56 protein-coding genes, 2 tRNA genes and 1 pseudogene (1 of these 59 cut by a window edge) are annotated in these 55405 nt (G+C 64.4%); 22 read left to right on the top strand and 37 right to left on the bottom strand.

Features of this window, described 5'->3' with window-relative positions; translation table 11 throughout:
• On the top strand, positions 1 to 57 hold the final stretch of the coding sequence (locus ASS64_RS09460; RefSeq protein WP_067693337.1) for a nuclear transport factor 2 family protein. 354 nt of this gene lie to the left of the window's left edge; 57 of the gene's 411 nt are visible here — the last part of the coding sequence; its start codon lies off the left edge, out of view; the stop codon is at positions 55 to 57.
• A 95-nt stretch (positions 58 to 152) separates the two neighbouring features.
• Here ASS64_RS09460 and ASS64_RS09455 read toward each other — a convergent pair.
• Both ASS64_RS09455 and ASS64_RS09450 read right to left on the bottom strand, forming a co-directional pair.
• A pseudogene (locus tag ASS64_RS09455) lies at positions 153 to 925 on the bottom strand (IS6 family transposase).
• Between the two features lie 208 nt (positions 926 to 1133).
• Positions 1134 to 1224 (bottom strand) — tRNA-Ser (locus ASS64_RS09450).
• Positions 1225 to 1532: 308 nt separating this feature from the next.
• Between ASS64_RS09450 and ASS64_RS09445 the strand changes: the two genes are divergently transcribed.
• Together ASS64_RS09445 and ASS64_RS09440 are read left to right on the top strand one after the other, a co-directional pair.
• Positions 1533 to 2579: a peptidylprolyl isomerase gene (locus tag ASS64_RS09445; RefSeq protein WP_067693334.1), complete on the top strand. Its 1047-nt coding sequence runs from the start codon at positions 1533 to 1535 to the stop codon at positions 2577 to 2579.
• Positions 2576 to 2890, top strand: a complete 315-nt coding sequence (locus tag ASS64_RS09440) for a DUF1905 domain-containing protein (protein WP_067693331.1) — start codon at positions 2576 to 2578, stop codon at positions 2888 to 2890. The genes ASS64_RS09445 and ASS64_RS09440 overlap by 4 nt, the downstream gene beginning before the upstream one ends.
• Here ASS64_RS09440 and ASS64_RS09435 read toward each other — a convergent pair.
• Both ASS64_RS09435 and ASS64_RS09430 read right to left on the bottom strand, forming a co-directional pair.
• Positions 2887 to 3252, bottom strand: coding sequence for a VOC family protein (locus ASS64_RS09435; RefSeq protein ID WP_067693328.1), 366 nt, complete (start codon positions 3250 to 3252; stop codon positions 2887 to 2889). The genes ASS64_RS09440 and ASS64_RS09435 overlap by 4 nt on opposite strands.
• The gene (locus ASS64_RS09430; RefSeq protein ID WP_067693592.1) at positions 3249 to 5339 is read right to left on the bottom strand and encodes a bifunctional (p)ppGpp synthetase/guanosine-3',5'-bis(diphosphate) 3'-pyrophosphohydrolase; all 2091 of its coding nucleotides are present in this window, start codon (positions 5337 to 5339) and stop codon (positions 3249 to 3251) included. The genes ASS64_RS09435 and ASS64_RS09430 overlap by 4 nt, the downstream gene beginning before the upstream one ends.
• 127 nt (positions 5340 to 5466) lie before the next feature.
• Here ASS64_RS09430 and fumC point away from each other — a divergent pair, with 127 nt between their 5' ends.
• Entirely contained in the window at positions 5467 to 6852 is a 1386-nt protein-coding gene (gene fumC, locus ASS64_RS09425) for a class II fumarate hydratase (protein ID WP_067693325.1), read from the top strand.
• A 1-nt stretch (position 6853) separates the two neighbouring features.
• Here fumC and ASS64_RS09420 read toward each other — a convergent pair whose 3' ends face one another.
• On the bottom strand, positions 6854 to 8761 hold the full coding sequence (locus tag ASS64_RS09420) for a M1 family metallopeptidase (RefSeq protein WP_067693589.1): 1908 nt from the start codon (positions 8759 to 8761) through the stop codon (positions 6854 to 6856).
• A 182-nt stretch (positions 8762 to 8943) separates the two neighbouring features.
• Between ASS64_RS09420 and ASS64_RS09415 the strand changes: the two genes are divergently transcribed.
• Positions 8944 to 9843, top strand: a complete 900-nt coding sequence (locus ASS64_RS09415) for a family 16 glycosylhydrolase (protein ID WP_083508278.1) — start codon at positions 8944 to 8946, stop codon at positions 9841 to 9843.
• 6 nt (positions 9844 to 9849) lie between these two features.
• Here ASS64_RS09415 and ASS64_RS09410 read toward each other — a convergent pair whose 3' ends face one another.
• From ASS64_RS09410 to hemF, 3 genes are read right to left on the bottom strand one after another with little or no spacing between them, the layout of a single operon-like run.
• Positions 9850 to 10518, bottom strand: a complete 669-nt coding sequence (locus ASS64_RS09410) for a TrkA family potassium uptake protein (protein ID WP_067693322.1) — start codon at positions 10516 to 10518, stop codon at positions 9850 to 9852.
• Positions 10508 to 11836: a TrkH family potassium uptake protein gene (locus ASS64_RS09405; protein WP_067693318.1), complete on the bottom strand. Its 1329-nt coding sequence runs from the start codon at positions 11834 to 11836 to the stop codon at positions 10508 to 10510. Before ASS64_RS09405 ends, ASS64_RS09410 begins: the two co-directional genes overlap by 11 nt.
• Before the next feature lie 25 nt (positions 11837 to 11861).
• Positions 11862 to 12719: an oxygen-dependent coproporphyrinogen oxidase gene (gene hemF / locus ASS64_RS09400; RefSeq protein ID WP_067693315.1), complete on the bottom strand. Its 858-nt coding sequence runs from the start codon at positions 12717 to 12719 to the stop codon at positions 11862 to 11864.
• Between the two features lie 45 nt (positions 12720 to 12764).
• Between hemF and pdeM the strand changes: the two genes are divergently transcribed.
• From pdeM to ASS64_RS09385, 3 genes are all read left to right on the top strand, one after another.
• A complete protein-coding gene (gene pdeM / locus ASS64_RS09395; RefSeq protein WP_067693311.1) occupies positions 12765 to 13481 on the top strand; it encodes a ligase-associated DNA damage response endonuclease PdeM in 717 nt (238 codons plus the stop codon).
• A 176-nt stretch (positions 13482 to 13657) separates the two neighbouring features.
• Positions 13658 to 14176: a translation initiation factor IF-3 gene (gene infC / locus ASS64_RS09390; protein ID WP_083508276.1), complete on the top strand. Its 519-nt coding sequence runs from the start codon at positions 13658 to 13660 to the stop codon at positions 14174 to 14176.
• A gap of 120 nt (positions 14177 to 14296) precedes the next feature.
• Positions 14297 to 15706, top strand: a complete 1410-nt coding sequence (locus tag ASS64_RS09385; RefSeq protein ID WP_067693308.1) for a DASS family sodium-coupled anion symporter — start codon at positions 14297 to 14299, stop codon at positions 15704 to 15706.
• On the opposite strand, the gene ASS64_RS09380 is transcribed toward ASS64_RS09385, so the two are convergent.
• Positions 15698 to 16480, bottom strand: coding sequence for a DNA/RNA non-specific endonuclease (locus ASS64_RS09380; protein ID WP_067693578.1), 783 nt, complete (start codon positions 16478 to 16480; stop codon positions 15698 to 15700). The two genes, ASS64_RS09385 and ASS64_RS09380, sit on opposite strands and share 9 nt — an antisense overlap.
• Before the next feature lie 327 nt (positions 16481 to 16807).
• Here ASS64_RS09380 and ASS64_RS09375 point away from each other — a divergent pair, with 327 nt between their 5' ends.
• From ASS64_RS09375 to ASS64_RS09360, 4 genes are read left to right on the top strand one after another with little or no spacing between them, the layout of a single operon-like run.
• On the top strand, positions 16808 to 18121 hold the full coding sequence (locus ASS64_RS09375; RefSeq protein ID WP_067693306.1) for a cystathionine gamma-synthase family protein: 1314 nt from the start codon (positions 16808 to 16810) through the stop codon (positions 18119 to 18121).
• Positions 18122 to 18682, top strand: a complete 561-nt coding sequence (locus ASS64_RS09370) for a hypothetical protein (RefSeq protein ID WP_067693303.1) — start codon at positions 18122 to 18124, stop codon at positions 18680 to 18682.
• Positions 18660 to 19562 carry a RimK family alpha-L-glutamate ligase gene (locus tag ASS64_RS09365; protein ID WP_067693299.1) on the top strand — a complete coding sequence of 301 codons (903 nt, stop codon included), beginning with the start codon at positions 18660 to 18662 and terminating at the stop codon, positions 19560 to 19562. The genes ASS64_RS09370 and ASS64_RS09365 overlap by 23 nt, the downstream gene beginning before the upstream one ends.
• Positions 19563 to 19572: 10 nt before the next feature.
• Positions 19573 to 20364 (top strand): SDR family NAD(P)-dependent oxidoreductase, encoded by a 792-nt coding sequence (locus tag ASS64_RS09360; RefSeq protein ID WP_067693295.1) that lies wholly within the window; start codon positions 19573 to 19575, stop codon positions 20362 to 20364.
• Positions 20365 to 20373: 9 nt separating this feature from the next.
• On the opposite strand, the gene ASS64_RS09355 is transcribed toward ASS64_RS09360, so the two are convergent.
• Positions 20374 to 20907: a J domain-containing protein gene (locus ASS64_RS09355; RefSeq protein ID WP_067693292.1), complete on the bottom strand. Its 534-nt coding sequence runs from the start codon at positions 20905 to 20907 to the stop codon at positions 20374 to 20376.
• A gap of 155 nt (positions 20908 to 21062) precedes the next feature.
• Between ASS64_RS09355 and ASS64_RS16685 the strand changes: the two genes are divergently transcribed.
• On the top strand, positions 21063 to 21212 hold the full coding sequence (locus tag ASS64_RS16685) for a hypothetical protein (protein ID WP_157075141.1): 150 nt from the start codon (positions 21063 to 21065) through the stop codon (positions 21210 to 21212).
• Positions 21213 to 21286: 74 nt separating this feature from the next.
• Here ASS64_RS16685 and pal read toward each other — a convergent pair whose 3' ends face one another.
• From pal to galE, 7 genes are all read right to left on the bottom strand, one after another.
• Positions 21287 to 21796, bottom strand: a complete 510-nt coding sequence (gene pal / locus ASS64_RS09350; protein WP_067693289.1) for a peptidoglycan-associated lipoprotein Pal — start codon at positions 21794 to 21796, stop codon at positions 21287 to 21289.
• Between the two features lie 74 nt (positions 21797 to 21870).
• A complete protein-coding gene (gene tolB / locus ASS64_RS09345) occupies positions 21871 to 23253 on the bottom strand; it encodes a Tol-Pal system beta propeller repeat protein TolB (protein ID WP_234002367.1) in 1383 nt (460 codons plus the stop codon).
• On the bottom strand, positions 23250 to 24053 hold the full coding sequence (locus ASS64_RS09340) for an energy transducer TonB (protein WP_067693283.1): 804 nt from the start codon (positions 24051 to 24053) through the stop codon (positions 23250 to 23252). Before ASS64_RS09340 ends, tolB begins: the two co-directional genes overlap by 4 nt.
• Positions 24054 to 24063: 10 nt before the next feature.
• The gene (locus tag ASS64_RS09335; protein WP_067693280.1) at positions 24064 to 24540 is read right to left on the bottom strand and encodes an ExbD/TolR family protein; all 477 of its coding nucleotides are present in this window, start codon (positions 24538 to 24540) and stop codon (positions 24064 to 24066) included.
• 118 nt (positions 24541 to 24658) lie between these two features.
• A complete protein-coding gene (tolQ, locus tag ASS64_RS09330) occupies positions 24659 to 25357 on the bottom strand; it encodes a protein TolQ (RefSeq protein ID WP_067693277.1) in 699 nt (232 codons plus the stop codon).
• The gene (locus ASS64_RS09325; protein ID WP_067693273.1) at positions 25354 to 25818 is read right to left on the bottom strand and encodes a thioesterase family protein; all 465 of its coding nucleotides are present in this window, start codon (positions 25816 to 25818) and stop codon (positions 25354 to 25356) included. The genes tolQ and ASS64_RS09325 overlap by 4 nt, the downstream gene beginning before the upstream one ends.
• A gap of 88 nt (positions 25819 to 25906) precedes the next feature.
• Positions 25907 to 26917, bottom strand: coding sequence for a UDP-glucose 4-epimerase GalE (galE, locus tag ASS64_RS09320; protein WP_067693270.1), 1011 nt, complete (start codon positions 26915 to 26917; stop codon positions 25907 to 25909).
• A 139-nt stretch (positions 26918 to 27056) separates the two neighbouring features.
• Between galE and ASS64_RS09315 the strand changes: the two genes are divergently transcribed.
• Together ASS64_RS09315 and ASS64_RS09310 are read left to right on the top strand one after the other, a co-directional pair.
• Positions 27057 to 27662, top strand: a complete 606-nt coding sequence (locus ASS64_RS09315) for a DUF4136 domain-containing protein (protein WP_067693268.1) — start codon at positions 27057 to 27059, stop codon at positions 27660 to 27662.
• The gene (locus ASS64_RS09310; protein WP_067693265.1) at positions 27659 to 28798 is read left to right on the top strand and encodes a M14-type cytosolic carboxypeptidase; all 1140 of its coding nucleotides are present in this window, start codon (positions 27659 to 27661) and stop codon (positions 28796 to 28798) included. The genes ASS64_RS09315 and ASS64_RS09310 overlap by 4 nt, the downstream gene beginning before the upstream one ends.
• Before the next feature lie 88 nt (positions 28799 to 28886).
• Here ASS64_RS09310 and ASS64_RS09305 read toward each other — a convergent pair whose 3' ends face one another.
• The 8 genes from ASS64_RS09305 to ASS64_RS09275 all read right to left on the bottom strand — a co-directional run bounded on the left by ASS64_RS09305 (position 28887) and on the right by ASS64_RS09275 (position 34878).
• Positions 28887 to 29198, bottom strand: coding sequence for a UrcA family protein (locus ASS64_RS09305; RefSeq protein ID WP_198147687.1), 312 nt, complete (start codon positions 29196 to 29198; stop codon positions 28887 to 28889).
• A 197-nt stretch (positions 29199 to 29395) separates the two neighbouring features.
• Positions 29396 to 29569, bottom strand: a complete 174-nt coding sequence (locus ASS64_RS16815; RefSeq protein WP_198147686.1) for a hypothetical protein — start codon at positions 29567 to 29569, stop codon at positions 29396 to 29398.
• Between the two features lie 70 nt (positions 29570 to 29639).
• Entirely contained in the window at positions 29640 to 30845 is a 1206-nt protein-coding gene (locus tag ASS64_RS09300; protein WP_067693259.1) for an amidohydrolase family protein, read from the bottom strand.
• Positions 30842 to 32146: an amidohydrolase family protein gene (locus tag ASS64_RS09295; protein WP_083508274.1), complete on the bottom strand. Its 1305-nt coding sequence runs from the start codon at positions 32144 to 32146 to the stop codon at positions 30842 to 30844. The genes ASS64_RS09300 and ASS64_RS09295 overlap by 4 nt, the downstream gene beginning before the upstream one ends.
• Positions 32147 to 32203: 57 nt before the next feature.
• Complete coding sequence (locus tag ASS64_RS09290) at positions 32204 to 33223, bottom strand: LD-carboxypeptidase (RefSeq protein ID WP_067693256.1); 1020 nt, start codon at positions 33221 to 33223, stop codon at positions 32204 to 32206.
• On the bottom strand, positions 33220 to 33624 hold the full coding sequence (locus ASS64_RS09285) for a cytidine deaminase (RefSeq protein WP_067693253.1): 405 nt from the start codon (positions 33622 to 33624) through the stop codon (positions 33220 to 33222). Before ASS64_RS09285 ends, ASS64_RS09290 begins: the two co-directional genes overlap by 4 nt.
• A 10-nt stretch (positions 33625 to 33634) precedes the next feature.
• Entirely contained in the window at positions 33635 to 34363 is a 729-nt protein-coding gene (locus tag ASS64_RS09280; RefSeq protein WP_067693250.1) for a glycoside hydrolase family 25 protein, read from the bottom strand.
• Positions 34364 to 34374: 11 nt separating this feature from the next.
• Positions 34375 to 34878, bottom strand: coding sequence for a UPF0262 family protein (locus tag ASS64_RS09275; RefSeq protein WP_067693247.1), 504 nt, complete (start codon positions 34876 to 34878; stop codon positions 34375 to 34377).
• A gap of 139 nt (positions 34879 to 35017) precedes the next feature.
• Here ASS64_RS09275 and ASS64_RS09270 point away from each other — a divergent pair, with 139 nt between their 5' ends.
• Positions 35018 to 36538 carry a replicative DNA helicase gene (locus ASS64_RS09270; protein WP_067693244.1) on the top strand — a complete coding sequence of 507 codons (1521 nt, stop codon included), beginning with the start codon at positions 35018 to 35020 and terminating at the stop codon, positions 36536 to 36538.
• Position 36539: 1 nt separating this feature from the next.
• Here ASS64_RS09270 and ASS64_RS09265 read toward each other — a convergent pair whose 3' ends face one another.
• Positions 36540 to 37727 carry a phosphatidylserine/phosphatidylglycerophosphate/cardiolipin synthase family protein gene (locus tag ASS64_RS09265; protein WP_067693241.1) on the bottom strand — a complete coding sequence of 396 codons (1188 nt, stop codon included), beginning with the start codon at positions 37725 to 37727 and terminating at the stop codon, positions 36540 to 36542.
• 111 nt (positions 37728 to 37838) lie between these two features.
• Between ASS64_RS09265 and rpoZ the strand changes: the two genes are divergently transcribed.
• Positions 37839 to 38183, top strand: coding sequence for a DNA-directed RNA polymerase subunit omega (gene rpoZ / locus ASS64_RS09260; RefSeq protein WP_067693237.1), 345 nt, complete (start codon positions 37839 to 37841; stop codon positions 38181 to 38183).
• Positions 38184 to 38290: 107 nt separating this feature from the next.
• Positions 38291 to 39475, top strand: coding sequence for a DUF3667 domain-containing protein (locus tag ASS64_RS09255; RefSeq protein WP_067693234.1), 1185 nt, complete (start codon positions 38291 to 38293; stop codon positions 39473 to 39475).
• Between the two features lie 63 nt (positions 39476 to 39538).
• On the opposite strand, the gene ftsH is transcribed toward ASS64_RS09255, so the two are convergent.
• From ftsH to ASS64_RS09205, 10 genes are all read right to left on the bottom strand, one after another.
• Positions 39539 to 41497: an ATP-dependent zinc metalloprotease FtsH gene (gene ftsH / locus ASS64_RS09250; RefSeq protein WP_067693231.1), complete on the bottom strand. Its 1959-nt coding sequence runs from the start codon at positions 41495 to 41497 to the stop codon at positions 39539 to 39541.
• A gap of 80 nt (positions 41498 to 41577) precedes the next feature.
• Positions 41578 to 42549 carry a HupE/UreJ family protein gene (locus ASS64_RS09245; protein ID WP_067693228.1) on the bottom strand — a complete coding sequence of 324 codons (972 nt, stop codon included), beginning with the start codon at positions 42547 to 42549 and terminating at the stop codon, positions 41578 to 41580.
• Positions 42546 to 43331 carry a peptidyl-prolyl cis-trans isomerase gene (locus ASS64_RS09240; RefSeq protein ID WP_067693225.1) on the bottom strand — a complete coding sequence of 262 codons (786 nt, stop codon included), beginning with the start codon at positions 43329 to 43331 and terminating at the stop codon, positions 42546 to 42548. Before ASS64_RS09240 ends, ASS64_RS09245 begins: the two co-directional genes overlap by 4 nt.
• Entirely contained in the window at positions 43328 to 45265 is a 1938-nt protein-coding gene (locus ASS64_RS09235; RefSeq protein ID WP_067693222.1) for a DUF3604 domain-containing protein, read from the bottom strand. Before ASS64_RS09235 ends, ASS64_RS09240 begins: the two co-directional genes overlap by 4 nt.
• Positions 45266 to 45330: 65 nt before the next feature.
• Positions 45331 to 45987 carry an exopolysaccharide biosynthesis protein gene (locus ASS64_RS09230; RefSeq protein ID WP_067693219.1) on the bottom strand — a complete coding sequence of 219 codons (657 nt, stop codon included), beginning with the start codon at positions 45985 to 45987 and terminating at the stop codon, positions 45331 to 45333.
• 58 nt (positions 45988 to 46045) lie between these two features.
• Positions 46046 to 46495 (bottom strand): MaoC family dehydratase, encoded by a 450-nt coding sequence (locus ASS64_RS09225; RefSeq protein ID WP_067693216.1) that lies wholly within the window; start codon positions 46493 to 46495, stop codon positions 46046 to 46048.
• A complete protein-coding gene (locus tag ASS64_RS09220; RefSeq protein WP_067693213.1) occupies positions 46495 to 47913 on the bottom strand; it encodes an aldehyde dehydrogenase family protein in 1419 nt (472 codons plus the stop codon). The genes ASS64_RS09225 and ASS64_RS09220 overlap by 1 nt, the downstream gene beginning before the upstream one ends.
• Before the next feature lie 26 nt (positions 47914 to 47939).
• Complete coding sequence (locus ASS64_RS09215; RefSeq protein ID WP_067693210.1) at positions 47940 to 49016, bottom strand: CaiB/BaiF CoA-transferase family protein; 1077 nt, start codon at positions 49014 to 49016, stop codon at positions 47940 to 47942.
• Between the two features lie 13 nt (positions 49017 to 49029).
• A complete protein-coding gene (locus tag ASS64_RS09210; RefSeq protein ID WP_369815367.1) occupies positions 49030 to 50181 on the bottom strand; it encodes an acyl-CoA dehydrogenase family protein in 1152 nt (383 codons plus the stop codon).
• A 65-nt stretch (positions 50182 to 50246) separates the two neighbouring features.
• Positions 50247 to 50320 (bottom strand) — tRNA-Gln (locus ASS64_RS09205).
• A 187-nt stretch (positions 50321 to 50507) separates the two neighbouring features.
• Here ASS64_RS09205 and ASS64_RS09200 point away from each other — a divergent pair.
• Both ASS64_RS09200 and ASS64_RS09195 read left to right on the top strand, forming a co-directional pair.
• Positions 50508 to 51725: a Ppx/GppA phosphatase family protein gene (locus tag ASS64_RS09200; protein ID WP_067693204.1), complete on the top strand. Its 1218-nt coding sequence runs from the start codon at positions 50508 to 50510 to the stop codon at positions 51723 to 51725.
• 213 nt (positions 51726 to 51938) lie between these two features.
• Positions 51939 to 52601: an RlmE family RNA methyltransferase gene (locus tag ASS64_RS09195; protein WP_067693201.1), complete on the top strand. Its 663-nt coding sequence runs from the start codon at positions 51939 to 51941 to the stop codon at positions 52599 to 52601.
• A 61-nt stretch (positions 52602 to 52662) separates the two neighbouring features.
• Here ASS64_RS09195 and ASS64_RS09190 read toward each other — a convergent pair whose 3' ends face one another.
• The gene (locus tag ASS64_RS09190) at positions 52663 to 53364 is read right to left on the bottom strand and encodes a cytochrome c family protein (protein ID WP_067693198.1); all 702 of its coding nucleotides are present in this window, start codon (positions 53362 to 53364) and stop codon (positions 52663 to 52665) included.
• 136 nt (positions 53365 to 53500) lie between these two features.
• Between ASS64_RS09190 and ASS64_RS09185 the strand changes: the two genes are divergently transcribed.
• Both ASS64_RS09185 and ASS64_RS09180 read left to right on the top strand, forming a co-directional pair.
• Positions 53501 to 54394, top strand: a complete 894-nt coding sequence (locus tag ASS64_RS09185; RefSeq protein ID WP_067693575.1) for a prephenate dehydratase — start codon at positions 53501 to 53503, stop codon at positions 54392 to 54394.
• Positions 54395 to 54715: 321 nt separating this feature from the next.
• A partial coding sequence (locus ASS64_RS09180; RefSeq protein ID WP_157075140.1) for an outer membrane protein occupies positions 54716 to 55405 on the top strand: 690 nt, incomplete at its 3' end.

Below are 55405 nucleotides of genomic sequence, written 5' to 3'. Positions count from 1 at the left end.
GGCGCGAAGTTCCAGGAAGTCTATGTCTATATGAGCGGCGAAAACCCGCTGGTTTAAAAATCGAACTAACATTGTAAGATCAGGATGTTGTTCGAGCGATCCGCTGATCCGAAGCGACTACGCCGAGAGCGATATCGGGGGGAACGGTGCTGTCAGTCTAATCGCAACTCGTCTCCGATCGACGTAGCTGTCCCCTGTCCGCGTTTGGTCAGGCCGTGCGATTGCCACCCGGCCAATGCGGCCGAGCGGTGGGTCTTGTAGGTCTGTCTATCGACGAGGTGGCGTTCGAGGTTGAAGTGGTTGTGGACGTTGGCGTGAACCGAAGCGAACTTTTGTAAGCTCTTCATTCGCTTGAACCGCTGCATCGATCGCTCTCGTCGTCGGAACGAGAGGTGGCTGTTCTCCACCTGGTTGTTGACCCAGCGTCCGACCTCCTACTTCTCCTGAATGCCGAGCTCGGTCACATCGCCGCCTTGTAGGAGCGCAGACCATCTGTGGTGATCGCCTCGGGCGAACCATGCCGTTTCAATGCCTTCTTCATGAAGCGCAAAGCTGCGTTCTTGTCGCGGGTCTTAGTGATGTAGCTTTCGAGGATCTCGCCCTCCTGGTCGACCGCGCGCCAGAGGTAATGCATCTCGCCGTTGATCTTCGCGTACATCTCGTCGAGGTGCCAGCGCCACTGCCTGAAGCCGCGCATGCGGCTGACCCTTTGCCTCCTGATATCACCTGCAAAGAGCGGGCCGAACCTGTTCCACCAGTGGCGTACGGTTTCGTGGCAGATGTCGATCCCGCGCTCGGCCAGCAAATCTTCCACGTTCCGCAAGGACAGCGGAAACCGCACATACATCATCACCACCAAGCGGATCACCTCGGGCGAGGAGTTGAAGTAGCGGAACGGGCTGGCTGGCTTCTTCTTGCAAGGCATTTCACCGCTCTGCCCGCTCACTCCTTACCAGCAGGTGCATTTGCTCTGAAAGGGCACTCACCGATCATCCAGGGATAAAATCTCCATACTCGCGAGGGAGCATGGCCATAGCAGGGCCCTCCGCGCTACCATCTTACGCCACAAAACCCGCAGAACTGCGCCATTCTGTGGGGCCAATTCTCAGGAAAATGGAGAAAATAAGACTAGGTGGCGGAGCAGGAGGGATTCGAACCCTCGATACGGGGTTACCGTATACACACTTTCCAGGCGTGCGCCTTCGACCACTCGGCCACTGCTCCGCATTCTTGTTTGGCTTACCGCATCTTGCGCTACGTAAGGCCGAAGGCCGCCGGATTGGCCTTCGCGCTCAAGCAGCAAAAGCGACCGCGCAAACAAGAAGGCGCGCGTCTAGCGGCGACCGGTGGGTTTCGCAAGCCGAAGCGGAACGGAGATATTCCAAAATGCGTTTTTCGTGTTACAAGCGGCCAGTGGCGGTGCTGCGCGGATCAGGCATACCCTGCGAACACCGTCTCGAAGCCCCCTTTCGCCCCTACAATGCGCGAGAGGGGGCTTTTGTTTTTCCGCGCGCAGTGGCACCTCTCCATACATGACGAAGCCACTGATTTCGCTCGCCGCGCTGATCGCGCTTGCCTCACCTGCCAGCGCGCAGGAGGCGGCGCCTCATCCTTCGCCCAACCAGATCGTCGCCGAGGCGGTAACGGAGGAATGGGTGGCAATTGCGCCAGAAGACCTTCTGGTCATGACGCTCGCGCCGGCTGCCGATGGGGCCGAGCGCGAGGTGCTGATCCAGTTGATGCCCGCGCCTTTCGGCCAAAACTGGGTCAAGAACATCCGCACCTTTGCGCGTTCGGGCTGGTTCGACGACATCACCGTCAACCGCGTGCAGGACAATTACGTCGTCCAGTGGGGCGATGCGAATTACGACAACCCGGAGAGCTCGGGCCGGCCCAAGGCGCTTCCCGCAGCACTCGTCGCCACGACCGAGGAGGACTATGCGGTTTCCGGCGACGCCATCAGCCTCTCGACATTGTTGACCGATTCCGAACGCGATCTCGCGCTCGAAGCAGACAGCTACATCGCGTCCGATGACCGGACCGCGGCGGTGATCCTCGCCAACGGGCTCGTCGATGCTTACGCGCAGCTATCGCTGTTTTACCAGGGCTGGCCGCTCGCCTCGAACATCGGTTCGGACGAGGAAGGCGAGCCCGCGACCGTCTGGCCGATCCATTGCTATGGCATGGTCGGCGTAGGCCGGAACCTGTCACCCGATGCGGGTACGGGGGCCGAGCTTTACACTGTGATCGGCCACGCACCGCGCCATCTCGACCGCAATATCGCGCTCGTCGGGCGGATCGTAGAAGGAATGGAGCACCTCTCCAGCCTGCCGCGCGGCAAGGGTCAGCTCGGCTTCTACGAGGATGAGAGCAAGCGCGTGCCGATTCTGTCGGTGTGCGTCGCCAGCGACCTTCCCCAAGGCGAGCGCCCGGCCTTCGAGTTCCTTTCCACCGATAGCGCGAGTTTCGCCCGCTATGCCGATGCCCGAGCGAACCGGCGCGACCCCTTCTTCAACGTGCCCGCCGGCGGAGCCGACATCTGCAACATTCCGGTTCCCGTGCGGCGGATCCTTGATTGACCGAGACGCTTGCCTGGCGTGGCGAGATCACTCGCTGGCAGGGTGAGCAGGCGACCTACCATCTGCTAACCATCGACGGCGCCTGCGCCGAGGAAATCACCGTGCACGAGCGGCTGCGGCGGCTCGAGATGGGCGGGCGTCGCGGCTTCGGATCGGTCAAGGTCGTGGCAGAGATCGGTGGGACGCGATGGAAGACGTCGGTCTTTCCCTCGAAAACCGGCGAATGGTGGCTGCTGGTGGGAAAGAAGGTGCTGAAGGCGGAAGACTTGGCCGCGGGTGACGCAGCCGAGTTGACGCTCGAGCTGCTCTAGACTTTCTGCATCAGCTCTATGCGATTGCCGAAGGGATCGGCGATATCGCCGCGCACATAGCCTTCCAGATCCTTGCCCGGCTTGAAGCGGATGCCCGCCTTGCCGAGCCGCGCGACCAGCTTGGCCAGATCGTTTACCAGCAGCGCGGGATGCGCGCGGCGCGCGGGCAGGAAGGCATCCTCCACCCCGCAATGGATCGCAATCTCCTCGCCTGCGAACCAGCATCCGCCATTGACCGCGAGGTGTGCGGGCTTGGCCACTTCCTCCAGCCCCATGAGGTCGACCCAGAAGCGTCGCGCATGCGGCTCTCCGCCATGCGGCATGGCGAGCTGGACATGGTCGATGCCGGTAACTGCGCTCATACGCGTTCTGCTTGCGCCACGGAGTCGCTCGCCCGCAGCGCGCTGAGTATCCGCGTCAGATGGGGCACGTCCTGCACCTCGAGATCGATTTCGTAAGTGGTGAAGGGATGATCGAGCTGCGTCTGGTCGAGACTTTTCACATTGACGTGGTTCTGCGCGAAGATGCCCGCCATTTCGGCCAGCGTGCCAGGCCGATCATAGAGCGTCACACGCAAGCGGCCCACTGCCCCGCGCGAACGCTTGCCCCATGACAGGTCCATCCAGTCGGTATCGATCCCGCTGGCGAGCCGGCTGCAGTCGATCGTGTGCACCTCGACCCGCTCATTCGGCTTGCGCAGGCCCACGATGCGGTCGCCCGGGACCGGGTGGCAACACTCGGCAAGCTGGAATCCCACACCCGGCGTCAACCCGCGAATGGAAAGCGCCTTACCGCTGCGCGACCAGTCGAAATCCTCTTCCAGCTCGGCCGTGCAGCCGGGTACAAGCGCCTCCATCACCTCGCGGTCGGGAATCTTGGCGGCACCGATGGCGTAATAGAGGTCTTCGTCCTCTTCCATCTCGAGCCGCTTGAGGGCTTCGCGCAGGGCCTTCTTGCCGATCTTGGCGGGCACCCGCAGCGCGATCTCGTCGAACAGCTTGCGACCGATTTCGGCTATTTCGGCGCGTTCCTTGAGACGTACGGCGCGGCGGATCGAAGCGCGCGCCTTGCCGGTCACGACGAAACCCAACCAGCTCATCTGCGGGTCGGCATTGTTGCTCTTGATGATCTCGACCACGTCGCCATTGTTGAGCTGCGTGCGCAGGGGCATGTGCCGCCCGTTGATCTTCGCCCCCACGGTCTGCGCGCCGAGATCGGTGTGCACGGCGAATGCGAAATCGACCGGCGTCGCCCCCTTGGGCAGCTGGAACAGCGCGCCCTTGGGCGTGAAGGCGAAGATGCGATCCTGGTAAATCGCCAGACGCGTGTGTTCGAGCAGTTCGTCGGGATCGTGGCTGGCATCGACGATCTCGATCAGATCGCGCAGCCACCCGACCTGCCCGTCGGGCCGGTCCTGCTGCTTGTAGGCCCAATGCGCAGCGAGGCCGAATTCGTTCAGGCGATGCATTTCGCGGGTGCGGATCTGCACCTCGACGCGCATCGACTTGCCGTAGATCAGCGAGGTGTGGAGCGAGCGATAACCGTTGTTCTTCGGCGTCGAGATGTAGTCCTTGAACTTGCCCGGCAGGAATTGCCACGTCGTGTGCAGCACGCCGAGTGCGCGATAGCAGTCGGCGACATCCTCGCAGATGATGCGAAAGGCCATGATGTCGGTCACCTGTTCGAACGAGACGTGCCGCTCGGCCATCTTGCGCCAGATCGAATAGGGGTGCTTCTCTCGGCCCGAGACTTCGGTGGTGATGCCCGCCTCGGCGAGCGCATGCTTCATGTCGAGCGCGATCGCATCGACCTGGCCGCCGTCCTCGCTGCGGATCTGCTCGAGCCGCTGGGTTATGGTCTCGAATGCTTCGGGCTCGAGCTGCTCGAAAGCGAGCATCTGCATCTCGCGCATATATTCGTACATGCCGATCCGCTCGGCGAGCGGGGCGTAGATATCCATCGTCTCGCGCGCGATACGCCGGCGCTTTTCTTCGCTCTTGATGAAGTGCAGCGTGCGCATGTTGTGGAGCCGGTCGCCAAGCTTGACGAGCAGCACGCGGATGTCCTCGCTCATGGCGAGCAGGAACTTGCGCAGGTTCTCCGCCGCGCGTTCGTTCTCGGGCATCTGCTCGATCTTGGAAAGCTTGGTCACCCCGTCGACCAGCCGCGCGACGTCGGTCCCGAAATGCTCCTCGATATCCTCGATCGTTGCCAGCGTATCCTCGACCGTGTCGTGGAGCAGCGCGGTGGCGATGGTCTCCTGGTCGAGCTTCAGATCGGTCATCAGGCCCGCGACCTCGACCGGATGGCTGAAATACGGGTCCCCGCTCGCGCGCGTCTGCGTGCCGTGCTTCTGAACGGTATAGACATAGGCGCGGTTCAGCATCGCCTCGTCGGCATCGGGGTCGTATTCCTTGACCCGTTCTACGAGTTCGTACTGGCGCAGCATACCTAGGAGATAGGTGCGCATGAGAGCCATGAACAGGCTGAAATTGCGAGCAGGGCAAATGACCGGTGGCCATCGATGGCAGCCGATCATAGGTCTGTGATCCATCATTCCGGCACGGAGGCAGACGATGAGCGAGACGCGAACCGAAACCGATTCGATCGGGCCGATCGAGGTTCCAATCGATGCCTATTGGGGCGCACAGACTCAGCGCAGTCTGATCAATTTCCCATTCCCGGATCACCAGCGCATGCCGCTCGAGATCGTCCATGCGCAGACCACGGTCAAACAGGCCGCTGCAAAGACGAACCGCAAACACGGCCTCGACGCCACGCTGGCGGATGCGATCGAAGCCGCCGCGGCGGCGATCCGGGCCGGCGATCATAACGATCAGTTCCCGCTCGCCATCTTCCAGACCGGCAGCGGCACGCAGACCAACATGAACCTCAACGAAGTGATCGCCGGGATCGCCAACGAGAAGCTGGCCGGCACGCGCGGCGGCAAGGAGCCCGTGCATCCCAACGATCACGTCAACATGTCGCAAAGCTCGAACGACAGCTTCCCGACCGCGCTGCATATCGCCACCGCGCTGGCCACGCGCGACGCGCTGCTGCCCGCGGTCGACAGGCTGATCGCCTCGCTCCAGACCAAATCAGACGAGTTTGCCGATATCGTGAAGATCGGCCGCACGCATACGCAGGATGCCACCCCGCTGACGCTGGGACAGGAATTCTCCGGCTATGTCGCGCAGCTGGTCAGCTGCAAGGCGAGGATCGAAGGCGCGTTCGATGGCAATATCCGCAAGCTGGCGATCGGCGGCACCGCGGTCGGCACGGGCCTCAACGCACCCGATGGCTGGGCCGAAGACATGGCTGCGGCGATCAGCGACATCACCGGCATGCAGTTCGAGAGCGCCCCCAACAAGTTCGAACAACTGGCCGCGAAGGACGGGCTGGTGTTCTTCTCCGGCGCCCTGAACACGCTGGCCGTGGCGCTCAACAAGATCGCCAACGACATCCGCTTCCTCGGTTCTGGACCGCGTTCGGGCCTCGGCGAACTGTCGCTGCCCGCCAACGAGCCGGGCAGTTCGATCATGCCGGGCAAGGTCAACCCGACCCAGTGCGAGATGCTGACCATGGTCGCCGGACAGGTGATCGGCAATCACCAGGCGGTGACCGTGGGCGGGATGCAGGGCCATTTCGAACTCAACGTGTTCATGCCCCTGATCGGCGCGAATGTGATCCGCTCGATCGAGCTGCTCTCCATCGGAATGGATGGCTTTGCCGAACGCTGTGTCGAAGGGATCGAGGCGAACGAGGAGCAGATCGCCGCGTTGGTCGACCGTTCGCTGATGCTGGTCACCGCACTGGCGCCCGAAATCGGCTACGACAACGCCGCCAATATCGCCAAGCACGCGCACAAGACCGGCCAGACATTGAAGGAAGCGGGCCTCGAACTCGGGCTGGTGGACGAGCCGACCTTCGATCGCCTCGTCCAACCCGAAACAATGGTCTGACCTAGTCCGTCCGGCCAAGCACGCGGTCGACGCCGGCGCGCGTCACGGCGTGATAGCCGCTGCGGGTTTCGGCATAGATACGCGTGGCGATCGGGCGGCCCCATTCGCCCTCGTTCCACAGCACCGCAAACAGCGGACGGACGAATTTCGCACGGCCGACTTCGGCGAGGAAGCTCTCGACCTGCGGCACGGCGGGCTCGTAGCGGTTCTCCAACGCCATCTCGAGCCACAGGAACAGGATCTCGTTATTCCCGGTTCTCGACAGGCCTAGTGCAGTGTCGAGCGCGGCGAGCTGCCCGGCGGACAGTTCGGCGGGGAGGTTGTCGAGGAACCGCATCTGCTCCGCTGCGGTCCAGCCGGCATAGGCGGCAGGGATCGCACCGTTCGCCTTGTAGGCTTCGACCGCTCCATCGACCGCGGCGAAGGCTGCCGGATCGGGCCTGGCGACATTGCCCGGCAGGCCCGGCTCGAAGATCCATTCGCGCAGCATCAGCGCCTCTGCCTCGTCCGCGCCGCGCACCAGATTGGCCATCATGTCCTCGTAGAACATCTCGCTGGTCGCGGGCTGGAAGGCGTGATTGTCGAACCATTGGCGGAGCCAGGCATCGAACCGCTCGCGGCCGACGATATTTTCCACCGTGCGCAGGAAGAACGCGCCCTTGTCATAGGCGATCGCGCTGCCCAGTTCGTAGCCGCCGTCGGTGCTGAGCGCTGTGCCGGGTGCATCCGCGCCCACTTCGGCCAGCGTCTCGAGGATATTGGCGTACATCAGTGCAGCCTCCTGCTCGGCGCGCTGCTTGCCGTAGACCGCCTCGACGATCCGGTTCTCGAAATAAGTGGTGACGCCCTCGTTGAGCCAGCTGTCGCCCCACACGGCATTGGTGACCAGATTGCCCGACCAGCTATGCGCCAACTCATGCGCAACAAGCCCATTGTTCGACCGGTCGCCGGCGACGAAAGTCGGGGTAAGGAAGGTCATCACCGGGTTTTCCATGCCCCCGTAGGGAAAGGCGGGAGGCAGTACGATCATGTCGTAGCGGCCCCAGCGATACTCGCCGTATAGCTTCTCGGCCTCGACCACCATGGCCTCGGTATCGGCAACCTCGGCATGCGCGCGGTCGATCACCGAAGGCTCCGCCCATACGCCCGTGCGCGGGCCGATTGCGCGGAACTCGATATCGCCTGCGGCAATCGCGATGAGGTAGGGCGGCACGGGCTTGTCCATCACGAAGGTGAAGGCGCGGCGACCATTGCCAAGGTCCTCCGGCTCGCCCCGACGCACGCCGCTCATCACCACCTCGAGCGGCTTGGGCGCGGTGATCCGCGCTTCCCAGGTCTGGCGGATGCCGGGGCTGTCCTGTGTCGGGATCCAGGTGCGGTTGAGGATCGCCTGACCCTGGCTGAACAGGAAGGGATGCTCGCCGCCTGCTGTTTGTTCGGCACTCAGCCATTGCAGCGCGCTGGCATCTGCGGGCGCACGGTATGCGATCCGCAAGCTTGTCGCACCATCGAGCTGCACGGTGAGCGGCGCACCCTTTCCGCCAGCTTCGACCATCGCTCCGAGCTCATACGCTAGCTCACGGCCTGCCCCATCGGTGATGCGCGCGATCTCGAGCCCGTTGCTGTCGAGCACGATCTCGTCCGCGCCCGGGGAGGCAAGCACGTCGAGCACCGCCACGCCGCCGACCCGCCGGGCGTCGAAATCGAGATCGAGGTCGAGCGCCACATGCGTCACCCGCGCGACCTGCGGCTGAGCATGGGTCGAGCTGTCGACCGCCTCGGGCGAGGTCAGGATCGGCGAGACCATGCGGTCTGCCACCGGACCGGAGGTCGCCGCCGGGGCGGCCTCCATCGTCGTGCAGGCGGTACTGGCTAGCAGCAGGGCAAGCGGGGCGGCAAGGCGGCGCATGGGCATGTCTCCGATAACTTTGGCACCGGATTCGCGACCCGGTTGTCGTGGTATGTCTAGGCAGGCGCGCTATCGCCGATCCTGCGTGCGGGCGCCAGCCCCGCAGCTGAAATCGTATCCATGGGCTGGAAAAACGGCGGCAGGCATGCGATGAGAACGTTATCAGAACTGGGGAGAGTACCATGATACGTACCGTCGCAGTCACTTTCACCGCGGTCTTGGCATTCGCCATGCCCGTGGCGGCACACGCGCAATCGGCCAATGCCGGAGCCGCGCTCGCCGAAGCGCTTGCGCCGGAGCGCGACCTCCTGTTCGCCGATGAGTTCGACGATGGGGTGCTGGATCGCGACAAGTGGATCGTGATCGGCACCGATTTCTGGGTCAACAATGAGCAGCAGGCCTATATCGACGATCCGTCGACAATAGCCTTCCAGACCGGCGTCGAAGGGGCCGAGGGCGGCGTGCTGGTGCTGCGACCGGTGTTCAAGCCGGGTGCGGATCCCAAGTCGGAGCGCAATGCCCCCTTCGTATCGGGCCGGATCGAAAGCCGTGGGAAATTCGACTTCATGCACGGCCGCGCCGAGGCACGCCTCAAAATGCCCGACAATGTCGGCGTATGGCCTGCATTCTGGCTGCTCGGCAATGACGCTTGGCCCGGCACCGGCGAAATCGACATTATGGAGTATGTCGGCGAGAAGGACTGGATCGGCGTGGCACTGCACGGCCCGGGCTATTCGGGCGAGACGCCGATCGTGAACAAATTCTTCTTCCCCGAGGGGATCGATGTGACCGGCTGGCACACCTATGCCGTCGAGTGGACGGACGAGCAGATCGATTTCCTGATCGACGGCCACGTCCACTATCGAGTCACTCGTCCCATGGTCGAAAACTACGGCGACTGGCGCTTCGACAACGAGAAGTACCTGATCCTCAACTTTGCCATGGGCGGGGCCTATCCGTTCAAAACCAACCGGATCGAAGAACCCTATAACGGTATTCCCGCCGAGACGGTCGAGGCAGTCAAACGAGGCGAGGTCGAGATGCTGGTCGACTGGGTGCGGGTCTACGCGCCGGCAGAGTAACCGACCTCAGGCCGAATGGATCGCGGCGAAAGCCTCGATCCGCTCGATCCTGCCCGAAACGACCAGCACGTCTCGCGGCATGATGACAGTGTCGGGAACCGCGTGGATGAAATCCTCACCCTCGCGCTTCACCCCGATAACGGTCACGTCGTATTTCCGCCGGCATTCGCTCGTGACGAGCGGCACGCCAATTATCGGCTCGGGCGCGGCAAGCTTGGCGATGGCGAATTCGTCACCGAAGCTGATAAAATCGAGCAGCCTCTCGTTGAGGAGGCGGGCGACACGCTCGCCCATCTTCTCTTCGGGGAAGACCACATGATGCGCGCCGGTGCGCTCGAGGATCCGGCCATGCTTTTCATTGGTCGCCTTGGCCCAGATGTTAGGCACTCCGAGGTCGGACAACGCCAGCACCGCCAGCACGCTCGCCTCGATATCGGTTCCAATGCCAACCACTGCCGAAGTGAAACTCTTCGCGCCCAGCTTTTCGAGGCAATTGAAGTCGGTGCAGTCCGCCTCGACGACCTGCGTGAGATCGCGCGAGTATTCCTGCACCAGCAGCGGGTCGGTATCCGCGCCCAGCACCTCGTGACCCATCCGCTCGAGCGTGCGGGCGACCGAGCCGCCGAAGCGCCCTAGCCCAATGACGAGGACGGGATTGCGTGTATCAGCCGACAATGGGGTTCTCCTCGGGATAGCGATAGGGTCGCGGCTGGCCGCCCAGCGCGAGCGCAGTGGCAACGGTGATCGTGCCGACGCGGCCGATGAACATCAGCGCAATGATCACGAGCTGTCCCGCCGGCGGAAGCTCGGCAGTCACACCGGTCGACAGGCCGACGGTCGAAAAGGCCGAGACCGCCTCGAACAACAGATCCTCGAAGGCGAGCGGTGTGATGATCGAGAGGTAGGTGGTCGCGGCGAAAATCAGCGTTCCGGCAAGCACGATCACCGTCAGCGCCTGCCGCTCGACAGCATGACCGAAGCGCTTGCCGAAGGCTCCGGCATCGCGGCGGCGGAGCACTTCGGACAAGACCACTGCGAGCAGCACCGCGAAGGTGGTGATCTTGATACCGCCCGCAGTCCCCGCACTGCCGCCACCGATGAACATCAGGAAGTAATTGGTCATCAGCGACTCGTCGCGGAAAGAGCCGACATCGAGACTGTTGAATCCCGCGGTGCGCGGCATGACCGAATGAAAGGCGGCGTTGAGTACCTTGCCGCCGATGCCCATCGGCCCGAGCGTATCGGGATTGTCCCACTCCATCGCGAGGATCGCGAGAAATCCTCCAGCAAGCAGGATGATCGTCCCCGTCACAGTGATTTTCGTGTGCAGCGTCCAGCGCTTCCAGCTGAAGCCATGGTGGCGCAGGTCCTGCATAACGGGGAAACCGAGCGCGGTCAGGATGACTGCGAGCATGATCGGCACGAGCATGACTCCGTCGCCCTGAAAGCTCATCACGCTGTCGGAATAGCTTGAGAAGCCAGCGTTATTGAAGGCGCTGACGGCGTGGAAGGTGCCATGCCACAACGCGTGGCCAAAGCCATGATCGTAGATGACCATCAGCCTCGCGGTGAGGATTGCGGCAATCACCGCCTCGACCGTCAAGGTGATGACCAGCACGAGTTTGAGCACGGAACGCGCATCACCTACATCGAGACGGCTGCGTTCGACCTGTGTCGCCATGCGCTCGCGCAAGCCGAAGCCGCGGCCGGCCATGAGCCCGAACAGTGTTGCCGCGGTCATGATACCGAAGCCGCCGATCTGGAAGAGCAGCAGAATCACCCCCTGCCCCAAGGGTGACCAGTAGGTCGCCGTATCGACCACGATGAGACCCGTTACCGCCACGGCGGAGGTCGCGGTAAAAAGCGCGGTCAGAAAATCGGTTTGCGTTCCGTCGGCTGTCGCGATCGGCAGCCAGAGCAGGAGGGTGCCGACAGCGATCGCGCCCAGAAAAAGCACCGGTATCAACCGGATCGGGTCACGCAGCGCTGTCACCCGGACTATACCGGCAGGCAGGCAATCAGTTCCACACCGCTTCGGGCGGCAGGCTCATCAGGATCGCATCTATATTGCCGCCGGTCTTGAGACCGAACAGCGTGCCGCGGTCGTAGACGAGGTTGAATTCCGCATAGCGCCCGCGCCATTCGAGCTGGGTCTGCTTGTCCTCGGGCGTGAACTCGCTCTCCATCCGGCGGCGGACCAGCTTGGGGAAGATGTCGAGGAAGGCCTCTCCGACATCCCTGGTGAAGGCGAGATTGCGTTCGAAAGCCGCTTCGTCTTCGCATTCGAGGTGGTCGTAGAAGATCCCGCCCACCCCGCGATGCACGCCGCGATGGGGAATGTAGAAATAGTCGTCCGCCCACTTCTTGAAGCGCTCGTAATAGGTCGGGTTGTGTGCCGAGCAGGCGGCGCGGAAGCGCGCGTGGAAGTCCTCGGTGTCCTGCTCGTAGGGGATCGGCGGGTTGAGATCCGCACCGCCGCCGAACCAGGCCTTGCCGGTGGTCAGGAAGCGGGTGTTCATGTGCACGGCGGGCACATGGGGATTGGCCATGTGCGCGACCAGGCTGATGCCGGTGGCGGTAAAGCCGGGATTCTCCGCGCTCGCGCCGTTGACCTGCCCGGCGAATTCGGGGCTGAAATTGCCCTTCACGGTGGAAACATTGACGCCGACCTTCTCGAACACCGTGCCCTTCATCAGGCCCTGCACACCCCCGCCGGGATCCGCATTGCCCTCTTCCTCGCGCTGCCAGGGGGTAAAGACGAACGCGGCCTCGGACCCCACCTCGCGCTCGATCGCCTCGAACTCGGCGCAGATGCGATCGCGCAGGGTTTCGAAGCAGGTGCGGGCGGTATCGGTCTGCTGAGTCCATTCGGTCATGCGACGAGCCTTGCCATCCCCGTTTCGCTACGGCAATAGCGAGCCATGGTTCCCCTTTCGTTCGCTGGCGAGGAATGGCTCCTGACCGAGGGCCGCGCGATCTACTGGCCGCGCGAGCGCGCTTTGCTGGTCGCCGACCTGCATCTGGAAAAAGGCAGCTTCTTCGCGCGTCACGGGCAAATGATCCCGCCCTACGACAGCCGCGAGACGCTCGAGCGCGTGGCGCTCGCCATTCGCGAAACGGGCGCACGGCGGGTCATCACGCTGGGCGACAATTTCCACGATTCGGATGGCTCGACGCGATTGGAGCCGCACGCCTCGGGCATGCTCGACGCGCTGACCCGCGCGGTCGACTGGGTCTGGATCACCGGTAATCACGATCCCGAAATGGAGGCGCGCAAAGAAGCGCATTGGGGCGGCACGCTGGCCGAGGAACTGGAGATCGGGGACGTTATCCTGCGCCACCAGGCCAAAGCTGGCGAAACCCGCCCCGAACTCTCCGGCCACTACCACCCGCGCCTGCAACTGAGGGTCCGCCAGAGAATGATCCGACGCCCCTGCGCAGTGGTGAGCGCCAATGACGGGCCGGACGGGAAGCCCTCGGGCCGCATGATCCTGCCCGCCTTCGGCGCCTTCACAGGAGGGATGAATGCTGCCGACCCGGCAATCCTCTCGGCCCTGCAACCGGCCGAGCGGATCGACGCCGTGGTGCCGGCAAAGGGCAAACTGGCGCGTTTCAACCTGTGGAACCGCGCAGCGTAATTTCCAGTTGCAAGAACCGACGGAGGTCGGTTCGAAAAGCAAAAACCTGCAAAGCCACCGCAGTTCCACTATTTCCCCCTACCCCCTTCCGATTTCCCCGATTTCTCCCTACATAGCCACCTCGAAACAGGCAGAATCAAGGAGAATACCCCATAGCCCGTCCACCCCGGCGCAGCATGCAAATGCCCGTGAAAAGCGGCCCGCGCTACGATAACATGATCAATGTGCCGAAGGTCCGCGTGATCGATCACGAAGGCGAAAACCTCGGCGTTATGTTCACCCGCGAAGCTGTCGAGCAGGCCCAGGAAGTCGGCCTGAACCTCGTCGAAGTGTCCCCCAATGCGGACCCGCCGGTGTGCAAATTCCTCGATGTCGGCAAATATCGCTACGAGGCGCAGAAGAAGGCGAACCTCGCGCGCAAGACGCAGAAGACCCAGGAAATCAAGGAGGTCAAGATGCGCCCGAACATCGACACGCACGACTATGACGTGAAGATGCGCAATGTCGTGAAGTTCATCGAGAACGGCGACAAGGTGAAGTGCACGCTGCGCTTCCGCGGTCGTGAAATGGCCCACCAGCAGCTCGGCATGGACCTGCTCAACCGCGTCCGCGACGATGTTGAGGAAATCGCCAAGGTCGAAGCTTTCCCCCGTCTCGAAGGCCGCCAGATGATCATGGTGCTCGCACCCAAGTAGGCCCCGGCCGAGCGGCAGATAGTGAAAGGGCGGTCCATGACGGGCCGCCCTTTTCGTATCCGCGTTGCAGGCCGCGTCGGGCGCTGTTAGCACGCGTGCGATGAGGGGGATGGCAGAACAGTGACAGCCAAACGCATCGGGTTCGCGGTTGGAGCGGCGGCGCTGGCCGCAACAATTCTCGCCCCCCTCCCCGACGGAATGAACCGCGAGGCATTTATCGTCGCCGGCCTGGTCGTGCTGATGGCAGCCTGGTGGATGACCGAGGCCCTGCCGCTCACTGCGACCGCCCTGATGCCCTTCATCGTGCTGCCATTTGCGGGAGTGATGAACGCGCGCGATACGGCCAGCGCCTACTATTCGCCGATCCTGTTCCTCCTGCTGGGCGGGGCCTTCATCGCCCTTGCGATCGAACGCACCGGACTGCACCGGCGACTTGCTTTGGCAATTCTCAATGCGATCGGAGGGCGCGGCGGACAAACGGGTTTGCTACTGGCCTTCATGATCGCCGCGGCGATCCTGTCGATGTTGATCTCGAATACCTCGACCGCACTCATCATGATGCCGATGGCGCTTGCAGTACTAGCGGGCGGCGGTGTCGCGGCGGACGAGCGCGAGGGGCTCGCGGGCGCACTGCCGATGGGTATCGCCTTTGCCGCAAGCGTCGGCGGGCTCGGCACGCTGGTCGGATCGCCGACCAATGCGATTGCCGTGGGCCTGCTCGACACGATGATCGGAACGCAGATCAGCTTTGCCGAATGGACGCTCTATGGCCTGCCGATCGTCATCGTCGGCGTGCCGCTGGCCGCTTTTCTCGTCTCGCGTGTGCAGCAGGTCGCCGCCCATCCCTTCGATGTCGGAGCCGCGCGCGCGGCGGTGGCGAACGAGGCGCCGATGGGTTCGGCAGAGCGCAGGTTGATGGTCGTCGTCGGCCTTACCTTCCTCGCATGGATGACGCGCCTGATCGTCGCGCCCTATTTGCCGGAAGGATCGTGGACCGATGGCACGATCGCGATCATCGCCAGCCTTGTCCTGTTCCTGCTGCCGGATGGCACCGGCCGCCCGCTGCTGATCTGGAAAGAGGCCGACCGCGCGCCCTGGGGCGTGATCATGATGTTCGGCGGCGGGCTGGCGCTGGCGGCGGGTATGAGCGCGAGCGGACTGGCCGAATGGCTCGGCAATGCCCTCCTGCCGCTCGAGGCGTGGCCGCTGGTGCTGGTCGCCCTGGCGGTGGTTGCGATGGTCGTCCTGATCACCGAATTCGCCAGCAATGTCGCGACCGCCAGCGGGATCATCCCGGTAGTCGCGGCGCTGGTCGTCGCGCTGGGCGTCGATCCGATCCTACTGGCGATGCCCGCCGCGCTGGCCGCAAGCTGGGGGTTCATGTTGCCCGCCGGGACCGGACCCAACGCGATCGCCTGGTCGACCGGTCACATCCGGATCGCACGCATGGTGAAGGCCGGACTATTGCTCGACATCGTCGGAATATTCCTGATCGTCGCAATGGTATGGGGGATCGCGGCGCTAACGTAAGCCAATGAAGCGCGCGGTCGGATCGGCGGGCCACATCGCTTCGATCTTGCCCTCTCCGCCCTTCGCTTCGTGCATGTCGCCGCCCGCGACCCGATCCCAGAAGCGACCCCCGACGATCTGTTCCGCATCGTAGGTCTTGACCAGATAATCGCCGAGATCGCCTTCGAGCCTCTCGTTCTTCATCTCGAAGGTCCACAGCTTGAGCCGCCCGGATATTGTTTCCGCGAGCACGCTCTTCATGAAGGCGTGCGGTACCGGGACGTCGATGCCGAAATTCTCCTGATCGGCGCCGATCGTTTCAACAGTCTCGCCGAAGTAGAAAATGGGGCAAGTCAGCACATAGGTTTCGAGCACGTCTTCGCGTGCGTCGAGCCGGCGAATTTCCTGCTCGAGTTCGCGCCACTTGCGCCGATTGAAGTCGGGATGCTGGGGCGACATGTTCGACAGCAGAAAGGTTTCGCTGTTCTGGATGTTTTCGAGATCCTGATTGGCACTCGACACCAGATGGCCACGGTCGAACCCGCTGCCGCGATAGGCGTTGAGGCCGGCCCGGAACCGTTTGGGCACACGGGTGTCGGCGCGAAAATTGTCGAGCCGGTCCTCCAGCTCGATCTCGTTGATCAATCGTCGGTCGCGATTGATGATCTCGAGCGTCCATTTGGCCTGCCGGAAATACCACGAATAGCCGATGGTGAAGTGGCGCCCGGTCATGACTTGATCGCAGACGGGCGCCCCGTAGCGCAGTTCCCGCTGCATTTGAAACGGATCGTCCATTATCCCCTCCAAGTCGTGCGCCGATCCTGTTTAAAGCGGAAAGCCATACCGAGTATTGTAGGGAAACGCCGCTGCCCGCGCCGCACCGATCCGCCAAATCGCTCCCCATCTCGCGGACTCAGCCATTCTTACTCCAGGACCGTGTTCCGTGTGTTCCCTCGCGCGGGCTTCGTCGCAGTTGAAACCAACATCGCACCGACATATGGATCACGGCCGAAAGCACTGGCGGCGGAGAGGCGTTCCTGCGGAGGTTAGGAACGGGCGCCCCGGCCAGTCCACCCGGCTCCCGCCTTCCTGGGAGCGTGATTCAGGAAGGATGTCCTCCCCATGAGCGACAACGATATCGATCCCACCACCCCGCGCATGGCCCCCAAGCGCGAAGTCACCAAGATCAATGGCCGCGAGCTGAAACCCAGCACGCTGATGATGGGCCATGGCTACGATCCGACACTGTCGGAAGGCAGCCTCAAGGCGCCGATCTTCCTCACCTCGACCTTCGCCTTCCCCAGCGCAGCCGACGGCAAGCGCCACTTCGAAGGCATCACCGGCAAGCGTCCGGGCGGCGCCGACGGCCTGGTCTATTCGCGCTTCAACGCGCCCAACCAGGAAATCCTCGAAGATCGCCTGGCCGTGTGGGACGGCGCGGAAGAAGCGCTGTCCTTTTCCAGCGGCATGACCGCGATTGCCGTGCTGCTGCTCGCTGCCTGCAAGGCGGGCGACGTGATCGTCCATTCGGGCCCGCTCTATGCCGCGTCGGAAGGCTTCATCGCCAAGACCATGGCCAAGTTCGGCGTGACCTTCATCGACTTCCCGGCCGGCGCCAGCCGTGAACAGCTCGACGAAGTCATGACCCGCGCCAAGGCCAAAGCCGAGGAGCAGGGCGGCGAAGTGCCGATGATCTACCTCGAAAGTCCGGGCAACCCGACCAACGCACTGGTGGATATCGAGGCGGTCCGCGATGCCCGCGATGCGCATTTCGACGCCGACAAATGCTCGATCGCGATCGACAACACCTTCCTGGGGCCCCTGTGGCAGCGCCCGCTGGACCATGGCGCCGACCTCGTGGTCTACTCGCTGACTAAATATGTCGGCGGCCATTCGGACCTCGTCGCGGGGAGCGTCTCGGGCAAGAAACGCTTCATCGACGCCATCCGCATGCTGCGCAACACGATGGGCGGCATCTGCGACCCCAATACGGCCTGGATGCTGTGCCGCAGCCTCGAAACCGTCGAACTGCGCATGCAGCGCGCGGGTGAGAATGCGGAGAAGGTCTGCCAATTCCTGTCGAAGCATCCGAAGGTCGAAGGCCTCGGCTATCTCGGCATGATCAAGGACGAACGCCAGCAGGATATCTACGACCGCCACTGCAAGGGCGCGGGCAGCACCTTCTCGCTGCTTTTGAAGGGCGGCGAGGCGGAATGCTTCCGCTTCCTCGATGCGCTCAAGATCGCCAAGCTCGCGGTCAGCCTCGGCGGGACCGAGACGCTGGCAAGCCACCCGGCCTCGATGACCCACCTCTCGGTCGCCGAAGGCCGCCGTGCGGAGCTGGGTATCAGCGACAACCTCGTGCGCATCTCGATCGGCATCGAGGACGCGGACGACCTGATCGCCGACTTCGATCAGGCTCTGGAGGCGGTCTGAGTGTTCGATACGGTCGGGGTCCTCAAGCGCAGCTTCGAACCCGTCGACGGCGGGTATCTCTATTACCCAACACGATGGAGCCACGGCTATCTGGTAACCCCGGCCGAATACGAGGCGCTAATCGAAGATTGGCGGCGTGTAGCGGGATGGAAGGGTCTGGTTAAGCTAGCTGGGCTGACAGTGCTCGCTTTCTTGGCAGGCTCGATGCTCGCCAACTTTGTCGATGTCAGCAGGTCAACCTCCAGCGTGGTTGGTTATGGCGTTACCGCAGGGGTCATCGGCTATCTCGTCTGGCAAAGCACCGCCGCAAACAGACTTGTAAAAGGTAGGAAACCCTACGCTCCACCTCGATCCGGCAAGGAAGCTGAAGCAGCTATGGGGAAGACCCTCGGCCGAACTATCGCTGTCTGGATGGTCATCGTTTCGTTGAGTTTCCTGGCTTGGGCCGTGTTCATTGCGATCTCCCAACCGCTTTTGGGCATCCCGCTTGCGGCACTGATAGGCGTGGTCGCTTTCTTGAACTTTCGCATTGCCGTTCGTGCCTTCAGAACCAAACGATAAGCGGATCGGCTTCCTCGCCTGCGAAGACACGCTCCCCGGCGCCGGACCGCGCCGGGGAGACGCTTTCGAGCATGATATCGAGGTGGCCGCGTTGCGCCCCGCTTTCGAGAGGGCCGGGCTCGAGCTGGTCGAGATCGACTGGCGCGCGCCGCTGGCGGAGTTCGAGGGCCTGGCGCTGGTGCTGCTCGGCACCGCGTGGGACTATCAGGACCACCCGGAGGAGTTCCTCGAAAAGCTGGAGGCGCTCGCGAGGCGCGGCATCGACGTCTGCAACCCGCCCGAGGTGGTCCGCTGGAATGCCGACAAGCGCTATCTCGAAGAACTCGACCGGGGCGGGGCGACCACGGTTCCGACACTTTGGCGGGACGACATCGATCGGGCGGGGGTGCTGGCGGCAATGGCCCAGTTCGAGACCGATCGCGTGGTCATCAAACGGCAGGTTGGCGCAGGCGGGCTCGGCCAGCACAGCTTTACCCGCGAGGCGCTGCCCGACGAAGGCTGGTCGATGGGCTGCCCCTGCCTGATTCAGCCCTTCCTGCAGAGTGTCGTCGAGGAAGGCGAGTACACTTTCGTCTTCATCGATGGCAGCTTCAGCCACGGCGTGCTCAAGCGCGCGGGCGAAGGCGATTACCGCATCCAATCGCTCTATGGCGGCTATGAATGCGACTATGCTCCCGAACCGCGAGACCTGGCGAAGGCCCGCGCCGTCATTGCCTCCCTGCCCTTTGACGATCTGCTCTATTCCCGGATCGACATGGCACGGCTCCCGACGGGCGAACTGGCGGTAATGGAGGCAGAGGCGATCGAGCCCTATCTCTATCCCGAGCAGGGCCCGGGTTTGGGCGACAAGCTGGCAAGGGCTATCGTCGCGCGCCTGTAAGGAGGCGAACATGGCGGACAAGGTATTTCTGGTGATCGGCGCGGGCGCGGGGATAGGCGGCCATGCCGCTGCGCGTTTCGCTCGCGGAGGATATCACGCGGTCCTAGCGCGGCGCTCGGACGAGGAAGGGCTGGCCAGGCTGGTCGGCGCGATCGAGGATGAGGGAGGCAAGGCGAGCGGAATGCTGCTCGATGCGGCAGCGGACGGGACGATCGAGGAACTGGTCGAGCGGGTCGAGCGCGATATCGGGCCGATCGACACGGTGCTTTACAACCTCGGTGCGCAGATCGGGAACCGTACGCTGGCCGACACGCCGCATCGCGCGTTCGAGCTGGGTTGGCGGCTTGGGTGCTTCGGCCTGTTTCGCCTCGCCCACGCTGTCACGCCGCTCATGGTGGAGCGCGGGAGCGGGACGATCCTCGTCACATCGGCAACCGCCGCAGTGCGTGGCAATGCCGGGCAGCACAGCCATGCTGCGGCGATGGGCGCGCGGCGGATGCTGTGCCAGACGCTCAATGCCGAATTCGCCCCGCAGGGCCTGCATGTCGCGCATGTGGTGGTCGATGGTTCGGTCGATGCGCCCGACACGCTGGGCAAGCTGCTCGGCGACCGCTTCGAAGCCTACAAGGAAGCGAAGGGAAAGGACGGGGTAATCGATCCGGCCACGCTCGCCGAAACCTATTGGCACTTGGCGCACCAACCGCGCAATTGCTGGACCCACGAACTCGACGTGCGCCCCTTCACCGACGTGCCCTGGTGGAACGACAATCCGCCTTCGGCAATCGATACCAAAGCGAAGTAGAGCGGAGGCTCAGCCCTTCCACTCGCGCCGCTCTTCGGCGGCCTTGAGCACCTCATAGGCAAGCTGGAATTTCTGGAACTCCGCGGCCGCTTCCTTGTCGCCCGGCTTTACATCGGGATGGACCGTCTTGGCCTTCGCACGCCATGTTTTCTTGATTACGGAGAATTCCACATCGGCATCGAGTTCGAGCACCTCCAGCGCGCGCATCTCGTCGGCGCTGCGCGAACCGTCACCGCTACCACTCCAGCCATAGTGCTGAGCCTCGGCATAGCCGGCATTCTCGCTCTGCTCGGCCTTGGTGCGCGCTTCCTTCTCGGCCTTGTCGAGCCCTTCGAAATAGTCCCATTTGCGGTTGTATTCGGCAGCATGCTTTTGACAGAACATCCAGCGCTCGGGGCTGTTGGGCGCCTTGGGCGCGGGACAGTCGCCGGGTTCTTCGCAGCCATGCCTGTCGCACAGGCGCACGGTCGTCGTTTCGCGCGAGGAACCGTAACCGCGCCACCGGGGGAAGCCCCAGTCGTTGGAGCGGCGTGCCTTAGGCATAACGCAAGAATTTCATGTCACAGGAAAGCATGGGGCACAATCTAGGCCGGCGGACGAAAGGTGCAAGCGCGCGGGAACCAGTTTCAATTTGAAATGTTGCAATGCAGTGAAGCGTTAATATATCGGCCCTAACAGCACCACCCATGAGAGCGACCATGAGCAAGCAACTGACCTTTTCCGCCACCGCCGCCGTCCTGTCCATGGCGGCATTCGCACTCGTGGCTGGGCATGGCGGTTTGTCTCTCGAACAGGGCGACAGCCGGTCCGGCACAACTTCGATGGCGAGCTATTCGGCCACGCGCTAGGCATTCGCCTCGCCGGTCACGAGCGTAAAAAGGGCTCCCCGCGATCGGGGAGCCCTTTTGCTTTGATCAGCCGATCAGTTGATCGTGACGGTTGCAGCGCGACGGTTCTGGGCCCACGCCGATTCGTTCGAACCCAGCGCCACCGGGCGTTCCTTGCCGTAGCTGACGGTGCGGATGCGGTTGGCGGGAATGCCGATCGAGACGAGGTAGTTCTTCGCCGCATTGGCACGGCGTTCGCCCAGCGCGAGGTTGTATTCGCGCGTGCCGCGTTCGTCGCAATGCCCCTCGATCGTGAAGGTCACCTGCGAATACTGGCTGAAATACTGCGCCTGGCGCTGCAGCTTCATCTGGTCTTCGGCGTCGATATTGAACCTGTCGGTGTCGAAATAGACCACCGTGTTGGCCTGCCCGACCGCGTCGACGAAATGCTGCTGCGAACCCACCGCTGGGCCTGTCGGCGCCGGCGCGGGTGCCGGGGCCGTTTCGACCGGCGGCGGCGGAAGCTCCTCCGGAGCCTTCTTCTGGCAGGCAGCAAGCGCAATGGTCGATGCAAGCATCAGGCCGGTAGCAACACGGGTATTCATAGGCTGTCCCCTTTCAAACAGCGTGGTGAAGTCGGTTTTGCCCCCCGAATTCGTCCCTGTGTAGTCCAATGCAATTACGGCAGAATCGGTCCCCATGCCGGGTCCGATGCATCGACCGGCGTCGGCAGCCGCCGCAGATTCTCACCGGTCAGGTCGACCTGCCAGAGCGAAGTCTTGCCACTGTTGCGCTCCGTGCGGAAGAACTGGATGATCCGCCCGTTCGGCGCCCAGGTCGGCGCCTCGTCCTGCCAGCCGTTGGTCAGCGTGCGGACACTGCCGCCCGACGGCGTCATCACCGAAATGTTGAACGAGCTGGCGTTGGTGAAGGCGATCTGGTCGCCGCGCGGACTCCACTCGGGCGTTGCGCAACGGCTGCCGCCGAAGCTGATGCGTCGCTGGTTGGAACCGTCGGCGTTCATGACGTAGCACTGCTGCGCACCCGACCGATCGCTTTCGAACACGATCCGGCTGCCATCGGGCGAATAGGACCCGCCGATGTCGATGCCCGGCGTATCGGTCAGCCGCACGGGCTCGCCGCCATTGGCGGAGACGCGGTAGATGTCGGTATTGCCATTGACCGCCATCGAATAGAGCAGCCAGCGCCCATCGGGGCTCCAGCGCGGCGCGAAGGTGGGATTGGCGCTCTGGGTCACCAACGTCTGACGACCGGTGCCGATGTCGTAGACATAGATGCGCGGATTGCCGTCGACATAGCTCAAATAGGACAGCTTGCGGTAATCGGGCGAATAACGCGGCGTCAGCGCGGTCGAACGGCCGGTGGTAATGAAGCGATGGTTGGCGCCGTCGCTATCCATGATCGCCAGCCGCTTCGAGCGGTTATCCTTCGGTCCCGTCTCGGCGATATAGGCGATGCGGCTGTCGAAGAACGGGCTCTCGCCGGTCAGGCGCGAATAGATGAGGTCGGCGCATTTGTGCGCCGCACGGCGCCAGTCGGCGGGCTGGACCACCCAGCCTTCGCGCACCAGCTCCTGCTGCAGCGCCATGTCGTAGAGATAGCAACCGACCGTCAGGCGATTGTCGCTGCGCCCGCGGACATAGCCGTGAACGAGCATTTCCGCGCCGCGGTTCGACCAGGTCGGCCAATTGGGCGCGGTGATTTCGCCAAACGAGGGCTGCGGCAGCGCATCGGGGCCGGTCGGCTTGAACAGGCCATTGTTGCGCAAGTCGGCGGTGATGACCCCCGCAAGCTCCGTTCCCAGCGCCGCGGTGCCCGAGGAGTTGGCGGGTGTGGCAACGTCGCGGTCGGTGGCGAAGCCGGGAATGGCGATACCGAGATCGTCGAGATTGCCCTCGAAGCTGACCGAGCCCGAAAGGCCCTCGCCCTCGTCGATGATCTCGACTTCTCCACCTTCGGGTATCGGCTGACCGAGATCCTCATTCTGGGCGGAGAGGGGCGCGGCGAGGAATGCCGCGGCGGCAATCAGAACATACTTCACTGGGCCAATCTCCAGTCGAAATCCACGGTGATGAGTTTCCATGCCTCGTAATACTCGTCAGGCAAGTCGAAGGGGGCGGCCAGTTGTACCGCACGGATGGCCTGTTCGCCATGACGCCCCGCCTGCGCGCGGTTGGTGGCGTTTACGCCGCGCTGCCCCGCAACGCTTGGCGCACCGGCGAGCGTGCCGTCGGGATTGAGGCGGAAGCGAACTTTGGTAACGATCTTCTCGACCTCGGGCCCGCTCGGCGGCTGCCAGTGCGGGCGCAGCTGCCGGGCGACCGCCTGGAAGAGCGATGCCTTGGCGCTGTTACCGATTTGCGAGGCCGGGATGCGCGTTTCGCTCGTGCGTGTGCTGTCGCCTGCGCCGTCGAGGAAATTGTCGCCGAGGCGCGAGCCTCCGCTGCGCTGACTGCTTTGCGGCTGGCTTTGCGTGCGCGGGGGATCGGGGCGGCGGCGCGGGCGGTTGTCGGCAGCCGAATTGGGTGCGGGCACCGGAGACTGGACTTGCGGCGCGGGACGCTCGACCTGCGGCGGGGCCGGTACTTCCTGCTCGGGCGCGGGGGCCGGGTTGAGATCCATGGTCGGCGCCGTCGAGGCGCGGCTTTCGGCGACCGGGTCGGGCGCCGTCGCCGAAAGCCCGACATCTTCCGCCAGGCTGACGGTCATCCGCTGCGGCGGATCGATCACCGGGGCCGGGAACAGCCCCTGCACGATCAGCAGCCCGAACAGTGCAAGATGCAGTGCGACCGCGACGATCAGTCCGGTCCGCTCCTCTGCCCTGATGCCTAACCTCTCCATGGTCCGACACCTATTCCTCGCCGGATGAACCGGCGTTGAGCGATGCGGGTGCAGCACTGTTGGTGATGAGCGAAATCCGGTTGAGCCCGGCACGGTTCAATTCGCCCATCACCGCCATCACGCGCCCGTAATCGAGCGCACGGTCGGCACGCAGCGTGATATCGGGGCCCTCACCACCGGTCCGCGGCAAGCTTTCGAGCGCCTGCGGAAGGCCACCGACGGGTACCTCGACATCGTCGATATAGACGAAGCCGGCCTCGTCGATGCTGATCGTCACCTGCTGCTGTTCGCTGGGCAGTTGCGAAGCGCGGCTGTCGGGCAGGTCGATCGGCACGCCAGCGGTGAGCAGCGGCGCGGTGACCATGAAGATAATCAGCAGCACCAGCATCACGTCGACAAAGGGCGTGACGTTGATCTCGCTCATCGGGCGGCGACGCTTGCCACGCCCGCGCCGTGTCCCGCTGGAAGAGGCGAGGCTCATCGCCATTGCCGTTCTCCCTTCGAGAGGCTTTCGGCACCGGCCCGCGCCCCCACCCGGCCTCCCACATGATACCGTGCCGTGGGCGGCCGGGTGGGGGCGCGGGCAGGCAAGGTCGACGCGAACACTAGCGCGCCTCCAGCTGGCGGCTGAAGGTCGCGTTGAGCTTGTCGGCGAAGCGCTGCAGGCGCGCTTCGTAGCGATCGACCCGGTGGCTGAAACGGTTGTAGGCGATCACCGCCGGAATGGCCGCGAACAGACCGATGGCGGTCGCGAACAGCGCTTCGGAAATGCCGGGGGCGACGACCGCGAGCGAGGAGCTTTCCTGCGCGCCGATCTGGAAGAAGCTGTTCATGATGCCCCAGACGGTTCCGAACAGCCCCACAAATGGGGCAACCGAGCCGACCGTGGCGAGGAAGTTCAATCGCTCGGCGATATCGTCGGCTTCGAGCGCGATCTGGCTGTCCATGGCCACCGCAATCCGGCCGCGCAGCGCCTCCGGGTCGCGGACGGTGGTCTTGGTCGAGCGGCGATATTCGGCCACCGCCGCCTGCGCCACGCGTGCGGCGGGGATGTCTTTATTACCCCGTTCGGAAGTGAAGCGGTCGAAGTTTTCCGCCTGCCAGAACTCGTTCTCGTAATCGATCGTCCGGCTGCGCAGCTTCTTCATCCGCAGGCTGAAACTGACGATGATCATCCACACCCATATGCTGGCGACCAGCAGCCCGGCCATGACCAGCTGGACGACGATATCGGCCTCGAGGAAAAGCTGGATCGGATCGAGCCGGGTCGGTGCCCCGGCGGCGAGAAGTGATAGCGAGCTCATGAATCCCCTTGCCCGACAAACCGCGCGAAGGCCGCGCGCCATTCCTCCGGCTGGCGCTTGGGCCGGCCATCGGGTGAAACGAAGCCGACGCGCAAATGTGCCTCGGCCAGAAGTTCGCGCTCTTCACCCGCCAACCTGAACGCAAGCTGGTGCATCCGGCAGGAGGCGGCGCGCATATCGGTGCAGCGCGTCTCGATCAGCACATCGTCGTCGAGCCGCGCGGAGCGCAGATACTTCAGATTGATTTCCGATACCGCATAGGCGCCCTCGCCCGCCTCGATCGCCGCGCGCTGGTCGATCTCCAGCCGACGCAACAAATCGCTCCGCGCGCGCTCGAACCAGCGCAGGTAATTGGCGTGATAGGTGATGCCCGAGAGGTCGGTATCCTCGTAATAGACGCGCACGGCATAAAGATGCCGGTCGCCGTCGAGTGTTCCATCGGGGAAGGAGGGCAAGGTCATGCGCAAGCGCGCCCTTTAGACGAGCCGCGAGTCCGGCGGCAATGCTGAACGACGAACCGACGTTTTCGAGCGACTAACCGGCGTAGCGTCACTCGCCGCGCAATTCGGACAGCTTGCGCTCCCATTGCAGCGCATGCGCGATGATGTCGCCGAGATCGGCATGCTGCGGCTGCCATGGCAGCGTTTCGCGAATGCGCGAAGGGTCGGAAACGAGCTCTGCCGGATCGCCCGCCCGCCGCGGCTCCATCCGGCGCGCGATCGTCTGGTTGGTCACCCGGTCCACCGCATCGAGCACTTCGAGCACCGAGAAACCGCGCCCGTAGCCGCAATTCATCGTCAGCGAGCGACCGGGCTGCTCGATCAGCGCCTCGAGCGCGAGCAGGTGGGCATTGGCGAGGTCGCTGACGTGGATATAGTCGCGCACGCCCGTGCCGTCGGGCGTGTCGTAATCGGTGCCGAACACCGCCACGCCGTCGCGCTTGCCCGTGGCCGCTTCGCAGGCGACCTTGATCAGATGGGTGGCTCCGGCAGTGGACTGGCCGGTCCGGGCCTGCGGATCGGCGCCCGCGACATTGAAATATCTGAGCGCGCAGAAATTGAACCCATGCGCCGCGCTGGCATCGGACAGCATCTGTTCGGTCATCAGCTTCGACCAGCCATAGGGGTTGATCGGCTGTTTGGGACTATCCTCGGAAACGGGCGAGGTTTCCGGCGTACCGTATGTCGCGGCGGTCGAGCTGAAGATGAAATGCTCGACTCCGCCGGCGACCGCCGCCTCGATCAGCGCGCGGCTCTTCACCGTGTTGTTGTCGTAGTATTTTAGCGGGTTCTCGACCGATTCGGGCACGATGATCGACCCGGCGAAATGCATGATCGCCTTGATCCCCTGCTCGGCGAAAATCTGTTCGAGCAGGATGGTATCGGCAATATCGCCTTCGTAGAGCGGCACATCGTCGGGGACCGCAAAGGCGAAGCCGGTCGAAAGATTGTCGATCACCGCCACCGGCCACCCCGCATCGCGCAGGGCCAGGACCGCATGGCTGCCGATATACCCCGCCCCACCGGTGACCAGCACGGGCACTTTGCTCGTTTCGCTCATGGTTCGCGCACCTAACATACCAATTGGTAACGGCAACGCCCTAACGCGCATGGGAAAGCGTCCCGGTGCACAATCGCCCGCCCATGCGTTGTTTGGGAAGGCAATCGGGCCTCGAGAAACGCTGGAAGGATCGCAAACCATGAAACCGCTTCCCATCGCACTGGGCATCGCCGCCGCCTTGACGCTTGCCGGATGCACCACACCGCCCGGCCCGGTCGAGGTAACCCGCTTCGTCGCGCCCGATCGCATGGCCCAACTGGGGCAAGGCAGCATTTTCGTGGAGACCGCGGCCGGGGCCCAAGCGGACAGTCTCGCGCTGGCGCCTTACAAGGCAGCCGTCGCCGAGGAGCTGCGCCGCCTCGGCTATAGCGAGAGCGACCGGTCCGGCGCGGGTCAGGTCGCCGAGGTTGCAGTCGAACGTTATGTGATCGGCATCGGCGGGCGTCGCAGCCCGGTCAGCGTGGGCGTCGGCGGTTCGACCGGCAGCTACGGATCGGGTGTCGGCGTGGGAATCGGCATCAACCTCGGCGGCGGCCGGAAGGATCGCGTCGGCACCGAGCTTGCCGTAACTATTCGCGACAGGACCAGTGGACAGAGCATCTGGGAAGGCCGCGCCGATTTCCAGGCGCCCGAGAATTCATCCCTTGCACGCGGAGAAGCGAACGCCCAGACGGTCGCCTCCGCGCTGTTCCGGGAGTTTCCCGGAAACAATGGCGAAACCATAGAAGTAGAGGTTACCGAGTGAGCGATATCCGGATCGATTCCGCCTTCGACAGTGGCAATATCGAAGTCCTGTCGGTGGATGGCGCCAGCGCGATGCTGGCGATCCCGAAAGACACGAAGAGCGAATTCAAGCAGTGGTACCATTTCCGCGTCTCGGGCGCGGCGGGGCGCGAACTCGAACTGAAAATCACCGGGCTGGAGGAAAGCGCCTATCCCGGCGGCTGGCCCGGCTACGACAGCTGCGTGTCGGAAGATCGCGACTATTGGGGGCGTGCGGCCTCGACCTACGCCAAGGATGAGCACGGCGGCACGCTGACCATCCGCTACACGCCCGCAAGCGACATCGCCTGGTTCGCTTACTTCGCGCCCTATTCGATGGAGCGCCACCACGATCTGATTGCAGAGGCTGCCGCTTCCGAAGGGGTCGATTACGTGCAACTCGGCACCACGCTCGACGGCCAGCCGCTCGACAGCCTCGAGATGGGCGAGGGGGAATTCAAGGTATGGCTCTATGCCCGTCAGCACCCGGGCGAGACGCAGGCCGAATGGTGGATGGAGGGTGCGCTGGAAGTGCTGACCGACCCCGCCGACAGCGTGGGCCGCGAATTGCGCAAGCGTTGCCGCCTCCACATCGTGCCCAACTGCAATCCCGATGGCTCCAGGCGCGGCAATCTGCGCGTCAATGCCGCCGGCACGAACCTCAATCGCGAGTGGGAAAATCCCACGGCCGACAAGTCACCCGAGGTGCTCGCGATCCGCAACCGGATGGACGAAACCGGCGTCGATTTCGCGATGGACGTGCATGGCGACGAGGCGATTCCCGTCAGCTTCCTTGCGGGTTACGAAGGCATTCCCAGCTGGACCGACGAGCAGGGCGAGCGCTATTATCGCTACGAGGCTATCCTCGACCGCCGGACGCCCGATTTCCAGACCGAACTTGGGTATACCAAGGCGGCAGCGGGCAAGGCCAACCTGTCGATGAGCACCAACCAGGTCGCCGAGCGTTTCGGCGCGACAGCGATGACGCTCGAAATGCCCTACAAGGACAATCCGGCGAGCCCCGAGCCCGAACAGGGCTGGAGCCCCGAACGATGCAAGATGCTGGCGCGCGACTGTCTCGCCAGCCTGCTCGAATGGCTGGATTCGAAGGACGGCTGACCAGCCCGCCGTTGCCGCTTTGCCGGGTCGCTGCATGCTGTCCGGCCGGGCCGGGGTAGCATGCGGCACCCCGGATCGATTGCCGGGATCAGTGTGCTGCGATGCGTACGAAGCCGTGCCGCGCCTTGGCGTGCGGCATCTTGGCGGCGATACCGGCGGACACTTCCGCCCGGCATTCGCTCTCGATCATGTGGTCGAACAGCAACCGGCTCGATGAGTTGCAGAGCTTTCGCACCGCTGCATTGAGCCGCAGTTCGAGCGTCTTGCGATCCGCTGCTTCGGCGAGATCGAGGTCCGCGACCGTCACGACGACGCGTTCTTCGACTTCCTTTGCCTGGACGCTGCCCGCGATGGCCGCTGACGCGATGAGCGCCACCGGGATAAGAGCTGTCTCTATCATTTCGCATCTCCTTGCGCACATCCGACATGCCGAGGATGCCGGAGGCAGGAAGGATGCACTGCGGGGGGCAAGCCACCGCCGACCTATCGACGAAGCCGGATGCCGGGGATGACCGGCGGCGAGACGATTCGACGAAATGCATCGAACAGCGGACGGGCACCTTCGCCCCGCCGCCAGAAACGAGAAGGCAGGGCCGCTCAGCCCGCAAGGATCTTCTGCGCGACCTCTTCGATGGTCCCGGTAACGAGCAGCGGCTGGCCGCCGACGATGCCGACAGTCGTCTGGCCGTTTTCGGCGGCGCGCAGCCACGCAATATTGGACGCGACGACGAGGTAATTGCCGCCTCGCGAATCAAGGGCAACGAACTTCATGTCGATATGTCTCCTGACCTGTCCCTCGGGTTTGGAACGGGCCAGCCGAATATCGTTCCCAGATCAGCTTTCAGCGAGTTACGCGACTGGCCACGCGCCCGTCGATCACCACGGCGGTAACGTGGCTGGCGTATTCGAGCGGGTCGCCATCGAACAGTGCGACATCGCCGTCCTTACCGACCTTCAGCGAACCGACACGGTCGGCCATGCCGATCGCCTGTGCGGCATCGGACGTGATCGCGCTCAGCGCATGTTCGGGAGCAAGTCCGTTGGCGGCTGCCCATCCCGCTTCCCACAGGATGACCCGGGTCTTGGGCACATAGCCCTCATAGCCCGACTGCAACGCGAAAGGGATGCCCGCCTCGCGCAGCGTGGCAGCCGTGGCGAAGCTCGCGTTCTCCATGTCGCCATAGTGGCGCGCCATCGTGGGGTGGAGGATCACGGTGACACCCGCCTCGCGCAGCTCGTCGATCAACAGATAGCTCTCCGCGCCCCCGTCGATCACCACGTCGATGCCGAATTCGTCCTTCAGCCGCAGGGCGGACATGATGTCCTGCGTGCGATTGGCGGTGACCATCAGCGGCACCCGGCGGGCAAGGACGTCCCTCCACACTTGCATATCGAGCTTGTCGGGCTTGGCCTCATCGCCCTTGACCGAGGCCGGGGCGCGGGCGGCGGTGAGCGCGGCGCGCAGCAGCGCGATCTGCTTCGACCGGGTGCCCGGCCCCTTCTCGCGGTCGAGCGCATCGGGGCCGAGATTGGCCGCGATCATGGCGCGCGGGACGATCGCCGCCGCGTCCGCTGTCTTGGCCCAGGTCTTGGCCACCATCGTCTGGCCGGACACGACGGCGCCGGGGCCATGGCCGGTGTGGATCGTCGTCACGCCGAAGCTGCGTAGCCAGTCGACCAGTTCCTCTTCGGGATTGTACCCGTCGATCGCGCGCAATTGCGGCTGGACGGGTGCGCTGCCGTCGAGCTGGTCCTGGTCGTGCGGCTGGTTCATGAAACCGGCAAGGCCGACCACTGTGCGCGCATCGACGAGACCGGGGGTTGCCACCGTGGCGGTGAGCACTTCCATCCCCTCGGGAATGGCAGTGGAGGCGGCGGGGCCGACCGCTGCGATCTTGCCGTCGCGGATCACCACCACGCCATCGCTGATCGCGGGGCCTTCCATCGTGTGGAGCGTTTCGGCACGTACGGCGATATCCTGCGCGGCGAGGGAGGCGGGGGCGATGGCCAGCGCGAGCGCGGCGAGTTTGGCGATACGAACGATCATTGTGCGGCCTCCGCTTCGGCGACTTCCCAGTGGTGATGGGCAAGCTCCATCGGGTTGCCCGCGCCATAGCCGCCTTCGGCCAGGAGCTTGCCCTCCTCGGTGGCGCGGTCGAAGAGCTTCTGCCCCTCGACCCAGGTTTCCATCAGATCGGTGTAGACCGACAGCGGATCGCCATCGAGGATGAGGAAATCGGCATCCTTGCCCGGCTCGAGGCTGCCGACCCGGTCATCGAGACCGAGTTGCTTGGCGCCATTGATGGTCAGCGCGCGCAGCGCCCCTTCGCGGCTCATCCCGCCGCGCACCGCGATGCCCGCCTGACGAAACATCAGGCGGCTGTCGATGATGCCGTCATCCGAATGAAGCGAGGTGAGAACGCCGGCGCGTTCGAGAATACCGGCGGTCTCGAGCCGCGATTCCATCGCCTCGAGCTTGCCACCCGGGCTGTCGACGATGATATTCGACACCGGGATACCCGCGGCTGCCAGTTCCTCGGCGACCTTCCAGCTTTCCATCCCGTGCTGGATCAGCACCTCGAAACCGAATTCGCGCTGCAACCGCAGCACGGTCATGATGTCGTCCGCGCGGTGCGTGTGAAAGTGGACGAGCCGCCTGCCCGAAAGCACTTCGCACAGCGTTTCCTTGCCCAGATCGACTTTCTTGCGGTCGCCCTTGCAATAGCTCTCGGCCTCGGTGAAGGCCGCGCGCGCCAGCGCCGCCGATTTGGCGCGGGTGCCGGGAAAGCCCGGTGTCGAGCCGATCGGATTGGTCCCATTGGCCATCTTCAGCCCGCCCATCACGGCGCCGTCGGGGAAGTACCAGGCGATGTCCTCGATCGTGTCGCCATCGCGCAGCCGCATGTAGAACGTCTGCCCGCTGACCAGCCAGCCGGACCCCGGCATGACATTGGCGGTGGTCACCCCGCCCGCGCGCGCCTTGGCGATGCTGGCATCCTTTGGATTGATCGCGTCCATGGCGCGCACTTCGGGCTGGATCGGCGAAGACCGGTCGGCCCCCGCCACCGAACCGATGTGCGAATGCGTGTCGACGATGCCCGGCATGATGACCATGCCGCTGGCATCGCGCGTTTCGGCGCCGGCGGGCACGGCAACATCGGCACCGACCGCGACGATCCTGCCGTCCTCGATCACCAGCGTGCCGTTCTCGATCACCGGCCCCGCCATGGTGTGGATCGTCGCGCCGGTGAAGGCCATCGCGCGCTCCTGCGCGCTGACCTGGCCCGACACGAGCGTCATAACGGCACCGACCGCCAGCGCGGCCCGGCGAAGAATTCGACTGGTCATGAAAATCTCCCTTAAGGGCGAGGCTTAGACCGCTCAGCTCGGAAATTGCAAGCGCGGTCAGATGACTGCGGGTTCGAGCATCCGCAAGTGGCGCGCACCGCCATCCAGCTCGACCATGACACCGATCGGCAGGGTGAGCTGGCCGCGCACATGGCCCGTGTTGAAGCCTGCGACAACCGGCTTGGCGAAGCCGCCGAGATGCCGTTCGAGCACATCGTCGAGCGTAAACCCCGCATAGTCGGGATCGCGTGAGCGGCAGCGCGTACACTGGCCGAAAACGACGCCGGCCACGCGCTCGAACACGCCCGCGAGCTGCAGCTGCTGGAGCATGCGATCGACGCGGTAGGGCTCCTCATTGATATCCTCGAGGACCAGGATCGCGCCGTCGAAGGAAGGCAGCCAGCCGGTACCCATCAGCGTCGAGAGGACGGTCAGATTACCGCCGAGCAGACGGCCGCGCGCAGCACCAGGAACAAGCGTGCGCGCCGCACGACCCGAGGCGCGCTCGGCCTCCTCGCCGCCGAGCACCGGCATGGCGCCGGCGAAGGCGATGTTCCACAGGCTCTCCCAGCTTGCTGCCTCCCACCGGCTCGCAGCATTGGGCGCATGCAGAGTGGGAAAGCCCGCCCGCCCCGCGATGGCGCAGTGCAGCGCGGTCGTGTCGCTATAGCCGATCAAAAGCTTTGGATTGGTGCGGATCGAGGTCCAGTCGAGCAACGGCAGGATACGCGCCCCACCCCAGCCGCCGCGTATCGTGAAAATCGCGCGGACCTGCGGGTCGGCAAACATCGCGTTGATATCCGCTGCCCGGTCGATATCGGTCCCGGCGAGGTATCCATCCTGGTCCGCAACATGCCCGCCCAGTTCGGGCACGAGACCCATGCCCGTGATCCAGTGGATCGCCCGGTCGAGTTCATGCGGCAGCGTGACGGCGCTGGCCGGGGCGACCAGCCCGACCGTATCGCCCTGCCGCAGGCGCGGTGGCTTTCGCCGGGAGCGTGCCGCTGCCGCCAGCGGCATCAGCGCCGCACCCGCCAGCCCGCCCATCAGGCTAAGCGCGGCGCGGCGCGCGATCATGCGAGGCTCGCGGGCCCGAATGCGTGCGGCAGCAGGTCGGACAGTCGCAGCCTGCGTACATCCTCCGGCCCGACGCAGAGAATCTCGGGATCGGTCCCGCCCAGCTGGGCGAGTTCGTTGAGCACCTGGCGGCATCGCCCGCATGGCGTGATCGGATCGGCGCCCGGCCCGGTCACGGCGACCGCTTCCAGACCGCCGCGCACCCCATCGGCCATCGCCTTCGACACTGCGACCGTCTCGGCGCACAGCGCGAGGCCGTAGCTCGCATTCTCGATATTGGTGCCGGTCACCACGCTGCCATCGGCAAAGCGCAGCGCCGCGCCAACCGCAAAATTCGAATAGGGCGAATAGGAATGGCGCGCAGCCTCGCGCGCGGCAGCGATCAGATCGTCATCGGTCATATCGTCGTCCTCAGGGTCGTACCACGACCCAGCGCAATGGTTCTTGCGCGGCCTCGGTTTGGTACCAGCGATTGGCGGTCCACATCAGCCACGGGCGGGTGGCATAATCGGGTTCGAACCAGCTGCGGGTGAGCCACAACTGCCGCTCGAACCGGCGCGACGGGGCATAGGCCTCCTCGAACTCCTCCACCGGGGCAAGGATTGCTGGCTTGCCGGCATGCGCCTCGATCTGGTTGACCAGCGTGGTCAGCTCGCTTTGCACCGCAGCATCGGAAACGCGCGCCGGACAGGCCGCGGCAGTGGTTTCGAGCAGAATAGCCGGAGGCAGCAGGTCGGGATCGCGCGGCACCATGGTCACGAAATTCGCCGATTGCCCGTCGGCGACGTCGCAAGGGTCGAAGCGATGCGCCGCGCCGACCGCGAGGCCGGCTGCGCGGGCGAGGGCGAAATTCCGCGCGAAGGCGACATCGGTGAGCCCCGCCCCGTCGCTTGCTTCGAGATAGACGAATTGCGCGCCCAGCCCGGCGATCGTGCCGAAATCGACCGCGCCATCGACCGCACCGACCAGCGCGCCCTGGTCGGGCCAAAGTTCCTCGTCAGGCCGCCAGTCGCGCCCTTCGTGCCAGACATAGGCCGCGCCGATCAGGGCGATGACGAGCAGGAACATCGCGGTCTTGCCGGCGCGCGAAAGCGCCTTGGGAAAGCGGGACTTGCGCCGTTTGCGACTGCGCCTGGCCATGCCTGTCCCCCTTAGCCCTTGATGTGCAGCACGCAGATCAGCGTGAACAGGCGGCGAGCGGTGGCGAAGTCGGTTTCGACCTTGCCCTCCAGCCGCTCGATCAGCAGTTCCGCCGCGCGATTGTGGACCCCGCGCCGGGCCATGTCGATGGTTTCGATTTCGGTCGGGGTCGCCTTGCGGATGGCCTGGTAGTAACTGTCACAAATGGCGAAATATTCGCGGATCGGGCGACGGAAGCGCGCCAGGCCGAGCAGCAGCTCCTCGATCAATTGCTCGTCCTCGTCGGCGATCGTCATCAGCAGGCGCCCGTCGCGTACCGCGAGCTTCAGGCGATAGGGACCGTTCGCCCCGCGCTCGACCGCGCGTAGCGGCTTGAAACAATTCTCCTCGATCAGGTCGAAGATCGCAATCTTACGTTCCTGCTCGATATCGGCATTGCGCCAGATGATCGTCTCCTCGTCGAGCTCGATATGCGCGATACGATGGTCGCCCGAGGAAGTTGCGGAATCGGTCATGCCTGGCGGCTGCTTTCGCAGAGAAGGACGGGGTGCGGCAAGGGGTTGAAGAACAGTCCCCACTATCCACAGCCGAGCGCAAAAATTTAGCTGACCGATTTCCTTGTCAGCTGACCACTTCAACGGGCATCAGGCCACCATGGCCGACACCGACCTTCTCTTCCCCGCCGACGATTCGACCGATTCCAAGCTCGCCAAGGGCCCGGTGCTGCCCGCCAACCTCGAAGCGGAAGCCGCCTTCCTCGGCGCGGTGCTGATCGACAACAAGGTGATCGAGGAACTGACCACGCCGCTGATGGCGGAGCACTTCCACGAGCCGGTACACCAACGCATCTACGAGCGCGTGCTCAAGCTGCTCGACCGCAATTCGGTGGCGACACCGGTCACGCTGAAGCCCTATTTCGAAAGCGACGAGGCGCTCAAGCAGCTGGGCGGGACGACCTACCTCGCGCAGCTGACCGCAGACGGCCAGGGGCTGCTGCACCCGCGCGAACTGGCCGAGCAGATCTACGATCTCGCGCTGCTGCGCGAACTGGTCAGCGTGGGGCGCACCCTCGTCGAAGGCGCGCTCGACACTTCGGACGAGGTCGAGCCGCTGAGGAAGATCGAGCAGGCAGAGGCCGATCTCTATCGCGTTGCCGAAGGCGCCAGCACCGGCAGCGAGGCGCAGACATTCCGCAAGGCCGCCTTCGGCGCGCTGGAGGTGGTTCAGGCGGCGATGAATTCGGGTGGACGTTTCTCGGGCAAGACCACCGGTCTCGACACCATCAACGACAAGACTTCGGGCCTCCACAATTCGGACCTGGTGATCCTCGCTGGCCGTCCGGCCATGGGCAAGACCTCGCTTGCGACCAATATCGCCTTCAACGCCGCGCGCCGGTTGATGGACGACGAGAAGGCCGGAATCGAGCGCGAGAAGTCGCCCGGCGCGGGCGTCGCCTTCTTCAGCCTCGAGATGAGCGCCGATCAGCTCGCCACGCGCATCCTGGCCGAAACCGCCGAGATCTCGAGCGAGAAACTGCGTTCGGGCAAGCTCTCGCGCGAGGAATTCCAGCGCCTCAGCTTCGCCAGCCAGGAACTGACCGACCTGCCGCTCTATATCGACGATACTCCGGCGTTGACCATCGGCGCCCTGCGCACCCGCGCGCGACGGCTCAAGCGGCGTCACGATATCGGCCTCGTCATCGTCGACTATCTTCAGCTCCTACAAGGCTCGGGCCGCGCTACCGACAATCGCGTGAACGAGATTTCGGAAATCAGCCGCGGCCTCAAGACGCTGGCCAAGGAACTGCATGTCCCCGTGATCGCCCTATCGCAGCTCAGCCGCCAGGTCGAACAGCGCGAGGACAAGCGCCCGCAGCTTTCCGACCTGCGCGAATCCGGGTCGATCGAGCAGGACGCCGACATGGTGTGGTTCATCTACCGCGCCGAATATTACCACAACGCCCTGAAGCCCGACACGCCCGACGAGACCTCTTCCGAGGAAGTCCGGATGAAATATGCCGAGTGGGAAGCGCGCCACCTCGAACTGGTCAACAAGGCGACGCTGATCGTCGCCAAGCAACGTCACGGATCGACCGGCAATGTCCCGCTGCTGTTCCACAGCGAATTCACCAAATTCAGCAGCCCCGACGTGCGCCACTACGACGATTACGAATAGGTCAGATGCCGAGATTAAGCCGCCGCGTTACGGTGTAATCGAGCGCGGAAACCAGCACCCAGCCGACCGCCCAGCGGATCCGGTTGAACCAGGTGCGTCGCTTCGTATGCACCTCGGACGTGATCCTTTCGGACGCGGCGATCTGGTACGAGACGAAGCCGCGCATCCGTTCGGCCAGCGCCGCGTCCTCGATCCGCAGCATGATCTCGAGATTGAGATAGAGGCTGCGCATGTCGAAATTGGCGCTGCCGAGATAGACCGCGTCGTCGAGCACGATCAGCTTCGTATGCAGCTTGCAGGGCGTGAATTCCCAGATCTTCGCACCGCGCTTGAGCAGGTAATGATAAAGCGAACGCGTGGCGCCCAGCGTGGCGCCATTGTCGCTCTTGGCCGCCATCAGCAGCCGGGTGCCGCCCTTTTTCGAGACGCGCGCAATCCGGCGAAGCAGGCTGTAGGGCGGCGAAAAATAAGCCATGAAGATATCGAGCCGATCGCCGTCGCGCAGATCGCGGGTGACGCAGCGCGCCCAGCTCGACAGCCCGCGCGTCGGCCCGCCCACCAGCCAGCGCGCCCTGCCGTCGCCCGATTTCCATTCCCATTGCGAAACCGTGCGTCGGATCGCCCGGAAATGCGCATGATCGTCGTCGGTCCAGTCGACCAGCTTGGCGAACCAGTCGCTCAATCCATCGACCGCATCGCCCTCGATCGCGATGGCGAGGTCGTTCCAGCCGTTCTGCTGCGGCGGAGCGAAGTAATCGTCCTCGATATTGAATCCGCCGAATAGCGCGCGCGTCCCATCGGCGATAACCATCTTCTGGTGGTTGCGGATGAGGTAGCGAAAGCCGAAACGCGGGCTGAACAGATAGTATCGACCGCCGGCCTCGACGATCGGGCGGAGGAATTTGTCGGAGGCCGAAGCGCCGAAACTGTCGACGATGAGCGTCACGGCGACACCTCGACGCGCCGCGTCGCACAGCGCATCGCGCAATTGGGTCGAGACTTCGTCCTCGGCGAAAATGTAGAAGCAGATATCGAGCCGCTCGCGGGCCGAGGCGACCATCTCCATCAGCGCTTTGCGGCGATCCTTGCCTCCGGGATAGAAGGTCAGCGATTGGCCCTGCGCCGCATGCGAGAATGGTTCGGGATCGCGATAGCCGCTCGCAATATCGGAAAGGTTTCTCTCGCCCATTCCAAGCAGCCTTAGCGCCGCAGGCACGCGGCGCAAATCCTTGACTGTGGAGCCGCGAGGCCTTAAGTGCCGCGCTTTCCCGGAATCACTTGATTTGCATCGGAGTGCCCTATGGCGCGCGTTACCGTCGAAGACTGCGTAGACAAGGTCCCCAATCGTTTCGATCTCGTCCTGCTGGCCGCCCAGCGGGCACGCGAGATTTCGGGCGGTGCGGAGCTGACCGTCGATCGCGATCGCGACAAGAACCCCGTTGTCGCCCTGCGCGAGATCGCCGAACAGACGATCAAGCCCAAGGACCTTCACGAAGCGGCCGTTACCAACCTGCAGAAGATCCTGCCGGACGACGACGACGAAATGGATGAAGTCGGCTCGCTCAGCCAGTCGGCCGAAGCGCTGCGGATCACCGCCTCGGCCCCGACGCGCTCCACCTCGATCGGCGCCGATTACGACGGCTAAGCCGTCCGACGCGACAGCGATTCTTCGAAAGGCCGCCCGATGGGCGGCCTTTTTGCGTTGCGGCGTAGGGGATGCTGTCCCTATCCTGCGCCGCGACAGGAGGCAGGATGAGCGACATCGTGGAAGGGCTGGGAACCGCGGTCGAGGGTGGATTGTATGCCAAGGCCGTCTCGGAAAGGCCGGGCGGTACCCCCGCGCTCGACAAGGGCCACTTCGCCGAGGGCGAATGTCTCAATTGCAGCACGCCGCTGGTCGGGGAGCACTGCCACGCCTGCGGCCAGAAGGCCCACCTCCACCGCACGCTCAGCGCCTTCATGCACGACGTCGCGCATGGCGCGGTGCATTTCGACAGCAAGACCTGGCGCACGCTGCCCATGCTCGCCTTCAAGCCGGGCGAACTGACCCGGCGCTACATCGATGGCGAACGCACCCGCTTCGTCAGCCCGATGGCGCTGTTCCTGTTCTCGATCTTCCTGATGTTCGCGATCTTCCAGTTCGCGGGGATCAGCGCGCCGACCGACCTGCAAGGCGATACGGATGCACAGCTGCGCGAGCTGACCGGCGAACAGCTCGAGCGCCTCGAGGGCCGGCGCGACACGCTGGCCGCACGCGTGGCCGATGGAGACCGCACCGATGCGGAGCGCGAGCGGGCCGAGCGGCAACTCGCCGAGGTCGAAGACCAGCTGGGCGCATTGAGAGCGGCACAGGCCGAACTGCCGTTCCTCGCGCCCACGCGAAGCGCAAGCAGTGACACGCCGCCGGAAACGGAGAGCGAAGAGCCGCCCGAAACTCCTGCGGGAGAAGGAGCGCTTGCGCCGGTCACCGCCACGCCCGACGAGGATTGGACCCTCGATCTCGAAGAAGTCGGATGGATCGAGGCGGGCCTGGACAAGTGGCAGAAGAACCCAGGCCTGATGCTCTACAAGCTGCAGACCAATTTCTACAAATTCAGCTGGCTGCTGATCCCGCTGTCGATTCCCTTCGTCTGGCTCCTGTTCGTCTGGAAGCGGCGGTTCAGGGCCTATGATCACGCGATCTTCGTGACCTATTCGCTGGGCTTCATGACGATGCTGATCCTCGCACTCGTCCTCGCGGGACTCGGCGGGGTCTCGGCTACCTATATCGCACTGGCATCCATGCTGATCCCACCGCTGCATATCTACAAGCAGCTGCGCGGCACTTACGACCTTTCGCGCTTTTCGGCGTTATGGCGGCTGTCGGTGCTGACCGTTTTCATCTCCATCATCCTCGGCCTGTTCACCTCGCTGCTGATGCTGCTGGGATTGTTCTAGCCAAGAGAAAGGGCCGCCCGAACTGTCCGGACGGCCCCATTCGTCAATTGTTGAGAATGAGCGTCAGGCGCCCTGCGGCGCGGGGCCTCCGCCGAGCTTGCGCCCGGCCTTCGGCACCGCGGCACCGGCGACCGGCTTGACCACGACCGGGCCCTTGGGTTCGTCGGGACGGTCGATCTTGCCGTCCTTCATCAGCTGGTCGATCTCGTCGCCGGTAAGCGTTTCGTATTCGAGCATCGCCTGCGCCAGCAGGTGCAGCTTGTCCTCCTGCTCGGTCAGCACTTCCTTCGCACGGGCGAGACCATCCTCGACGAGGCGCTTGATCTCGGCATCGATCAGCTTGTTGGTTTCCGCGCCCGACATGGTGCGCGCGGTCTGGCCCATGCCGAGATAGCCTTCCTGGCTCGCCTCGTACTGCAGCGGGCCGAGCTTGTCGGACATGCCCCATTTGGTGACCATGTTGCGCGCGAGGTCGGTGGCATACTGGATGTCGCCGGACGCACCGCTGGAAACCTTGTCGTGACCGAAGATGATTTCCTCGGCGACACGGCCACCCATGGCGACGGCCAGGTTCGCGTGCATCTTGTCGCGGTGGTAGGAGTAATTGTCGCGTTCGGGCAGGCGCATCACCATGCCCAGCGCGCGGCCGCGCGGGATGATCGTCGCCTTGTGGATCGGGTCCGAAGCCGGCTCGTTCAGCGAAACCAGCGCGTGGCCGGCCTCGTGATAGGCGGTCATCTTCTTTTCGTCCTCGGTCATGACCATGGAGCGGCGTTCCGCGCCCATCATGACCTTGTCCTTGGCATCCTCGAATTCCTGCATCGCGACGAGGCGCTTGTTGCGGCGCGCGGCGAGCAGCGCCGCCTCGTTGACGAGGTTCGCAAGATCCGCGCCCGAGAAGCCCGGCGTGCCGCGCGCGATGGTGCGCGGGTTCACATCGGGCGCCAGCGGCACCTTCTTCATGTGCACGGCGAGGATCTTCTCGCGCCCATCGATGTCGGGCACGGGCACGACGACCTGGCGGTCGAAACGGCCCGGACGCAGCAGGGCCGGATCGAGCACGTCGGGACGGTTGGTCGCGGCGATGATGATGATGCCTTCATTGGCCTCGAAACCGTCCATTTCGACCAGCAGCTGGTTGAGCGTCTGCTCGCGCTCGTCGTTCGAATTGCCGAGGCCGTGACCGCGCGAGCGTCCGACCGCGTCGATCTCGTCGATGAAGAGGATGCACGGCGCATTCTTCTTGGCCTGTTCGAACATGTCGCGCACGCGGCTGGCGCCGACGCCGACGAACATTTCGACGAAGTCGGAGCCCGAAATGGTGAAGAAGGGTACGCCCGCTTCGCCTGCGATGGCGCGGGCGAGCAGCGTCTTACCGGTCCCGGGAGAGCCGACCAGCAATGCACCCTTGGGGATCTGGCCGCCGAGCTTGGAGAAGCGCTGCGGGTCCTTGAGGAACTCGACGATTTCCTCGAGCTCCTCGCGCGCTTCGTCGATACCGGCGACATCTTCGAAAGTAACCTTGCCCTGACGTTCGGTCAGCAGCTTGGCCTTGGACTTGCCGAAACCCATCGCGCCGCCTGCGCCGCCGCCCTTCTGGACCTGGCGCAGCGCGAAAAAGGCGATGCCGAGGATCAGCACGAAGGGCAGGATCTGGATCAGCGCATAGAGCAGGATATTGCCGCTTTCGGCCTCCACGCCGGAATAGCGCACCCCATTGTCTTCGAGCAATTGCGGCAGCGTGGTGTCGTTAGCCACCGGAATGGTCGAGAATTGCTCTCCATTCTTCATCTCACCGACGATCTGCGTTTCGGAGATCTGCACATTGGCGACCGACCCTTCGGCGACCTTGTCGCGGAAATCGGAATATTGGAGCTGCGTTCCGGCGCCGCTCGTCCCGCCGCCGAAGACCGAAACGACCATCAGGAGGGCGAGGAAGATGCCGCCCCAGATCATCAGGCTCTTCACCCAGGGATTGGGCCCATTGCCCTCGGGCTCGGGCGGGGAATTCTGGTCGCTCATGCGCGGGTTCCTTTCACTGCCGATAATGTAGGGTGCGACAGGTGAATGGCAAGTTGCGCGGGCATGCGGAAATTCCGCTCTCAGCCGAAGAGCCGGTCGATCAGCCAATAGCTGCCCATTATCCCCACCCCATAGGCGGAAAGCCGCACCAGCCGCGGTCGGGCCCGGGGGCGCAGCCGATCGACCAGCCGCAAGAGCGCAAGGACGGCGGCGACGACCAGCAATTGCCCCGCTTCCACGCCGAGATTGAAGCTGACCAGTGCCGCGGGGACTTCACCCTCGGGCAGGCCGATCTCGCGCAGGGCGCCGGCAAAGCCGAAGCCGTGCAGCAGGCCGAAGGCGAAGGCGACCAGCCACGGCAGGCGCCGGGTCAGCGTATCGCGCCTTCCGCGGGCAATCTCGACGGCGAGGAACACGATGGACAGGGCGATCAGGGCCTCGACCACATCCTGTCTTATACCCGAAAATCCAAGCGTTACCGCCGCCAGCGTGATCGAATGTGCGATGGTGAAGGCCGTGGCCGCTTTCACCACCGGCCAGGGCCGTGCCACCAGCAGGACGAGCGCGATCACGAACAGCAGATGGTCCCAGCCGGCAAGGATGTGTTCGACCCCGATCACGAAATAGCTGCGCCAGACCTGCGCCGCCGAAGGCCGTTCCGCGATGGTGGCGAAGGGGGTTTCCGGCGTCAGGCGGTGGACCTGCAAAGCTCGCCCAAGCGGCGAAACACGCAAAATCGCCTCGCCATGACCGGGAAAGGCGGGCCAGCCGATGGTTTGACCCGCGACCTCACCCGTGCAGGTCACATCGGCCGCGCCGTGAGCCGCAAGCGGGGCCATCTGTCGCTCGACCTTACCCTCGATCCGGCAATTGGCGGGAATTTGCGGCATGGCCATACGGTCGTCCGCTGCGCTGGCTATGGGTTGGCGCCAGCCCAGCCGCCACTCGCCCTCGTCAACCTGCTCGAATTGGATCGCGACCGGCCGCATCTCGTCCGCCTGCACAGGCGCGCCCATGGCAAGCAGGCACAGCGCGGCAAGCCAGCGGATCATTCGACCTCGACCGTATAGGCCTCGCGCAAGACTTCATAGGCACGCTGCCGTCGCTCGGCGATCGTCGCGCTGCGCCAGTCGGCCTCGACCCGGTCGCGAATTTCGGCGAGCGGCGGGCCGCTCCCACCGTCGCGTTTGGCGAGGCGCACGAGATGCCAACCATAGCCCGAACCAATCGGCCCCTGCCAATCCGGTCCGGCGGCAAGAGCGGAAAGCTCTGCTGCGAATTCCCTCCCGAAAACTACTCGCACCTCGGTCAGGGGCATGCGCGCGACCGAGCGCGGCAGGCTGATCGGCTCACCCTCCGGGCTCGCCTCCGTCATCGCTGCCCGTGCCGCTCGCTCGCTAGGGAAATAAGCCTGTTCGAATGTGACTGTACCGCCCATGGCATAGGCGCCCGGATTGTCGGCAAGCCATTGTTCGAGCACCGCATCGGAGGGCCGCGCCACTTCGGCCTCCGCACCGGCCAGCTCGTCCATCTTGGTCGCCAGCCGCCGCCGCACGATGGCATCGCCCTCGTCGAACCCTAGGCGCAGGGCCTCGCGGTACAGCACTTCTTCGCGAATCCAGCGCTCGATGGCCCAATCCATCTCGGCATCGGTCGGTGGGCGCCCCATCATCCGTTCGAAGCCGAGGGCGATACCCGCCTGCCGCTCGCGCGAGAGTTCGATCGTCCGGCTCGCCGGATCGACGGGATCGCCCGCGAGCGCGAGCAGGCCCCAGATAGCGGCCCCCGCAACAAGGAAATGCGCGAGCGGATCGCGCAGCAGCTTGCGGATCATCCTTCATCCATGATGAGCGGCGCGTCACCGGGCCGGCGGCGCGGTTTCAGCCATATCGGCGAGGAATAGGCGCGTTCCTGGATCACGTTGGCCTCGACCACATCGGGCGGCAGGTCGAAACCGAAGCGTTTGGCATCGAACAGCACCCAGCTCGGCGTCGGGATCTCGAGCACGCGGACATAGTAAAAGGCCCGCTGGCCCGGGCGATAGTCGGGGTCGCGCCATGTCGCACGCAGTTCGGGTGCGCCGATGGTATTGTCGTAGGTCGCCTCGCGCCGGATCACCGTGTCGCCCACCGCGGGTATCCGGCCGCTTACGCGCCGGCGCTCGCCATCCATATCGGACCAGGCGACATCGTAGATGCGCTCCTGCGCCTCGCCATCGGCATCGACCCAGCCCTTGACCACCTGCACCCGGTCGAGATTGGCGCCCTCGGGGTCCTTGAGCGCCGAGATCAGGAAGACCGGTGCGCGGCCACTATCCTGCAGTTCGCCGCCCATCGGGACGCCGCCCGTGTATCCGGTGCGAACCCAGTCGCCGTCCCAGTCGTTCTCCGCGAAATCGAAGCCCGCGAACAGGCGCAGGACCATGCGCGGCCCCGTCGTCGCATAGACCTCGCGCCGCATGAAGGCATCGAATATCTCCGCGCGCGTGTTGCCGCGCGCCCAGGCCGCAGCATAACCCCCGGCAAGATAGTGCCAGCCGAAGCGGCCTTCGGCCGTGCCGAGATTCTGGCTTTCCAGCGCCCGCCCTGCGCGCGGTTCATTGCCAGTGTGCTTGCCGAAATAATTGTCTTCATCGCCGGTCGCCAGCGCAGTGTGGCTGTCGGTCGAACCGATGAGGCCGAAGGCGTAGGGATTGACCCCCATCTGCTGTTCGAGCGTCAGGCCGCGCAGCAGGGCATTGCGCACATAGCTGCCGGCATACATGTCGGGCGTCGAGCGGCGGGTCAGAGGAAGGTTGCCGAGTTCCCAGCCTGCGACACCGAAAGCGGCAAACTCGTCGTTCGGCGAGAGAAAGGGATGGGTTTCGCTATCGCCCTTGATCTGGGTGGCTTCGACTACCGGTTCGTAGCGCGCCCGGCGGCGGGCGTAATCGGCGCTCATTGCCCCGCCATCGGGGCCAACCAGTTCGAACATCATGCCGTTGGACAGGTTCGAATTGTGCGGGATGGCCAGAACGCGCCCGCCGGTATTGGCTTCGTAGGCCTCCATATAATCCCACAATCGCTCGGGGGTCGTGTCGATGCCGGGAAAGGGGACGACCTGCCCGGTCTTCACGCTGCCATCCCTGAACATGACCACGCGGTGGAGATTGTTGCCGTCGGGCATTAACGTCCATTCGAAGCCCGCGAAGGCGGTGAATTCGCCCGGGCGATTGTAGCGATCGAGCAGGTCGAGATGGCTGTCCCAAAGCTCGCGGGTGGCGGCTGCCTGGCGCTCGGGATCGATGAGTGCTTCGGGAATCGTGCCATTGGCCGCGGCAGTAATCAGCTCTCCCACCGCGCGTGTCGACTGTTCGGGACTATCGTGCATCATATCGTACCAGCGCCTGAGCGTGGGATCGCGCACAAGGATGCGCGGCGCATCGTAGAGCCGCCGGGTGGCACCCATCGCGTCCGAATGGTCCGAGATTACAAGAAAGTCGAGAGGCCGGTCGAGCTGCGCCTTCATTCCCGTGGTTGCGGTGACCGTATCGCCGCGCGCGAATTTCAGCGCAGGTTCCGCGCCCAGCCTGACACCGAATCCGAAGGCATCGACAGAAGTATCGGTGTGGAGATGGGTATCGCCCCAATAGGGCCGGTTGGGGAATTCGGCGAGTTCGATCGTGTCGGTGCCATCGCCGCGCTGCGCCTCGGTCGGTTCGCCCGGGCGGTCGCCCGCGCAGGCGCCCGTCAGCAACGCGGCTGCGGTGGCCAGTAATATCGTGCGCATTATCGCTCTCCCTGGCCCGTCGGCCTCGACCCCGAAGCCATTCTGCTCAGGGAGCAACGCGCCGGTCAAGCCTGCGCGCGAGATGCCTCGTGGGTGAGAGCCGCCACGCCGCCCGATCCCGCTTCGTCGTCGGACGCATAATAGTAATAGGTTCCACCGCCGAGGGCAGCCGCCGCCAGCACCAGCGCGCCGATCATCACCAGGCCGTCGCGCACGATCAGCGCCAGCGCGATCGCGACAATCGCGAGCATTGGCGCCGAGCTGGCAAAGGGCACGAATTCGAGCGGCGGCACGGTCGCGCAAAGCAAAAGGATCGCCACTGCCGCGACCTTGATCCAAATGCCCGTGGTGAGGGAATCGAAACGGTCGCGGCTGTGCCCGTCGAGCCATTTGGCCACTCCACGCAGCTTTCGCACCGCCTTGTGCAGCTTTTTCGAGCCTATCGATCGATTCTGAATGAACTGCGGCAACCAGACGTGATCCCGGCCGAACAGCATCTGCAATGCTACAAGGGCGATGACTGCAGCCAGAAAACTCGGCACCCCCGGGATACCGCCCACCGGCGTAAGCTCCAGGAGTGCCGGCAGGAGAATGAACGGTCCGAAACTGCGCCCGCCGAAATCGTCGAGCGCGTCGCGAATGCGCACTTCGTCGGATTTCGAGGCGAGCTCGTCGAGCTCGCCGATTACGTCCTCGACGCTCTCCGGTTCGTGTCCATTCATCGCTCTCCCCTTCGCCCCTCAACGCGCGAGCCGGCGAAAGGGTTGCGATTCCCGAATATCAGGAGCTTTTCCTGAGCAGTGCCGAGCGTTCGCAGCGGCACACGACCTCGCCGCGCTGGTTCACCGCTTCGTGCAGGAAGGTGACGATCCCGGTATCGGGCCGGGACTTGCTTTCGCGAAGACCGATCACTTCGCTGGTCGCATGCAGCGTATCGCCGATGAACACCGGTTTGGGCATGACCAGCTTGTCGTAACCGAGGTTCGCCACCAGCGTGCCGAGTGTGGTGTCTCCCACGCTGAGCCCCACCATAAGCGAGAAGGTATAGGTCCCGTTGACGAGGATCTGCCCGAACTCGCTCTCCTTCGCCGCTTCCACGTCGAGGTGAAGCGGCTGCGGATTGTGGGTCATAACGGTGAAGAAGAGGTTGTCCGCCTCGGTCACCGTGCGCCGGATTTCATGCGTCAGCTTGTCGCCGATTTCCCACTCGTCGAAATGCCTGCCCGCCATCAGCTGTGGCCCATCACGGCTTTCACTTCGAGGAAATCGTGGAAGCCCCATTCGCCCCATTCGCGGCCATTGCCCGACTTCTTATAGCCACCGAAGGCCGCGTTGAGATCATAGCCGCCATTGATCGCGACCCGTCCCGCGCGGATGCGCTTGGCAAGGCTGCGCGCGGTTTCGATGTCCTCGCCCATCACCGCGCTGGCGAGGCCGTATTCGGTATCATTGGCGATGCGGATGGCGTCGTCGTAGTCCTCATAGCCGAGGATGCAGAGCACGGGCCCGAAGATTTCCTCGCGCGCGATCGTCATGTCGTTGTCGACATCGGCGAAGACGGTCGGCTTGACGTAGTGGCCGGTTTCGAGCCCCTCGGGCTTGCCGGGGCCGCCGGCGACCAGCGTCGCGCCTTCCTCGATGCCCTTTTCGATCAGGCCCTGGATTTTGTCCCACTGCGTGCGGCTGACGACCGGGCCGATCGCCGCATTGCCCTTGGGATCGCCGGGAATGACGCCTTCGGCCGCTTCCTTGGCTGCGGCCTTGGCTTCTTCCATGCGTTTGTGCGGCACGAGCATGCGGCTGGGCGCGGTGCAGGTCTGGCCCGAATTGCCCATCATCGCGACGGTGCCCTTGGCGACCGACTGGGTGAAGGCGCTGTCGTCGAGCACGATGTTCGGGCTCTTGCCGCCCAGTTCCTGCGCCACGCGCTTGACCGTGTCCGCGGCGTTCTTGGCGATGAGAATGCCCGCCCGGGTCGAACCGGTGAAGCTGACCATGTCGATATCCGGATGGCCCGAAATCGCCTCGCCCACGCCAGGCCCGTCGCCGTTGACGAGGTTGAAGACGCCTGCCGGGACGCCCGCCGCATCCATGATCTCGGCGAAGATATAGGCGTTGAAAGGAGCGATCTCTGAAGGCTTCAGCACCATCGTGTTGCCGGTCGCAAGCGCGGGGAAGACCTTGCAGGCGATCTGGTTGAGCGGCCAGTTCCACGGGGTAATCATGCCGACCACGCCCACCGGCTCCCACACGTGAAGCGTCGGGCCGTCCTGGCGTTCGAACGCGAAGCCTTCGAGAATCTCGATCGCCTTCTGGCAATGCCCGGTGAGGAGCCCGACATGCGGGCCGTTCGCCAGGCTCATCGGCGCGCCCATTTCGTCGCTGACGGCCGTGGCGAGCTCTTCCTTGCGGTTCTCGATCTCGGCCTGGATCGCGCGCAGCAGAGTAAGGCGCTCTTCCTTGCTCGTCTGGCTGAAGGTTTCGAACGCGCGGCGCGCAGCGGCCACGGCCTTGTCGACATCGGCTTTCGTGCCGAAGCTGATGTGGCCGATGGTTTCCTCGGTAGCCGGGTTTTCGACCGGCTGCGTGTTCGGCTCGACCGGATCGACCCACTGGCCGTCGATGTAGAATTTAGTGCACTCGCGCATCGTAAATCTCTCCTTTGCGCGTGCCTTTACCCCTCTTGCTGCCAGCGCGCCACCACTGCGTCGCCATCTTCGGCGCTGTCGCGAATGGTGTTCGGCGTCCGGTCGAAACGCGGCGCAGGCGCGGTGTGCCAGCGGCCGCCGTGCTCGACGAAAGCGCCGCGTGCCTTCATATGCGGATGGTCCTTGGCATGGTCGAGCGGGACGACCGGCGAGAAGCACGCATCGGTCCCTTCGAGCAGCTCGCACCATTCGGCCTGCGTTTTGGTGGCGAAGAGTTCGGCGAGGTCCTCGGCATAATCGTCCCATTTGGACGGATCCATCTGGCGCTCGCGCAGATGCTCGGGCGCCTCGGCGCGCTGGAGCAGCTCGGCGTAGAACTGCGGCTCGATTGCGCCGACGCTCACTTCCTTACCGTCCTTGCATTTATAGCAGCGGTAGAAATGTGCCGCGCCGCCGAGCAGGCCCGCGCCGCGCTCGACCGTGCGCAGCGCGCTGTGCGGCTGGCCGTAGAAAAAGCTCATCAGGCTGGTGACGCCGTCGACGATCGCCGCGTCGACCACCTGCCCCTTGCCGCTCCGCTCGCGCTCGAACAGTGCGGCGAGGATCCCCATCGCGCAATACATCGAGCCGCCGCCGAAATCGCCGACGAGGTTCTGCGGCGGCACCGGCAGCTCGCCGCGCCTGCCGATCGCGTCGAGCGCGCCGGTGATCGCGATATAGTTGAGATCGTGCCCGGCAGCCTGCGCGAGCGGGCCGTCCTGCCCCCAGCCGGTCATGCGCGCATAGACGAGCCGCGGATTGGCTGCGAGCATCTCGTCGGGCCCCAGCCCCAACCGCTCCATCACGCCGGGGCGGAAGCCTTCGACCAGCACGTCGGCATGTTTAAGCGCGGTCTTGACGAATTCTTGCCCCTCCTCGCTCTTGAGGTCGACCGCTACGCGATGCCGCGCGCGTTCGACCACCGGGTTCATCGGCTGGTGCCCGGCGCGCTCGATCCGCACGACCTCGGCGCCCATATCGGCGAGCATCATCGCCACGTGGGGACCCGGGCCGATGCCCTGGAATTCGACGACCTTGAGGCCGGTCAGCGGACCGTTCGACATGGATTTTCTCTCCTCAGAAACTCTTGGGCAGATCCAGCACATGCGTCGCCACATGGCTGAGGATCAGATTGGTGCTGATCGGCGCGACCTGGTAGAGCCGCGTTTCGCGAAACTTGCGTTCCACGTCGTATTCCTCGGCGAAGCCGAAGCCGCCGTGCGTCTGGATGCACATGTCTGCCGCCGCCCAGCTGGCCTCGCTCGCCAGCATTTTTGACATATTGGCCTCGGTCCCCGCCGTCTCGCCCGCGTCGAACATGCGCGCGGCCTTGGTGACCATCTCGGCCGCAGCGGACAGCTGGACATAGGCGCGCGCGATGGGGAACTGCACGCCCTGGTTCTCGCCGATGGCGCGGCCGAAGACGTTGCGCTCCTTGGCATAGGCGCTGGCCTTGTCGATGAAGAAACGCCCGTCGCCGATGCATTCGGCGGCGATCAGGATGCGCTCGGCGTTCATGCCCGACAGGATATAGCGGAAGCCCTTGCCCTCCTCGCCGATCAGCGCCGACTTGGGCACCTTGAGATCGTCGAAGAACAGTTCGGTCGTGGCGTGGTTCAGCATGGTCCGAACCGGCCGCACGGTCAGTCCATTGCCGACTGCCTCGCGCATGTCGACCAGTAGCACGCTCATCCCATCGGAAGGCTTGGCGCATTCTTCGCGCGGGGTCGTGCGGCACAGAAGCACCATGAGGTCGGAATGCTCGGCGCGGCTGATCCAGATCTTCTGGCCGTTGACCAGATAATGGTCGCCCGCATCCTTCGCGAAAGTCGATATGCGCGTCGTGTCGGTCCCCGCCCCCGGTTCGGTCACGCCGAAGGCCTGCAGGCGCAATTCGCCACTGGCGATCTTGGGCAGGTACGCGCGCTTCTGCTCTTGCGATCCGTGCTTGAGCAGCGTTCCCATGGTGTACATCTGCGCGTGGCAGGCGCCGCCGTTGGAACCCGAGCGATGGATTTCCTCGAGCACCGCGCAGGCCGCCTCGAGCCCGAGGCCCGATCCGTCATATTCCTCGGGGATCAGGACGGACAGGAACCCCGCCTCGGTCAGCGCGGTCACGAATTCCGTCGGATAGGCCCGCTCGCGATCGAGCCGCTGCCAGTATTCGCCCGGGAACCTGGCGCAAAGCCGCCGCACCGCATCGCGGATTTCCGGAAAGGTCTCGCTCAAATGTCCGTCTCCCATTGCAACCTGTCTGGCGCGGATGGAAGGCTTTGGCAACGGGGGAGGAAGAATGGATGCCCCGTGAGGATTCGAACCTCAATTGACGGAGTCAGAGTCCGTAGTCTTACCATTAGACGACGGGGCATCAGCCGTCCGGGCGGGCGGGAATCGCTTTGCCGCTCCGGAAGAGGCCGCGCATCTAGTTTCGCCGCCGCGCGAGGTCAACCCCGTGCGTTGCGCGCGCACTTGCCCCGCCTAAGCTTCGCCGCTAGCATCGCCGGCAAGTCCCCGTGCACGGTGGTTTGCACGGGAGGAACAAGAAAGCTCCAAGTATGGCGGACTATTCTCCGCCGGACACGAAAAGGGGGCACGGGACACAACGGGGCGGCAAGTCCGGCAAGGTAGCCGATTTCCGCTACAAGCGCCCTTCCCGGCCCGAAGCCAAGCAAAGCGACCGGCGCAATGCGCCGCGCTGCGATGGCGCGATTGCCGCCCGTCCGAATGGCAAATCGAGGCATAATTCCGGCCATCCGCAGCGCCGACAGGCCTACGCCGCGCTCGACCTCGGTACCAACAACTGCCGCCTGCTGATTGCGCGGCCCTCGGGCGAGAACTTCACCGTGATCGATGCCTTCAGCCGCGTGGTCCGGCTGGGCGAGGGGTTGGCGGCAAGCGGTAAGCTGTCCGACGAAGCGATGGAGCGCACCATGGCCGCTCTCCATGTCTGCGCGGAAAAACTGCGCCGCCGCAACGTCCGGCTGGCGCGCTCGGTCGCGACCGAGGCCTGCCGCCGAGCTGCCAACGGCCCGGCCTTCATCGAACGCGTCCGGCGCGAGACGGGCATCATGCTCGACATCATTTCCGCCCAGGAAGAGGCGCGCCTTGCCGTGCTCGGCTGCCACGTGCTGCTGGAGGAGGGCAATGGGCCGGCGATCATCTTCGATATCGGCGGCGGTTCGACCGAACTGGTGCTGGTTCAGCCCGGAGAAAAGGTCCCGCGCATTCTCGACTGGTTGAGCGTGCCCTGGGGGGTGGTCTCGCTTACCGACACGGTCGATGGATCGGACGAAAGCGAGGCCGCGCGGCTCGACCGCTATGTCCAGATGCGCCGCACGGTCGGACGCAGTTTCGCCGAATTCGCCGAGCGCATTCGCGGGCACACAGGCTCGCCCGAACCGATCCGGCTGCTCGGCACCAGCGGCACGGTCACGACGCTGGCGAGCCTCCACCTCGAGCTGCCGCAATACGACCGGCGCGCGGTCGACGGCCTGATCGTGGCCTCGCAGGCAATGCGCGATATTTCGGGCCGCCTTTCGCGAATGAGCGCAGCGGATCGCAAGCGCCTACCCTGTATCGGCGACGACCGGGCGAACCTCGTCATCGCGGGGTGCGCAATCCTCGAATCGATCCTCGACATCTGGCCTGCCGAACAATTGGGCGTGGCCGACCGGGGCATCCGGGAGGGCATACTGCGCAGCCTGATCGCCGCCGACACCGAAGGCGAACGCAGCCGCGCGGCATTACAGCGGATGCGGGAACAGGATGTTTGATTTCGGTGCAGTGCGGGAGGGTACGGCCAGGATGGGCCGGAGCCCCTTATGCGTGCGTGCCGGACATCCGTCCGGCCCTTGCTGTTCCATCCCACGCCCCATCCCCGCCACCCACGGCACGGTATCTTGTGGGGGGCGGGGATGGGGCGTGGTATGGCGCAGCCGCAAGCTAACGACGAATGTCGATAGCGCACCAAACAAAGGCAATTCATAATGTCACGCTCGGGCAAAGACCGCGATACCCGCGTCCGCACCGCCAAGAAGCGAACCGCCAGTTCGACCCGCTGGCTGCAGCGACAACTCAACGATCCCTATGTGAAGCAGGCCAAGGCCGAAGGCTACCGCAGCCGTGCAGCCTACAAGCTGATCGAGCTCGACGAGAAATTCGACCTGCTGAAAGGCGTCACCCGCGTGGTCGATCTCGGGATTGCGCCGGGCGGCTGGGCGCAGGTCGTGCGCAAGCGCAAACCCAAGGCGCATGTCGTCGGGATCGACCTGCTGGAAGTCGAACCGATCGAGGGTGTCACCATCTTCCAAATGGATTTCATGGACGACGAGGCCCCTGCCGTGCTGGAAGAGGCGCTGGGCGGAAAGGCCGAGCTGGTGATGAGCGACATGGCCGCCAATACCGTCGGCCACAAGCAGACCGACCATTTGCGCACCATGGGCCTGGTCGAGGCCGGAGCCTGGTTTGCGATCGAGAACCTCGCCCCCGGCGGGACCTATCTCGCCAAGGTTCTCGCAGGCGGGACCGACACCGACCTGCTCAATCTGCTCAAGCAGCACTTCAAGACGGTCAAACACGCCAAGCCACCCGCGAGCCGCAAGGGCTCGAGCGAGTGGTACGTCATCGCCCAAGGGTTCAAGGGCGGCTGAGGCCGGACACAAAAAACCCCGCCGGAGCGGGGCTTCTCGTTTCCAGATGCAAGCGACCGGGTCAGTCGACCTTGGTGGCGCCTTCATTGTCGGTCGCGGCATTGGCGGCGGCGACCGGCTGGTCGGCGCTCATACCCGTTGCGGCTTCGGGTCCTTCGACGGGAACGCCTTCGACGGGACCCGGGCCTGCGCCGGGCGCATCGACATCGATCTCTTCTTCGGCCGGAGCGGGTTCGGGCTTGGCGGGTGCGCCGCCATAGGTGGCCATGAATTCCATCACATTGGCGCGATCTTCAGGCTTGCCGAGGCCGGCGAAACTCATCTTGGTGCCATTGGCAAAGCCGCGCGGGCTTTCGAGCCAGGCGTCCATGTTTTCCCAGGTCCACTGGCCGCCCTTTTCCGCCAGGGCCGACGAGTAGGCGAATCCGGCGGCACCGCCACCGATGGCCTTGCCCATGATGCCGTAGAGGTTCGGGCCGATACCGTTGGCGCCGCCCTGATCGATCGTGTGGCAGGCGGTGCACTTGGCAAAGACCCGCTCGCCCGCGGCGGCATCCGCGCTGGCGAGCAGCGTGCCGAGATCGGGGCCGGTATCGGCGGCGCCTTCTTCGGCCTCGCCTTCGATGAAGTATCCCGGCTCGACGCCTTCGGGCAGCGAACCGTCGTCGGCGTGGAAATACATGCCCGATGCGATGGAGCCGCCGAGGGCCACGATGCCTGCGAAGAGTACCCAGCCAGCGGCGGTGTTGAAACGATCGTCCATTGCGTAAAATACCCGGCGAAAATCGGTTGGTCGGATGGTTGCGCGCCGCTCTAGTGCGCACGGCCACCTTTCGCAAGTGCGCAGGGCGCAATAGCGCTTGATGCTGCCGAAACGCACCCGTAACGCGGCTCTGACCATGCGCCAGTTCGCCAAACCCGCCCTCGCCCTTGTCGATTCGATGCGCGCCGCCGCGGCGCAGGACCCGATGCGCGCGATCGCCTTCGGCGGGGCGCCGGGATCGAACTCGCACCAGGCCGCGATGCAATTCGCGCCCGATGCCCTGCCGCTTCCGTGTTTCAGCTTCGAAGACGCGCTGGAAGCGGTCGACAGCGGCGCGGCGGGCTGCGCGATGATCCCGATCGAGAACAGCCAGCATGGCCGCGTGGCCGATATCCATTTCCTGCTGCCCGGCAGCGGGCTGTCGATCGTGGCCGAACATTTCATGCGCATTACCCATTGCCTGATGGCGCTGGGTCCGGGCCCCTTCGAGGCCGCCTACAGCCACCCGCAGGCGCTCGGCCAGTCGCACAGATTCCTGTCCGAGCGCGGAATCGTCGGGTTGAGCCATGCCGATACGGCGGGCGCGGCCGCCTTCGTTGCGGAAAGCGGCAAGGACAATATCGCCGCGATCGCCCCGGCACTGGCAGCGGACCTCTATGGTCTCGACGTCATCGAGCGGGAGGTGGAGGACGCGCATGACAACACCACGCGTTTCGTCGTTCTCGCGAAAGAGGCGCTCGACCCGGCCGCCCTCGAAGGCGCCCAGGCGATGACCACCTTCATCTTCGAGGTGAAGAACATTCCCGCCGCGCTTTACAAGGCGCTGGGCTGCTTCGCGACCAATGGCGTGAACATGACCAAGCTCGAAAGCTACCAGAAGGGCGCCAGCTTTGCGGCGACGCAGTTCTTCGCCGATATCGAAGGCGCGCCGGGCGAGCCCCGCGTCGACGCAGCTCTGGAAGAACTCGCCTTCCAGACCAACGATGTGCGCCTGCTGGGCAGCTATGCGCAGGCACGCAAGCGAGGCTGACAGTCAAGTCGCATTTACGGGCGATCCGTTCCGAGAGGCGGATCATGCAGGAACCTGCCAGGCTGGGCGCATCGGGCGTTGCGGTCAGGGTGTCATTTCCCCGCTGATGCTCGCGAGCCCGTACTCGCTGAGGCACACGCCCGCCGCCATTCGCGCAACGCAACCGATCCCGATCGCCCGCGGCGTGGGGGCGGAAATCCGACCTTCCATTCTTCGATCCGGCAATATTACCAAAAAAATAATGTTTTCCGATGGAACGAACGCAATTGTCACACGCTTTTGCGAACAGGCAATTGCCTGAAACAAGAAAGCGAGGGAATCATGCGCAAGATTACATTGGGTCTGGCCTTGTGCTCGACCGCGCTCGCCGCACCTGCGGTGGCGAAAGACGATAGTGCCTATGTCGAATTCGGCTTCGGGCCGATGCATCTCAACGACTTCGACTTGACCGAGGTGAACCCGGCTACGGGCGACCAGGTGACGCTCGAGTCCGACTACGGCTTCGACGGTACCGCCATTCTCGGCTACGATTACGGTGCCTTTCGCGTCGAACTGGAAGCCAGTTACCGCCAGGCCGATCACGAGAGCTTGATTACGCCATTCGGCACATTCGGCTCGGGCCGCCTGCTGGGTGATTCCTCGGCAGCCAGCCTGATGGGTAACGTGCTCCTCGATTTCGGCGATGACGACGGCCTCCAGGCATTCGTCGGTGCCGGTGCCGGTAGCGCGATCGTCGATCAGTCGATCGCCATCACCGCGCCGGGCGGACAGCAGAACCTCGTCAATGGCGATGAATGGGAATTCGCCTGGCAGGCCCTGGCGGGCGTCCGCGCGCCGCTGACCGACACGATCGACGTCGGCTTGCGCTATCGCTTCTTCAACGTCCCCGATTACGAGCTCGGCGGTTCGTTCGGCACTTCGGTGGTCGAGGGCGACTGGTCGTCGCATTCCATTCTCGGCACGCTGGCCTTCAACTTCGGTGCTCCGCCGCCCCCGCCGCCGCCTCCGCCG

Origin of the sequence: Erythrobacter sp. AP23 (assembly GCF_001542855.1) — a bacterium.
Taxonomy (GTDB): Bacteria; Pseudomonadota; Alphaproteobacteria; order Sphingomonadales; family Sphingomonadaceae; genus Qipengyuania.
Note: the sequence above shows the minus strand (reverse complement) of the source record. Positions and strands in the feature narration are given on the sequence as shown.

Bases quoted from the DNA above. Each gene is read 5' to 3' on its own strand.
- ASS64_RS09445 (WP_067693334.1), top strand. From the start codon at position 1,533: ATGACGAAGCCACTGATTTCGCTCGCCGCGCTGATCGCGCTTGCCTCA.
- ASS64_RS09435 (WP_067693328.1), bottom strand. From the start codon at position 3,252: ATGAGCGCAGTTACCGGCATCGACCATGTCCAGCTCGCCATGCCGCAT.
- ASS64_RS09430 (WP_067693592.1), bottom strand. From the start codon at position 5,339: ATGCTGCGCCAGTACGAACTCGTAGAACGGGTCAAGGAATACGACCCC.
- fumC (WP_067693325.1), top strand. From the start codon at position 5,467: ATGAGCGAGACGCGAACCGAAACCGATTCGATCGGGCCGATCGAGGTT.
- ASS64_RS09420 (WP_067693589.1), bottom strand. From the start codon at position 8,761: ATGCGCCGCCTTGCCGCCCCGCTTGCCCTGCTGCTAGCCAGTACCGCC.
- ASS64_RS09415 (WP_083508278.1), top strand. From the start codon at position 8,944: ATGATACGTACCGTCGCAGTCACTTTCACCGCGGTCTTGGCATTCGCC.
- hemF (WP_067693315.1), bottom strand. From the start codon at position 12,719: ATGACCGAATGGACTCAGCAGACCGATACCGCCCGCACCTGCTTCGAA.
- pdeM (WP_067693311.1), top strand. From the start codon at position 12,765: ATGGTTCCCCTTTCGTTCGCTGGCGAGGAATGGCTCCTGACCGAGGGC.
- infC (WP_083508276.1), top strand. From the start codon at position 13,658: ATGCAAATGCCCGTGAAAAGCGGCCCGCGCTACGATAACATGATCAAT.
- ASS64_RS09380 (WP_067693578.1), bottom strand. From the start codon at position 16,480: ATGGACGATCCGTTTCAAATGCAGCGGGAACTGCGCTACGGGGCGCCC.
- ASS64_RS09375 (WP_067693306.1), top strand. From the start codon at position 16,808: ATGAGCGACAACGATATCGATCCCACCACCCCGCGCATGGCCCCCAAG.
- ASS64_RS09360 (WP_067693295.1), top strand. From the start codon at position 19,573: ATGGCGGACAAGGTATTTCTGGTGATCGGCGCGGGCGCGGGGATAGGC.
- ASS64_RS09355 (WP_067693292.1), bottom strand. From the start codon at position 20,907: ATGCCTAAGGCACGCCGCTCCAACGACTGGGGCTTCCCCCGGTGGCGC.
- ASS64_RS16685 (WP_157075141.1), top strand. From the start codon at position 21,063: ATGAGCAAGCAACTGACCTTTTCCGCCACCGCCGCCGTCCTGTCCATG.
- pal (WP_067693289.1), bottom strand. From the start codon at position 21,796: ATGAATACCCGTGTTGCTACCGGCCTGATGCTTGCATCGACCATTGCG.
- ASS64_RS09340 (WP_067693283.1), bottom strand. From the start codon at position 24,053: ATGGAGAGGTTAGGCATCAGGGCAGAGGAGCGGACCGGACTGATCGTC.
- ASS64_RS09335 (WP_067693280.1), bottom strand. From the start codon at position 24,540: ATGGCGATGAGCCTCGCCTCTTCCAGCGGGACACGGCGCGGGCGTGGC.
- tolQ (WP_067693277.1), bottom strand. From the start codon at position 25,357: ATGAGCTCGCTATCACTTCTCGCCGCCGGGGCACCGACCCGGCTCGAT.
- ASS64_RS09325 (WP_067693273.1), bottom strand. From the start codon at position 25,818: ATGACCTTGCCCTCCTTCCCCGATGGAACACTCGACGGCGACCGGCAT.
- galE (WP_067693270.1), bottom strand. From the start codon at position 26,917: ATGAGCGAAACGAGCAAAGTGCCCGTGCTGGTCACCGGTGGGGCGGGG.
- ASS64_RS09315 (WP_067693268.1), top strand. From the start codon at position 27,057: ATGAAACCGCTTCCCATCGCACTGGGCATCGCCGCCGCCTTGACGCTT.
- ASS64_RS09305 (WP_198147687.1), bottom strand. From the start codon at position 29,198: ATGATAGAGACAGCTCTTATCCCGGTGGCGCTCATCGCGTCAGCGGCC.
- ASS64_RS16815 (WP_198147686.1), bottom strand. From the start codon at position 29,569: ATGAAGTTCGTTGCCCTTGATTCGCGAGGCGGCAATTACCTCGTCGTC.
- ASS64_RS09300 (WP_067693259.1), bottom strand. From the start codon at position 30,845: ATGATCGTTCGTATCGCCAAACTCGCCGCGCTCGCGCTGGCCATCGCC.
- ASS64_RS09295 (WP_083508274.1), bottom strand. From the start codon at position 32,146: ATGACCAGTCGAATTCTTCGCCGGGCCGCGCTGGCGGTCGGTGCCGTT.
- ASS64_RS09290 (WP_067693256.1), bottom strand. From the start codon at position 33,223: ATGATCGCGCGCCGCGCCGCGCTTAGCCTGATGGGCGGGCTGGCGGGT.
- ASS64_RS09285 (WP_067693253.1), bottom strand. From the start codon at position 33,624: ATGACCGATGACGATCTGATCGCTGCCGCGCGCGAGGCTGCGCGCCAT.
- ASS64_RS09280 (WP_067693250.1), bottom strand. From the start codon at position 34,363: ATGGCCAGGCGCAGTCGCAAACGGCGCAAGTCCCGCTTTCCCAAGGCG.
- ASS64_RS09275 (WP_067693247.1), bottom strand. From the start codon at position 34,878: ATGACCGATTCCGCAACTTCCTCGGGCGACCATCGTATCGCGCATATC.
- ASS64_RS09270 (WP_067693244.1), top strand. From the start codon at position 35,018: ATGGCCGACACCGACCTTCTCTTCCCCGCCGACGATTCGACCGATTCC.
- ASS64_RS09265 (WP_067693241.1), bottom strand. From the start codon at position 37,727: ATGGGCGAGAGAAACCTTTCCGATATTGCGAGCGGCTATCGCGATCCC.
- rpoZ (WP_067693237.1), top strand. From the start codon at position 37,839: ATGGCGCGCGTTACCGTCGAAGACTGCGTAGACAAGGTCCCCAATCGT.
- ASS64_RS09255 (WP_067693234.1), top strand. From the start codon at position 38,291: ATGAGCGACATCGTGGAAGGGCTGGGAACCGCGGTCGAGGGTGGATTG.
- ftsH (WP_067693231.1), bottom strand. From the start codon at position 41,497: ATGAGCGACCAGAATTCCCCGCCCGAGCCCGAGGGCAATGGGCCCAAT.
- ASS64_RS09245 (WP_067693228.1), bottom strand. From the start codon at position 42,549: ATGATCCGCTGGCTTGCCGCGCTGTGCCTGCTTGCCATGGGCGCGCCT.
- ASS64_RS09240 (WP_067693225.1), bottom strand. From the start codon at position 43,331: ATGATCCGCAAGCTGCTGCGCGATCCGCTCGCGCATTTCCTTGTTGCG.
- ASS64_RS09235 (WP_067693222.1), bottom strand. From the start codon at position 45,265: ATGCGCACGATATTACTGGCCACCGCAGCCGCGTTGCTGACGGGCGCC.
- ASS64_RS09230 (WP_067693219.1), bottom strand. From the start codon at position 45,987: ATGAATGGACACGAACCGGAGAGCGTCGAGGACGTAATCGGCGAGCTC.
- ASS64_RS09225 (WP_067693216.1), bottom strand. From the start codon at position 46,495: ATGGCGGGCAGGCATTTCGACGAGTGGGAAATCGGCGACAAGCTGACG.
- ASS64_RS09220 (WP_067693213.1), bottom strand. From the start codon at position 47,913: ATGCGCGAGTGCACTAAATTCTACATCGACGGCCAGTGGGTCGATCCG.
- ASS64_RS09215 (WP_067693210.1), bottom strand. From the start codon at position 49,016: ATGTCGAACGGTCCGCTGACCGGCCTCAAGGTCGTCGAATTCCAGGGC.
- ASS64_RS09200 (WP_067693204.1), top strand. From the start codon at position 50,508: ATGGCGGACTATTCTCCGCCGGACACGAAAAGGGGGCACGGGACACAA.
- ASS64_RS09195 (WP_067693201.1), top strand. From the start codon at position 51,939: ATGTCACGCTCGGGCAAAGACCGCGATACCCGCGTCCGCACCGCCAAG.
- ASS64_RS09190 (WP_067693198.1), bottom strand. From the start codon at position 53,364: ATGGACGATCGTTTCAACACCGCCGCTGGCTGGGTACTCTTCGCAGGC.
- ASS64_RS09185 (WP_067693575.1), top strand. From the start codon at position 53,501: ATGCGCCAGTTCGCCAAACCCGCCCTCGCCCTTGTCGATTCGATGCGC.